This window comes from Candidatus Saccharimonadia bacterium (genome assembly GCA_035544015.1).
Classification (GTDB): domain Bacteria; phylum Patescibacteriota; class Saccharimonadia; order UBA4664; family UBA4664; genus UBA5169.
The window spans coordinates 1-54687 of the sequence record DATKIP010000064.1 but is presented as its reverse complement, the minus strand read 5'-3'; the positions used below and the strand labels follow the sequence as shown (position 1 = coordinate 54687).

The window sequence follows — 54687 nt, the reverse complement described above, 5'->3', positions numbered from 1 at the left end:
TGGCGCGCTTTTTGGCCGCCGACATGGCGGTGAATCGCGAGGCGTATTGGGCGAGGCGGGATTCGAGGATGACCTGCGAGAGGGCGATTTCCATCATGACCGATTCGAGATAGCGTACGACGTCATCGACGCTGGGCTCGAACAGGTAGTCGCGAGGGCTGATGATGTCGGTGGTTTTGGCGGCTTCGGCGCCGGTGGCCAGGGTGCGCACGCGGCCGAGGAGGTCGATGCGGCCGACTTCCTGCACCGACAGCGACACGTAGCGCTGGAACCAGACGGTGGGTTGCTTGTAGCCCAAGAGTTCGTCGACGATCGGCGAGACATCGATGGCTTGGTCGATGTCGGGCAGGCGGAAGTAACGCTTGATCTTGGCGTGGTTTTGCACGAATTGCGTGGCGCCGTGCGCACCGATCACAATGAGGTCGGTGGTGGTGGGATCGATGTTTTCGAGCACGGTTTTGACGATGCGGCCGTCAATGTCGCCCGATAGACCGCCTTCGGACGTGAGGGCTAGGAAGACGTTGGGTTTGTCGCGAGTCGGGCTGTTTTTGCCGGTGAGACGGTCTTGGGGGTCGACCCGCAGCTGGGTGTAGATTTGCCACAATTCGGAAAAAAACTGCTGGCTGCGCGCGACGCGGTCTTTGATTTTGCCGATACGCATGGAGGCGATGGACTCGAAGATACCCGTGAGCTCGGAGACGGTGCCGACCTGGCCGGCTTCATGCTCGATGCCCAGTGAACGTGAACTCATTTTTTGGCCTCGGGGGCAGGGGCGGGCGGCGCTGGGGGCTGGCCGGGGGCGGCTGGGGAGGTGGGGGCGGCTGGGGGTGCAGCCGCTTGCACGGTAACCTCAGCCAGCAGCCTGGCGATGGCGCCGTCCCAGTCGGATTCGGCGGTCATGGTGGGCGCCAGCTCTTTGGCTTTGCGCTTGAGACTGTCGATATTGATGGTGATTTTACCCTCGGTTTTCATGACGGTACCTAGGATGAGATCTTGCTCGTTGCTGGAGTAAATCATGTCGGGGGGTTGTTTGAGGGCTTCGTAGATTTTTTTGCCGAGCTCGAGATCGGCGCGTGATTCGATGGCTAGCTCGGAGCCGAAGTGTGAAAATTCGGCGGCTTGGCGGTAGGCGGCGAGTTTTTTGAAGAGGCTGGCGGTGAGCTTCTTTTGGCGCTTGGTTTGGCCGACGCCGCCGACGCGGGAGACGGACAGGCCCACCGAGATGGCGGGACGGATGCCCGCGCGGAAGGCCTCGGTATCGAAGATGAGCTGGCCGTCGGTGATGGACATGATGGAGGTGGGCAGCGGCGCGGTGATATCGTTGTTGGGCGTGAGTACCACGGGGATGGAGGCGAGCGTGGCGCCGTTTTTGACGAGGCGGCCGGCGCGCTCGAGCAGGCTGGAGTGAGCATAGAACATGTCGCCGGGGTAGCTGGCGCGGCCGGGGGCGACTTTGAGCAAGAGGGAGAGTTCGCGGTAGACTTTGGCGTGGTTGGAGAGGTCGTCGTACACAATGACGCCGTCCTTGCCACCGTGCCAAAAGTGCTCGGCGATGGTGGCGCCGATGTAGGGCGCGAGGTACGACTGGGTGAGGGAGTCAAAAACCGAGGCTACGATGATGGTGCAGTACGAGATGGCACCGGTTTCGTTGAGTTTCGAGATGAGGCGGTCGACATCGGATTTGCGCTTGGCGATGAGCACGTGCACCACGAAGCGGCCGGTGTCTTTTTGGGCCAGCGTGAGCTGCATGGTGAAGGCTGATTTGCCGGTTTTGTTGTCGCCGAGCACCGCGATGCGTTGGCCTTTGACGAGCGGGAAGAGTTGGTCGGAGATGGCGACACCGGTGGTAAGGGGTTCGGTGAGCTGCTGGCGCTCGATGATGCCGGGCGCCACCTTGAAGACAGAGTCGAAGTGGCTGAAGGTGATGGGACCTTTGCCGTCGAGCGGCTGCCCTGTGACGCTCACCACGCGGCCCAGCAGCGCGTCCCCTACCCCGGTCACGATTTCGTCGGCCTCGATGACGGCCAGGGTGCCGATGGGGATGGATTCGGCGCTGAGGTTGAGCACCATGACGGTTTCGGCCCGGACTTCGCGCACGAGGCCTTGGTAGCCGTTGTCGAAGTAAATGAGCGCATTGATAGCCACGCCGCCCATACCCTGGATGGTCACGAGGAAACGGTCGACGCCGACGACCTCGCCGGTGGGACGGCCGTCGGCTACTAGTTTGGCAAATTTGGGATTATCAAACACGTTTTAATATCTCCGCCATTTTGCTGCGACCGGCCACCAGCTGCTGCTTCCAGGTGTAATCAAACACTCGGTTGGGAGTGCGCACCACCAGCCCACCGCCCAAGTTGCGGTCGGCGACGAACGAGAGCAGGAGGCGCGGCGACACGTTGGCGTGGAACCAACTCACGATGGTCTCGCGCTGTGCGTGGTTGGGTAGGGCGGCTAGCATGATGTGAATTTCGGGCAATTTGAGCCCGCGCAGGTAGGCGAGGAGCTGTTCGAGGCTGTCGAGGGTGGCGGGCGCATTCCCCTGCCAGGCTTTAATGACGAGTACGGTTTCGGCCGAGTGGCTGGGCTCTTCTTTGGCTTTGGCGCCCACAGTTTTGCGGATTTGGTTTTGGCGGGTCCAGTCGAGGTAATATTGGAGGTCGTAGATGACGGATTCGAGCAGCGCCGGACTGTAAATGGCGGGGGGTAATTCGAATACTGGTGGCGCAGAGGCGGGCGCTACGGGGGTGGCCGCTGGAACCGGCGCGGTTGCTACGGGCGGCATGGCGGGTGCAGCGGAGGTGGTTGAGGGGATTGGTTCAGATGCCATTGAGGAGGTCCTTTCGGATTTCTTCTTTGTGCGCCTCGAGGCTCGTGAGAATGAACTGCATCTGCGCGCCGAGGTCAACGCCGCTGCCCAGGGCTTCGGAAACATAGCTCGATACGACGTCGCCGATTTTGGCGTCGAATTTGTCGGCCAGGTGCTTTTTTTCTTCGGCCAGCTCGGCCTCCATGCCGGCGTGGAGCTCCACGCGCTGGTGCTCGACGGCTTGGTGGATTTGCTCCATGGCCTCGGTGGCGGCGTGGCGGACTTCCTCGAGCGTCTTCTGGTAGGCCTCGAGCTCCTCCTCGATCACGGTGGTGGTGAGGCGCGAGACCTGTTCGCCGAGGCGCGTGGAGGTGGCCTTGAGGTCGACGCCAAAGCCCTGCGACGCTTCGGCGATTTTGGCTTCGTAGGCGGCTTTTAGTTTGGCTTCGAGCTCGACGGCGGTGGGCTCGGAGATCTTGATGGGCTTGGGCTGACCGGCGGCTGCGGCCCGAATTTTGGTGGCCCCGCGCAGCTGAACGTTTTGCACCACTACGACGATGAGCATAATCACGATTACGACTGCTAAAATGAGAACTTCCATATTCACCTCGATATCACCAGATACATTGCTACCGCCGTGACGGCCAGAATCAACAAGGCGAACCCGCCGACCGCCAACATGCCCTGCAAGACGCCGCCCTTGGATAGTGGGTTGCGCCCGATCGAGATAATGCTGTTGCGCACGGCCGAATAGAGCAACACGCTAATGCTGATGATGGCGACGATGAGAATAAGCCCGGCGATAATGATGCGAATGGGCGAAACGGCCTTGCCGGCGAGGGTGTTGGAAAGGTTTTGGAGCCAGTTGGGGATCACATACGATTGCTTGCCGTCGGTGGAGGTGTAACTGGAGACGGCGATGACGATGGGGATTTGGCCGATGGCAACCTCTTTTTTGCCGCTGCCGTCGTCGACGGTGCGCTTGGTGACACCGTCACCGCTGCCGTTGAAGTCGGCCTGGGCCGTGCCAATGACTCGCGCGCTCGAGGTGCCGACTTTCTGGCCGACGCCGGCGATTTGCGAGATGGTAATGTAATCGCCCACGTGGATGTCGCCGCCGGCCGTGCTCACGAGCACGAGCGCGCTGCCGGTGGTGGTGACTTGCACCTGACCGGATCCGGTGCCGCTGAGCGAGATGGAGGCCGACGACGGCGGCACCACCACGCCAAAGAGGCGGGCGACGTTGTTGAGGTCGGCCACCACCACGCTGCCGCTCGACTTGGGATCGAGCGACACCAGGCTGCCGGCGGCAATCGCCGTGGTGGTGGCATAGCCCTGCGACAAGCTGGCCAGCGCCGGTGCGGCGGCGAGCAGCGCGAGAGCGGCGACCGCCAAGCCGGTTAATCTGCGCAGTTTCATGAGCGGATCGCCCTTTTCACGCTGTTCACGGTCACCTCTATAGTCCTTATGATTATAGCCGGTGTTGAGGCGCGCGCCAAGCAAAATTTGGGCCAATTCTGAGAACGCCGCGGCCTGGACACTCTATTGGTGCTCATGTAACATAATCCTAACGCTAAGTTTAGGTGGAGATAGATTTCGTATGGACGTACGACGACAAGGACAGGTAGCCGATAACGGATTGGCCGATGTGCCGGCGGTCTCCCGCAAGAGCGGTGGTGGCGGGGGGATGTTGAGCAAAGTAGTAGCCATAGTGCTCGTGTTAGTGGGCCTAACGGTGCTGGGATGGTTTGCCAGCAAAGCCTACGCCGCAGCGACGGCCGACAGCGGCGTTAAAGGCAAGCAGTACCAGGCAGTGTTTTTGACGAACGGCCAGGTGTATTTCTGTAAACTCACCAAAGTCGATAACAGCTACGTAAAGTGTACCGACATCTACTACCTCCAAGTGCAGCAAACGGTGCAGCCCAAAGATACCTCGGCCGCGGCGGCCGCCAACAACCAGCAGGTCTCGCTGGCAAAGCTGGGTGGCGAGCTCCACGGACCTGAGGATGTAATGTACGTGAGCCGTCAGCAAGTGTTGTTCTGGGAAAACCTGAAGAATGACGGCAAAGTGGCCAAGGCCATCGCGGACTACAAGGCCAGCGGCCAGAAGTAATTCAGCCGCACGCCCACTAAAAAAGAGCCCCGAGGGGCTCTTTTTTTGACCGAAGTGTGTTCGCAGCGGAGTAGGATTCTAGTAGCTTTCGAGTACCTTGATTATTCTATCACTCACGGCGTCGATCTCGATGACGGCTTTTTCTTGTAGCTCCTTGGTGCCCTTAAGATTGAGCTCGGGGACCTTAGCACGGTCAAATTCCTGAATCGCCAAATGGTTTTCCATAGAGATTGCAGGCAACTGCCCATAATCTTGCAGCGAGCCAAGTGGCGTACTCCAGCTCCTTTCTACAAGCCCATTTCTGCCGTGCTTTTCGGATAGATATTGTTTGACCTCTACGGGGATGTTTTCTGTCCAATCCCGCTGTCGTTTAACAATCTTCTTGTCGTATGTATTGAAGGAGTTCAAGATATAGCCGATAAAGAGGGCGTCACCCTTGAGGACCTGATTGCTGGGCGTACTTCCTGCGACTACCGCTGCTTTGGCGGTATTGTTCCATTGCTTTTTCCATATCTCAAAAACACTGCCGAGGTTTTTTATACCTTGGACGCTGTAGCTATCAGGAGTCACGGGAACCACGAAGTATTCCGCCCCCAGGAAAATTACTCGGTTTAGAACCCCTAAGCTCGGGGAGGTATCGATAATGAAGATATCGACTTTTTCGCGTGCGCCGACTTCGTTTAGGTAGCGATCAATGGCGCTCGTGTCCGAGTACCCTCGCGGGTTGCCTGCGGCGGCTTCATTATAGCTGGCAATCAGTATATTCTCGAAAAGCGAAAGTTGGATATCGCCGGGTAAAATGTAGAGATTCTCCCGCACATGGGTGAGATTAATAGAGGCGTCTATATCGCCGCTACCGTCTATTTTTGGCTTGAGCACGTCATAAACCGTTCTCTGATTCTCGGTAAACAGATTATCTTCGTAAAATGTGTGGCTCAGCGCCTGAAGTGTCAGGTTACATTGGGGGTCGAGGTCGATGAGTGCAGTCTTGTAGCCTTTCTTGGAAAATTCAACGGCAATATGAAATGCTAGAGTGGTTTTGCCCACTCCGCCTTTGTTGTTGCAAAATACAACCTTCTTGGGTCGCACAAACTTCATAATTCTAGTTTACCTTCAGGGGTATGATATTACCACAATGTCATGCATCTGATTGAATCCACTAAAAAAGAGCCCCGAGGGGCTCTTTTTTTGACCGGACGATTCGCTGGTTAGCGAGGAGTTTCGGTCTTGGGACGGGCTTCGCTGACGGTCAGCTTGCGGCCCTCGAACTCGGCACCGTCGCCCTGGGCGATAGCGGCGTCGGCTTCGGGATCGTTGGTCATCTCGACAAAGCCGAAGCCCTTCGAACGGCCGGTGGCGCGATCCATGATTACCGCGGCGGAGAGAACTTCTCCGTACTGGGCGAAGAACTCACCGAGCTCTTCATTGGTAGTTGTATACGGCAGGTTGCCGACAAACAGTTTCTTGGCCACTTATACTTGGCTCCACTTACATCGCCAAGCTTTGGGGCCGGGACGACAATTCCGCCTTCGGGGCGGATTAACATTAACGCAGGCATTATAGCCCAAAACTAGCGGTCTGTAAAGGGTTCGGAGTGATACCACGGGGTAAAGGTCAATAAACCGACCGCCAGAATGAGATAAAGGTGTAGGGCTAGGCCCAAGACAGCGCCGAAGGCATTGAGCACGCTCATGGCGGTGAAGCCCCCCAAAAGGGGCACCCACAAGGCCAGCCAGAGGGCGAGCCCCGGCTTGAGCAGGGCGACGAGACCGAGCAGAAGGCCGGCGCCGAGGACCTTGAGGCCGAGGGTTTGGAGGTGGGTGTAGCGGCGGCCGCGGTTGGTGTATTGGGTTTCGAGGGTGACTTCGTTGCGGGCTTCGATGAGCACGTTGTACAGGCTCCAGCACACGAGGTAGGCGATGAGGCCAATGGTGGCCCAGAAGGTCACGAGCGCCGCCGATGAGGCCACCTGCGAGGTCAGGATGCTCTGGAACCGGCTATGGAGCTCGCTGCCGGCGGCATTGAGGGCGACATCACCGATACCCAGGAGCGATAGCACCTGATCGATTTGCTCGAAGACCAGAAAGGCGAGGGCGCCGCCAATCGCTAGGATTGCTTGGATCGGCGTGGGGAGCAGTACGGCCAGCAGCCGTTTGGTTAGTGAGATTTCGGAAGCCATGAGCGTTTTCTCCTTTTGTTGCCGAGGATGAGGGCGGCGACCGCACCAGCAAGCAACGCGCCGGCCAGATCGGGGGTCCAGAGCGGGGCGGTGAAGGTGCGGCGGTAATCGGCCGCGCGCGGCGCCGGCACGGGGGCAGGCGTAGGCGCGGTCGAGAGGTGCTGAGCCAGATACGCCTGATTGCAGCGGGCCAGGGTGAGTGAGTCGCTCTTGCCGCTGCAGGCCTTCTGGGCGGCGGCGTACACCTGGGCATTGGGATCGGGGACAGCGGCGGCGGCTGTGGCGGCCGCGACGGCGCGGTCGTAGGAGCCCTGGAGCGTGAAGGTGACCGAGGCGCCCATGTGGTCGGCCACAAAGGTCTTGAGCGCAGCGAGTTGCGTGGTGGTATCGGCCGCGACAGTGTCGGCGGCGACGATTTGATCGGCGTGAAGGCGGGCCGTGCGAGTGTTGCCGGCACGGAAGTAAATGCTCGCGGCGGCGAGGGCCAGCGCGGCCAAGCCAAAGAGTACGCGTTTTGACATGGTCATAGTATAACCTAGCACAGAGTACAATGGGGATATGTCAGTATTGAGCAAATCGGTCTGGAGTGTGAGTGGCGGCGTGTTGGTGCTGGCCGGGCTCGTGATGCTCGTGACGCCCGGCCCTGGTTTGCTGGCGATTGCGGCGGGGGTGGCGCTGTGGGCACGCGAATATGATTGGGCCAAGCGGCTGCTGGAACGAGTGCGCGGTGAGATTGCCAAGCGGCGGGGCGACGGGCGGGAGCCCTAGCTGACATATAAGATATTAATCTGAACCCATATGTGATATAAAATCGCCTATGTAGTTTTGGGGTGTCCGGCGGCAGTGCGAGGGCGGGGATGGCTTTTAATGAGCTGCCCGTCGGAAATGGTGAGGGTGACGTCGGTCTGGCGGGCGATTTCGAGATCGTGAGTGACAGCGATAATGGTGGTTTTGTGCTCACGAGCGAGGCTATGGAGCAAATTCACGATGAGCTTGCCGGTAGCCGAGTCGAGATTGCCGGTGGGTTCGTCGGCGAGGATTAATCGGGGCCGATTGGCGAGCGCTCGGGCGATCGCGACGCGCTGCTGCTGGCCGCCCGAGAGGCGCGCGGGTTTGCGGTCGTACTCGGCTTCGGTGAGCCCGACTTGCTCCAGCAACTGGCCGGCCCGGGTGTGGCGCTCGCCCACCGCGACGCCGGCGAACTCCATGGGCAGCATCACGTTTTCGAGCGCGGTGAGGTTGGGAATGAGGTTATAGCCCTGAAATACGAAACCGATACGGGTGAGGCGGTATTTGATGAGCTGGCGGTCCGATAGTTTGGTGATGTCCTGGCCACCGACTTCGATCGTGCCGGAGGTGGGGGCATCGAGCGCGCCTAGCAAGGCCAGCAGCGTGCTTTTGCCCGAGCCACTTTTGCCCACGATGGCGGCGAATACGCCTTCATCGACGGTGAAGCTGACGTCATGGACGGCGTGCACCGACTGACCGGCAGAGGCAAAGGTTTTGGTGAGATGGGTGACTTTGAGCATGGTGGTTTCCTTATTCCCCTCGCATTACTTCGGCTGGCCGAACTTTGGCAATGAGCCAGGCGGGAACGGCGCTGCCGAGGATGGCGATACCGATGGTGACGGCTAGGCCCTCGAGCAAGAACGTGCCGCCGAGGGTGGTTTTAACGCCGGTGAGCAGCTGCTCGGCGGATTGGGCGGTGGTGCCGATACGCGTGACGAACCCGCCGCGGCCCCTCGGGCCACCCGGCGTATTGGTGTCGGTGGCGGCCGGCTGGTTGGCGCTGATGAGTGCGCCGGTGATCTGGTTTGAGGTGCCGGCGGCCAGGGTCAGGCCGAGCAGCGAGCCACACAGCGTAAGCACCAGGGCTTCGGTCACAAACAAGCTCACCACGCTCACATTGGAGGCGCCGATGGCCTTGAGCACGCCGATCTCGCGGCGGCGCTCCCGTACGATCATGACCATGACGAGGAAGAGGATGACGGCGGCGGCGGCCATGGCGCCGATGCTGCCCACCAGGGAGATGCGCTCGATGCCGGCGAGGGCGGCGACGGCGTCATTGGTGTTTTGGGCTGCCGAGGTGATGTCGACCCGACCAGAGCCGAGGGCATTGCCGGCGGCGGTTTTGACCGCGTCGATGTTCTCAACGGAGTCGGCCTGAATGTAGAGCTCGCTGATCTCGCCGGTTTGGCCACTGAGTTTTTGGGCGGTGGCGAGCGGCACCATGACGGCGTCGTTGCTAAACTGGTTGCCGGCGTCAGTGATACCAACGACTTTTACCGTGGTGCTGTAGGCCGTGAACGTGGAGCCTACCTTGAGATTGTTTTTGGTGGCTATCCCCTGCCCCACGATGGCTTCGGTAGCGTCCGGCGCGCTAAAAGTGGTGGTACCGGAGGTAATTTTGAGCGGCTGGCCCTGGCGGTCGAGGTTGCCGTCGATGCCGGTGAGACTCACGGGCAGCTTGAAGGTGGGCGCGGGCGCATTGCTACTGTCTGTGCCGCCAAACCGGCGGCGGCCCAGGGTGCCGGGGTCAATGGATGAATCCAGGCTAACATTTGAAGTGGGGACTTCCACCTGGCCGCCGGCGCTAAATGTCGCACGGCCGCCGCCGAGGCCCAGGGTTTGGTTAACAGCCTGTACATGTGCCAGGGCCTTGAGCTTGGCGGTGTCGGCGGTGGTGAGCGGCTCTCCCCCGCCCTCGCCGTCGAATGAGCCGGCCGGCCGCACGGTGAGCGTGGTGGCAGCGCTGCGTTTGAGGTCGGTGATTTTGGTCCTAACGGCCTGATTGGCCAACAGCAGGGCGAGCGCCAAGGCGCTAGCCACACCGAGCAGCAACACGACCGATGAAGTCCGGACGGCGTTGCGGAAGGCGTTGCGCACCCCGCGGGTTACGGTACTCATGAACAGGCTCCTTGATTGCTTGATGGTAAGTCTACGCTGGGAATTCTGAGGAAATGCTTATAGCAAGGCGAGTTTGCGCTATGAGATTTCTCTCTCTATTGCTTAATAAGGATTTCTGTTGTATAATTTGCAATTCTGATTCTGGCTGGCTACTCGATACTGATGCTTCTTGCATCCGAATGGGGCAGTCAACCAATTGTCCTGGGATAGCACACCATTGTGCTTGTTCAAGTGAGGGGTGTGGCCATGTTCGGGTTACTGAAACGAGTAAAGGGCGACCGGGGGTCGATCGCGGTCACGATCGTGATGGGGGTGCTCGGCGGTTTGGGCGCCTTGGCCCTCGCAGCGGGGATGGCCTGGGGGCTTGCTGCGGCCGCCTCCCACCGGAGCGCGGACGATCGCACTGCGGCCGGCAACGGCTACGCGGTCACCGCCACTACGCTGTCGGTATCCGACAAGACCCTGGTCCTGCAGAACGACGTCACGGTCATCCGCGCCGACGCTCTGGCGGCGCACTATCACTTCACCGACGCCTACCGGCGCTCTGCCATCTCGCTCGCGGACTCCACGAAGATCGTCGACTCCGCGGGGAAGCCCGTCCGGCTGGCTGATCTGTTGGGCCGGAAGGTGACCGTGGAAGGGTCGGTTCGGCTGACTGGCGGCAAATACATCGCCAGCGCCGATACCATCACAGTCGGTGACCCCTCCACCGCCGACGCCGGAACCTAGGCGTCACCCGCCCGTTTGGGCGAGGCAATCCACCATGCTTCGGCATGGCATGGAGGCCTCGCCCGGACGGGCTTTCCATTTGGGGGACTCGTGATAGATGGGTTAGATTTTAGCTCAGCAGCGATTGCTTGGCTGTGTACTCGGCGGGGAGCTTGATTTTGAACATGGTCCCCTTGCCCGGAGTGCTCTCGACGACGATGGTGCCGTGATGGAGGTCGACGATGCGTTTGGCAATGGAGAGGCCGAGGCCGTAGCCGTTAATTTTGTGCTTGGAGCGGGAACGATCGGCGCGGTAGAAGCGGTCGAAGATGTGGGGAATGTCGGCGGGCTTGATGCCGACGCCTTCGTCGGCCACGCTCATTCTTACGAAGTGGTTCGACGGTTGAGCTCCCAGACTGATGGTGGATTCGGGTGGGCTGTATTTAATGGCATTGTCGAGCAGAATGGCGACGAGTTCAATGAGGCTGTCGCGGTCGCCGGCGACGGTTAATTCACCCGTAACCGTGGCGATGTTGAGCTTGCGCTCGGTGATGAGGGCCTGGAAGCGGTGGATGGCCTCACTGAAGAGGTCGGCCACCGGCACCTGGCTGACGGCCGCGGGATCGAGCCCGCCCTCGAAGCGGGCGAGGCGCAGCAGACCGGATGAGAGCGCCTCGAGCTTGGCGATCTCTTCGAGGTTACTGGTGAGCAGCTCGCGGGCCTCGGCGGCGGTGAGCTGCTTTTGGCGCAGCGCTACCTCGATCTCGGAGCGCATGGCGGTGAGAGGGGTGCGCAGCTCGTGGGAGGCGTCGGCGGTGAACCGGCCCTGGGCTTCCATGGCGTGATGGATGGGGCGCAAGGTACGGCGGGCCAGGAAGTACGAAGCCGCGCCGCCGAGCAGCAGGGTGGACAGGTTGAGCGCGAGGAGCCGCAAAATGATGCGGCGCTGGTCGAGGTCGAGCTGGCGATCGAGCGCTTGGAGGAATTCGGTCCGACGGGGCTCAAAGGCTCCCGGAAGCGGCAGCCGCATCACGGCGGTGCGTTGATGGTCGGCGTTTTCGGTGATTTGGGACACCGATTCGCGATACAATGCCAAACTAAAAAGACTCGAGAGTACGAGGATGATACCCAGGTACCAGAGGGTAAGTTTAAAAATGGCGGAAGGAATCATTCGCTTGAAGTGGAGAGCTTGTAGCCGAAGCCTCGAACGGTGTGGATTAGTTCTGGACCTTTGAACGGGCGCTCAATTTTGCCCCGCAGATATCCAATATACACCTCTAGGGTGTTGGGGAGGATATCGGCATCGTAATCCCAAACGTGGCTGATGATGTTGGTTTTGGAGAGAATGCGGTTTTGGTTGCGCAAGAGGTATTCGAGCAGAGCGTATTCGCGCTGCGACAGCTGAATGCGACGGCCGTCGCGTTTGACCTCGTAGGTTTGGGTATCGAGACTGAGATCGGCGAGCTCGAGCACGTTGCCGACGTGATCTTGGGGCCGGCGCAGCAGGGCACGAATGCGGGCTAGGAGCTCCTCGAAGGCAAAGGGCTTTACGAGGTAATCATCGGCGCCGGAACCAAGGCCCTCGACGCGGTCGGAGATTTTGTCCTTGGCGGTGAGCATGAGGATGGGCGTGCGGATACCGGCGGCGCGGACCTCTTTGCATATCTCGACGCCGTCGAGCAGGCCGGGGAGCATGCGGTCGAGGATGATAACGTCGTACTCGTCGGTGAGAGCGCTCGAGAGGCCCTCATCGCCGTCGTACACGGCGTCGACGGCGTACGACTCCTGCTCGAGGCCCCGCTTGATGGCGCCGGCGATTTTGTGCTCGTCTTCTACGACTAGGATTCTCATGGGGGCATTGTACGCTGGTTTGGCTGAGATTGCGCTGAATTGAGGACGGCCGCAGGCGGTGGGCTGCGGCAAACTGGCGCTCCTGGGCGACGAACTCGACCTGAGTTTGGCATTGTGGGAGCGGTGGTTGTCTGGCGTCTTCGGCGTCGCGCCAGTTTGCCTCCGCGCCACCCCACTGCACCCCTATGTTGCTACTGGTAGAGGAACTCGCGGGTGAGGGGGAGGTGGGGGTTGGGGCCGGGCGTCATGACGAATTGCGACAGCGTGAGGTCGGAGTAGCGGAAGCCGGCGATGGAGCCTCCGAGGTAGAGGCGCCACATGCGGTAAAAGCGTTCGTCGTACATGGCTTTGACCTCGTCGCGGTGGGATTCGAAACGCCGAAGCCACTCGTCGAGGGTGAGGGCGTAGTGGTAGCGCAGGTTTTCGTAATCTTGGAGCTCGAAGCCGTGAGCTTCCATGAGCTTGGTGGTTTCGGCCACCGTGGGCAGGAAGCCGCCGGGGAAGATGTATTTGTCGATCCAGGCGTCGTTGGGCTGGAGATGCTCGGTGGAGATGGTGTGCAGCACGCTCAGGCCGTTTGGCGCGAGCATCTGTTTGACAGCGCGGAAGTAGCCGGCATGGTTGCGGTAGCCCACGTGCTCGTACATTCCGACCGATACGATGCGGTCGAACTTGAGGTCGCGGGCCGCTAGGTCGTGGTAGCTAATGAGCTCGATCGTGATGCGATCTTTGAGCCCGGCGGCAGCGACGCGCTCAGTGGCAAGCTTGAATTGCTCGGCGCTCAGCGTAATGCCGCGGCCGCGGAGGCCAGGGGTCTTCTGGGCCGCGGCGATGAGCAATTGGCCCCAGCCGCAGCCAATGTCGAGCAAGGTTTGGCCTGGGCTGAGCTGCAGTTTACGCAAAATGTGTTCGACTTTTTGGCTTTGGGCAGCCTCAAGTGTATCATCAGCGTGCCTGAAATAGGCGCAGGAGTAGGTCATGGATTTGTCGAGCCAGAGACGGTAAAAATCGTTTCCGAGATCGTAGTGGTGCTGGATGAGGTGGCGCTGGCGCCCGGGCCGGTTGGGCTGGCGGCGGCGCAGATTGCTCAATTTGGTGAGCGCGGCGAAGGCGGACCGGTTTTCGGCGATCAGCCGGCCGATTTGGGTGATATCCCCGGCGATGTCGATCGCGCCGTCCATATAGGCTTCCCCAAAGCCGAGCGTGAACTGCCGCATGATTGCCCGCACCGCTCGGGGGTGATGGAGGATAAGCTCAAAGTAGGGCTTGGCAGGGCCATAATGGGTCGTGGTACCATCCCAATAATGGACCGTGACACCGCCAGATTTGAGGCGGCGGAGGAGTTTATCGAAGAGAGTTCTCTCGAACATGCCCCTACTATACACCGGCGCATGATATTTGCTGCGGTTGGCTAGCTCTCCTGACTGACGAACTCTACCTAGTCGTTAGCATCCTGGGCCGATGGTTGTCAGGCGTCAGATTGCGTCGAGCTAGCCAACCTCCGCTTTACCGTTGCTAGGAGCGAACCAGCGTCTGCCAGCTCAAGCCATCTTCATCGTCAATATAGGGATCGCCGGTTTTTTTGAAACCTAATTTACTTAGGAGCAGAGGGCTAACTTGGTTATCGATGATATGACGAGCGTATATGCGCTTATGCCCTTGGGATTCGAGGAATTCAATGGCTGCCTGAAGCGCGGCATGTCCAACCCCTTGTCCGCGGGCCGAGGGGTCGCCAATCATGATCGAGACGACGGGCCCTTTGAGATTGCCCCAGCCGTGCCGGTCAACCCAAACTGAACCGACTATCTGGTTTTTGACTCGAATCATCCAGTTGTACTGGTTGGGGTTTTCGAGGAAGACCTGGATGCGTTTGGTTTCCTGGTCTAGGTCTGAGGGCTGATTGATTGAATCCATCACGCCCATCATTTTGAGGGTATGCCGGCCACGCGGACCAGCCAGCCAGGTGACGCCTAGAGGAGCGTCGCGGATGACGTCGGGCGCCACTAGCTGAATGGTCGGGTCGGTGGTGGAGAGTTCTTTGATGAACATACTCGTAGTATAGGCAGATTTGGCCCTGGATACGACTATGGAGCGGGCAGAATCTCGATGAGCGCCAGGTTGTAGCGGTCGGCGGTGGGGGCGGTGTCGTTGATGGTAACAACGGTGCCGGCGGCCGGGGTGACGGCGGTGCGGCGCTGGACCCAGAGGGTGTCGCCGGTGCTCGTGAGGAACTCATCGACTTTGGTTTGGGCGGTACCGACCGTGCGGGCGACGGCGTTGTCCCAGTCGTTGCCAACGGCCCAGACCCAGGAACCCGCGCGGGTGGTGGTGAGGCTGGCAGTGGCGGCGCCGGTGGCGGCACTGGCTCCGGCGGTGGCGCCGATGGTCGTGAGGTCGGCGCCCTTGAAGGCGGTGACGACGAGGGAGCTGCGGTAGGAACCGGTGCGGGTGGCTTTGGCCGTGGCATTCGTGAGCTTGGCGGCGGCCGGGGCGGTCCAGATCTCGGAGGTGCCGGCCTGGGTGTTTTGGCGCTTGCGCAGGGTCCAGGTGAGGCCGGTGGTGGTGACGGAGCTAAAGGTGGAGGCGCCGCTGGGGCCGTCGGAGGAGACGAAGGCTACGAGGAGCTCGCCTGGGCCGGCGGTGGTGAAGGCCGGCGAGGTGATGGTGGTAGCGGCCGTGGTGGTGTGGACGGCCACTTGGGTGTCGACGGCGAGCGTGACGACCGGGGCCGGCGTGGTGACGGTGGCGGTGTTGGACGCGGCGCTCACGTTGCCGGCGGCGTCTTGGGCAGTCACAGTGTAGGAGTAGCTGGTGCCGGCGGCGACCGTGGTGTCGGCATAGCTCGTGCTCGTAGTGGTGCCGATTTGGGTTCCGCCGCGCAGGACATTGTAGCGAGTGACGCCGACGTTGTCGGTGCTGGCGGTCCAGCTGAGGTTGACCTGCGTGCCGGTGGGCGCGGTGGCGGTGAGGGCGCTGGGGGCCGACGGCGGCGTGGTGTCGGGCGTGGGCGTGGTGGCCGTGGCGGTGTTGGACGCGGGCGAAAGGTTGCCGGCGGCATCGGTGGCACGCACGGTGTAAGCGTAGCTGTTGCCGGCTAGCAGGGCGGTGTCGGCATAGGTGGTGCCAGTGGTGGTGCCGACCTGGGCGCCGTCGCGGAAGATTTGGTAGCCGGTGACGGCGATGTTGTCGGTAGCGGCGGTCCAGGCGAGGTTCACCTGGGTGAAGCTGACAGCCGTGGCGGTGAGACCGGTGGGCGCGGTGGGCGCTTGGGTGTCGGGCACGGGAGGTGTAATGGTGGCGGTGTTGGAGGCAGCGGAGAGGTTACCGGCGGCATCGGTGGCTTCGACCGTGTAATTGTAGGTGGTGCCGGTTACTACATTAGCGTCCGAGTAGCTCGTGCCGGTGGCGGTGTCGAGGGGTTGGCCGTCGCGGAAGATGAGGTAGCTGGTGACACCGACGGCATCGCTGGAGGCGCCCCAGGATAGGTTGACTTGCGGCCCGGCAACGGCCGTGGCGGTGAGGCTCACGGGCGCGGTGGGGGCGGTGGTGTCGGGAACAGTGGCGGTGGCTGGGTCGGAGCTGGCCGATGTGTTGCCGGCGGCGTCGGCGGCGGCCACGACGTAGCTGTAGGTGCTACCGCCGGTGGCGGTGGTGTCGGAGAACGTGGTGCCGGTGGGTTGAGCTATGACGGCGCCGTTTCGCTTCACGAGGTATTTTGTGACAGCGGTGTCGTCGGCGGCGGCGGTCCAGCTGAGGTCAACTTGGTTGGGCAGGGTGACGCTGGCGGTGAGGCCGGTGGGTACGCTGGGAGCCTGGGTGTCGGGCGTGGGGGTGGTGATAGCGGCCGCATTAGAATCGAGCGAAACGTTGCCGGCCGCGTCGACGGCGCGCACGGTGTAGGTGTAATTCGTGTTGAAGGTGAGGGCGGCGTCGCTAAAGGTGGTGCCCGTGGCGGTGCCGATTTGGACGCCGTCGCGGAAGACCTGGTAGCCGGTGACGGCGACGTTGTCGGTAGCGGCGGTCCAGTTTAGATTGGCCTGGGTAAAGCTAATGGCCGTAGCGGTGAGGCCGGTGGGGGCCGACGGGGCCTGGGTGTCGGCCGGAGTAGGGGTGGTAAAGGTGTTGTCGGCCGAGGTGGCCAGGTTGGCCGCGGCGTCGGCGGATTTGACGCGGTAGTGGTAAGTGGTGGCGGAGGCCAGGTCGGGAACTACCTGGGTGTGAGCAGTGGCCAGGCTGCTGTTGAGCGTGGTGGAGCTGCCATACGCGGTGGTGGGACCGAATTCGATCTGCGAGGTGGCGGGCTCGCTCGTGGTCCAACTGACCGTGGCGCCGTTGGGGTTCACGCCGGAGACGCTTATGCCCGAGATGACGGGCGGGGTGGTGTCGGCAGTGGACTGGCCGGTGAAGCTGACGTTGTCGAAGGTGGCGGTGCCGAGCGCGGACGGGTTGTGCGAGGTGACGGCCAGGCCAACGTAGGCGGTGGTGCCGAGGCTAACGGTAGCACTGCCCATGCTGGTCCAGGCGGTGCCGTTGGTGGATTTGGAGGCGGTAATGGTGGTGCCGGCGCGCACGAGGCGCATCCAATATGGCACGGTGGCCGCGGCGCCGTTGACGTAAGTGGTGCTGCCACCGGTGGCGGTGCGGTAGTCAAAGGCTGCACCGTGGCCGGGGGTCATGGCGGCTAGCGTCTCTTTGGCGCCGGGGGCGAGGGTGTCGCGGATCATGACGCCGGCTAGCGCCCAGGGGTCGGTGTTTTGCTGCGTGACGACGCGGGCTTTGATCTCGCCGTCGCCGGTCATTTGCTGGTAGCCGAATTGGAACGAGTCGGCAGTGCCCCAGATATCGGTGCCGCCACCCTTCACGGTAATGGCGCTGCCCGCGGCAGCAGTGGAGCCGGCTACGCCGGTGGTGCCAATGTCGGCGCCGGTCCAGGTACCACCCTGGGAGGCACCGTTGACGGTGACGCTAACGGTATTGGAGTTGCTACTGGCGTTTTGGTTGTCGTAGGCGCGAGCGCTGAAGGCGTAGCTGCCGGCGGGTAGAGCGGCGGCGGCAAAGGTATAAGGCGTGGTGGTGACAGTGCTCACGAGGGCGCCGTTTTGGTAGAATTCGACCTTGGTGATGGTGCCGTCGGGGTCGCTGGCGGCGGCCGTGACGTTGAAGCTGGCCGGTGCGGTGTAGGTGGTGGCGCCGGTGCTGAGGCTCACGTTGGGAAGCAGGTTGGTGGGGGTACCGTTGAGTGCGATGGTGACGTTTTTGCCCGTATCGCGGCGCACGCGTACCACGCTTTGAGCGGCGTCGTAGGTCCAGCCCTCGGCGGCCAGGTCGCTGCGCTGAGCGAGGCTAACGCCATTGATCGCGACGCCGGTGGGGGCGCTGGCGACTTTGATGACCTCGGTGCCGGCGGCCTCAAAGGCGGAGTAGCTGAGCTGCGACGGGCCGTACGTGACGTTCGTGACCACGGAGCTGGTTTGGAGCAGGTGGTTTTGGCCGGCGGGGGCGAAGTCGGGCGAACCGCCCATGGCTACCATCATGCCGCGGATGAAGTCGCCGTAGCCGTCGGTGAACCAGGCGTTGTTGATCTCGGGGCCGTCAATGACCACGCCGTTGTCGCGGGCCATGTAGGTGGCCCAGTTGCAGGCGCGGTAGGCTTTTTCTTTGGCAGCGAGGTCGCCGGTGCGCTGGTAGAGCAAGGCGTTCACATCGCAGTAGCGGCTGGTGTGGCTACCCATGGGGTGGGCAAAATCGGCCTGTTCCTGGATGGTGTTGGCGCCGAAAGCGGGTACGGCAAAGTTTTGCTCGGTCCAGGCGATCAGCCCGCGCACGTGCGTCTCCCAGTTGGCGTCGTACTCGGGGTGCTGCAAGAGGTAGCGGGCGGTCATTATGGAGTTCATTTGGGTGTTGTTATTGGCGCCGGGATGGAAATCGACGTCCTCGAAGTAGGTGCTCCAGTTGTTGCTTTGCATAGGGTACTGCATGAGCCAGTTCCAGGCGGTGGTGCGGGCGGACTGATACGAGGCGGTGTTGCCCTGACCGAGCGCAATGAGATTGTCGAGCAGCTCGATGGGGCTGATGGTGTGGGCGGTGTATTGCTCTTTGATGGTGTTGTCGGAGGCCTTCACGCGGAAGGGCCACGGCGACTGGGTGGCGTTGCCGGCGCGCACGTGGCTGGCGAGGGCATTGGCAGCATTGATGGCGGCGGTGAGGTACTTCTGCTCGCCGGTGATCTTGTACAGCTGCACGAAGGCGACGCCGAGCTCGCCGACTTTGTCGGGCTCGATCACGCCCACGCCGTCACCGACGCCGTCGGAATTGCCGCGGCTAGCGCCGGCGTAGGTGGTGTTGCCGTAATCGCTGCTGGCGTAGGGTACGTTTGACCAATTGTCGCCGGCAGCAGTCATGCCGTGATCCAGGTGGTATGTGACGGAATTTTCGACCAGCGTGAGCACGCGGGCGTCACCGGAATATTGGTAGTATTGGAGCGCGGATTCGGTGAGCATGGCATTGGTGCCGGCCGGGTTGTGGGGGTTGAACGACAGCTCACGCGTGTCGGGGTTGAAGTAGGAGTGGGTGTAGAAGCCAGGCAGGCCGTGCTCGTCGGTGGGGACGTTATTAAGGAGGAAATTCCAGGCGCTGGCGGCCACGGTGGCATAGGCCTGGTCTTGGTTGGGCACCCACGACACGATTTTGCTTTGATCGTCGACCATGACGGTGTGGGTGTTGATCGAGGAGCCGGTGGGGGTGGAGGCGTGTGCGCCGGGCACGGGCAGCGTGAGACCGGATAGGGTTAGTAGGGCGATCAGGGCAATTGCAGCGGCACGTTTCAAGCGGTTCACTTCGACCTCCTCAGTAAGTTTGCCCATTATATAGGGAAAATCCCAAATAATACAGGACTCTGGTGGGGTCGAATCCTAGTATTTATCTTTGTTTTATGTTATAATGCGGTTTGTCCTGAACCTTGACCGAGAGGGTGAGCAATATGTCCGACTACACGCCCGAGACCCCGAAGCAAGCCGCTGAGCGTCTTGCCCAACACGAGAAGGACTACTGGGAGCGCCACGACGCGGCGCAAGCGGAGCGCCTGGTGGCAGGGGCGCCACGCAAGGCCGCCGACGCCATCTGGGCCGCTCTGGAGCGGGCCGAGCGCGGCGGCTGGAACGGCAACAAACTGACACTCCAGTGGAGCGACAGCTTCAGCCGGGTGGGGTTTGATCTGTTCGAGCGCGAGCTCACCCAGCAGCGCCCGCGCTGGACAGCTCAGATCGACGGGCAGGGACAGTTCGTCGAGCCCACCATCGTGGTGACCAGGCCCGCTTCGGCGGCGCCAGGCCAGCGCGTCGTCGGCGGTATCGCAGGCGTGATCGGGAAGTTGCTTGGCGGCAAGTAGCCGCGCGTTCAAGACGAGATGGGGGCATGGGAGCGAACGGTCTCCACACCCCCGGCGGCTAGAGGTAATCTCTGGCCGCTTTTTTGCGCAGTGATTGACCAGGCCGAGTCGCATCGCTATAATCTCGTAGTATCACCCGATGGGGCCAGCCCACATTGTGATCCGGAGTAGCTCAGTGGTAGAGCAGTTCGCTGTTAACGAATTGGTCGTCGGTTCGAGCCCGACCTCCGGAGCCAGGAATTATTTGATGAATAACGGCTTTACAAAGCCGTTATTTTGTTGGTTTATCTACACGACCGACCATAAATTTGACGGCGTCATTCATATTGACCGGGGCGATTTCGATTTCTGGATGTCTGGATTGGAATACGCGAAATATCTCATCAGAGAAGGCCTGTCCGACCGTTGGCACCTTATCAAAGTCCAAAATAATTCTTCTGAATTTATCGAGTCCTACTAAGACTCTTCGAGCCTGAGACCTTGAGACATATATTGTCCCCATTGTGTAAAGTCTAATCTTTACTTCTGTCTGGTCGAAGGCAGGTTCTTCCGGGTCAACCTGATATCCTGCAAAGACTTCGCTCAGATGGCGCTTGGATTTTGTGCTGATTTGAAATGTAACTTGTGTCCCTCGAACGTCAGCCTTAACTTCCTCTACAAATACGTCATTAATAACATTATCAATGCGCAGTCTCAGCCCATAGCTTTCAAGCACAAAGAGGTCGCCGGCTTTCGAAGTAAAGAAAATGCCCTCACCCGAATGGGCTTGAGGTGCGGTGGTAGTTTTTCCTTTTAGAAGGTCTTGTATGGCTTCGAGTTCCGAAGCAAGCCCTCGCTTAGCCATAACATTTCTAAACACTCCTACGCCGAAATCTCTCACGACAAAGGTGAGGTTATCTTTTTGCTGCTGGATTTCAACTTCAATGTTTTTACTTCCCGAATGCTCAATGGCATTGTTAAGCATTTCTGAGAAAGCATATGCAAGAACGCTTTGAATATTCTCTCTGAGGGTATTTAAGAAAGGCTTTTCTTTCTTAATAGCGTCAAAGACTTCATATTCTTCAAGGCTGACGTTAGCCAAGCGCTTTTTTATTCTCTTGCCTAGTGTGTCTGCGTATTTTGGCAAGGCATAAATAGACCATCTGCCCGAGCCTTCCCTAACTAGGGCGCCATCGGATACCATTGAGTTAATTACTGTACTGACATACGAACGAGCGGCGCCATCGTTAATGGCGGCCATTACGTCGGCCGTCTTAAAGTGCTTTTTAGCCTCGGCTACTTCTAAGATTTGTTCTTTTAAGCCCATATCTTCCTCTAATTCTATGTTAGGTTCTATTTTACTCTATGTTAGGTTCTATGTCAACTCTATGTTAGTTGTATGTTAGGTTCTTTGTTAGGCATAAGCTATTTCTCTATGTCAGCATCCTAGTGCCCTATGTTGGGTTCTTTGTTAGGTTTCGCTTCTCAAAGCAGTTCTGACTTCCGATACGACTCGGAGCCAGGAATTATATGACAAAAGAGGCCTTTGTGGGCCTCTTTTTGATGGACTTCAATTAATCTCTCGTAGTGGTAATATCTGATACACCGTAGAGACAGATAAGGACCCTCATGGAAGCAAGCGCACAGCCAAACCTGAATAGTGCCCGACATAAGCTTGAGCGGGCAAAAATTCTATTGGGCGAGATGACTAATACGACTCAGTTATTTTACGGTAGCAGACCCTATGACGTAGCCATTGTTGATAACAAAAAAACAGGGTTACGAGAATGGCAGGTGGTTTCGGTTCGGGAAATCCCGGCAGAACTGCAAACGCAAGCCGGTGATGTGATACATAATTTGCGTACTGCGCTCGATCATTTAAACTACGCCCTTATCTTGTCCAATGGTGTCGATCCTGGGCGAGCCACCGAGTTTCCGATATTTAAGGATGCCGAATCATACGCTAACGGCGTCTTACAAAAAACCCGAGGAATGTCTTCCGAGCATATCGCTACGATTACTGGCCTTGCCCCATACGAGGGCGGGAATAACTCGCTTTGGTTGATTCACAAGCTGGATATCACCGATAAACACCATTTCATGCTATCTATCTCGGCCAATCATCAGGCTGTGGTGGTAGACCTTGGCGCTCACTTCCGCAAAGCATTTGCTGATGAGCCAGGCATGGAGTGGACGCAGGATACCCCATCCGTGCAGATTGGGTTAGTCCCAGACGATAAAGTGGTGATATCCGAAGGAGTCGTACTTTTCTCGACTCCTTCAGGCGACACGTCGCACGATGATACACAGTTTGATATTCAGCTCGCTTTTAATGTTGATGGCATCGTTCACTCCGAGCCGCTAATCCCAACTCTAACCAGATTAGCAGAATGCGTTGAGGACGTACTGGCTCACTTCTAACGCCGCTTGCTATGCCGAGCGGGTTATTTTTCCAGATAGGCACTCACTATGACGATTTTCTGGTCAAGCTCGGCTACATAGTCGCTTGACCCATCTAGCCGCTGTTTGGCCGCCTGAATTTCTTGAATTTCAGCCTGGATTATCTCTTGCACATCCATGTAGGAAAGTTGCTTTCTCGGCGCTTCGGTCGATCCTACACCGACGCTGGCCCCCGCGATGCTGCTGGATGCTATATGGCTTTGATCCGCCGGCACTGCCTCTGCATTAGATATCCTAGCCAGTAGAGACCGAAGCGCACTCACTTCAACGCTCTTTCGAGCCTTCGTGGCGGCAATCATGTTGGCTTTAATTTTTGTAGTTAGCTTATGGGCCTGGGCGTCTTCCATGGCGTAATTATACAACTGCCGTGGGGACCCCAGAGCGGCTAGTCCACCAGTTCGGGCATGAGCGCCTGTTTTTGTCTTGCTCGTACATGCGCGCGCCCGGCATTGCTGGTATAACGGTAGTGACAGCATTAATAGAGGGCGCGCCATGGCACAAAAAATTACCCCCAATTTATGGTTTGGCGGGAATGCCAAGCAGGCAGTGGATTTTTATGTATCGGCGGTTCCGGATAGCCGCATCACCGACACCACCCACTACCCCGAGAGCGCGGAAGACGGGCTGGCCGACTTTCAGAAAGACTTAGCCGGACAGGTGCTCACGATAGCATTTGAGCTGAGTGGCCAGGAGTTTGTGGCCATTAATGCCGGGTCTGAGTTTAAATTCAACCCGTCGATTTCGTTTATGGTGAACTTTGACCCGTCGCGCGACGATGCGGCGGCTGAGCATCTCGACGAGCTATGGGGCAAGCTGATCGAGGGCGGCGAAGCCCTCATGGCGCTCGACGAATACCCGTACAGCAAGCGTTACGGCTGGGTGAGGGATCGCTACGGACTCACCTGGCAGCTGAGCCTGGCGAAGCCGGAGGGCGAGCCACGTCCGTTTATTGTCCCCGCTTTGATGTTTGGCGCGGGCCACGTCAACCAGGCCGAGGAGGCTATCAAGTTGTATACGTCGGTCTTTAAGGACTCGCAGACCGGTACGATGGCGCGCTACGACAAAGACACGGGGCCGGCTAAAGCCGGGTCGCTCATGTTCGCTGATTTCAGGCTGGGAGACCAATGGTTTGCTGCCATGGACTCGGGCGTGGGGCAGGATTTTACTTTTAACGAGGCGGTATCGCTATCGGTGGCCTGCGAGGACCAAGCTGAAATTGATTACTTTTGGGGCAAACTCTCGACCGTGCCGGAGGCGGAGCAATGTGGCTGGTGCAAAGACCAGTTTGGGGTGAGCTGGCAGGTAGCGCCGGCGAATGTGGACGAGCTCATGCGGCGACCGAAAGCCTTTGCTCATATGATGGAAATGAAAAAGCTCGTGATTGCGGATTTCTAGCCCACTATGAATGATGCCGAAAAAGCCAAGCGCTTGATCGAGACAAACGTGCACATGACGCTAGCGACGGCGGATGCCGACGGTAAGCCATGGGCTTCGACATTATTCTTTGCCCCCGATAAGGACTTCAACTTGTACTGGGTTTCGGCCAAAGCTGCCCGCCACTCCAGCAACGTGCGCGCCAGGTCACAAGTGGGGATAGTTATTTTTGGCCAAGAGCCGCCGACAAATTCTGGGGGTGTTTACTTTGATGCCGAGGCAGTCGAGCTGGAGAGCCCGGCCGACATTGATATTGCTATTGCGGCGCTGCATACCCGGCCACAACCGGATAAATTTACTATTGGCAGCCCGGCCGAGGTGACGGGCGAGGCGTCATGGCGCATTTATAGGGCTGCCCCTAAAGAAATTAGTTTGCGCGCTGACGGCGTCGATACCTCAAGCGGCCAAGCAATCACCGTCAGGAGGCCAGTGCTGCTTTGACGTCCTCCACGCCTTGGAGTCGGACTATTTACATTGGCATAAGTCGATTCGGAGAGCCCGAAGTACGGTTTTGTAGGACCCTATTTTGCTTGATCACGAATAATAGCCAGCGTAGCTTTTACAGACGGATTATCACTTGGCATATAGATAACTCGATCCCCATAGAGTTCCTCTAATGCTCTGAAGAATTCGTCAGCCCAAGAGGGTGCAAGAGAAATAACGCTACTAAAGTCGATCTCTACATTGCTTTCGTTGGGGTTTAATGTTGGGAGTATTGCCGCAAAGGCCTCTTTGCCCGCTGGGCGGGAAGTAAGAACATCTCCGAATTTTTTTAGTTCGATTCTCATAATTAATACTCAATTCTAGCTAATGTGCCGCGAATGAAGTGATCTGCAAGCCTTACTCTTAGTTCTTTAGGACCTTCCTTCTCAATTGTGGCGATTGCTACACCCGACTGCAAAGCAATTCCTATTGGATTCTGTGTCGCTACTGTCCGCACAAACTTCAGGCCATTTCCTCTTTGTTCGGGGGTTCTGCCAGATACAAACTCTGTCATAGCAACCGTTAGTGCTTCAATATCATCTTTCATTTCTGGACGCACCCTCAATAATGTCGCTTTAATTCCCACCCCTCGGTCGGCTAGTACAACGATGCGCCTATTTAGATCGTAACTGAAAAATAGGCCTGGGATATCGGGCCAATTTCCTAAGTTATGGTCGAATGAATTATTACCTATTTCTCCTGCCATCGCAGTAACTAGAGATGCCGCTACGGATGTTTCGGGGTTTTGGTTTATAAGATTGGCCATTCGGTCTAACCTGGCCCTAAATCTATCCTGCGTATCGGAGTAGTCTGCCGGCGGGAGATTTGGCGCCACGTCACTTGCTGCCCATATTTGGGCCAATCTAAAAAGCTCGGCGTTATAACGTTCAAGCGCGTCTCGGTGATAGTATCGGTGACCGCCGGGACTCTTAAGAGCCGGCAGCTTCCCTGACTCATCCCAGCGCCGTAAGGTCATAACCGTAACACCCAAATACTTTGCGGCCTCACTTATCGGAACTAAATTGTTGTTTTTAGGCATGCTTAGATTTTGCACTAAAACTATACAAAATGTCAAATATCTATACATTTTTGGTCGGTTTCTCTGTTTTTGTATATATTTTACGCATTATACGATTATGATATTGTTCTACGCATGAGGATTGTTACTGCCGGGTCGCGGTATATGGATATAGACGCCTATGCGGGGGCGATTGCTTATGCTGAACTCCTGCAAGCTCGGGGCGAGCAGGCGCAGGCCGTTAGCACGGCGGTCTGGAACGAAAGCATCAGTCAGACGGTGCGGTCGTGGCGGGCGCCGCTCAATACCACCTACACGCCCAACGACACAGACATGTTTACGCTCATCGACATCTCCGACCCGGAGCATTTCGACCGGTTTGTGGATCTGGCCAGAGTGGACGAGGTGATCGACCATCACCCAGGTTTCGAGCAATATTGGCAGGAGCGAATTGGCGATAAGGCCCATATTGAGTTTATCGGTGCGGCTTGCACGCTAGTTTACGAGCGGTGGGTGGCGGCAGGGTTGGCCGATACCATGAGCGAAACGAGCGCGAAGCTGCTGGTATCGGGCATTTTGGACAACACCTTGAACTTTAAGGCGCACGTTACGACCGAGCGTGATCGGACCGCCTATAGAGCGCTAGTCGCCCACGCCGACATTCCCGACGGCTGGACCGCTCAATACTTCACCGAGTGCCAGGAAGCGATCTTGGCCGATGCCACGACGTCTATTCGTAATGACTCCAAAATTCTGACCTTCAAGACGTTTCCGCGCCCGCTTGGCGTTGGCCAGCTGGTGGTGTGGGATGCGGCTGAAGTGGTGAGCCGGCACCAGGCCACCATCGAGCAGGAGCTGGCGGCGATGAAGCCCGAATGGTTCGTGAATGTGGTGAGTGTCAATGAGGGCAGCAGCTACTTCGTCTGCCAAGACCCAGCCGTGCAGGCCTGGGTATCGGACTTGCTGGGCGTGAAGTTTGAGGGCGATGTAGCCAGGGCCGACCGCATGTGGCTGCGCAAGGAAATTATTAAGCAGGACCTGGAATGATGTTGAAGTTTTCTTTCGAGAAGCTCGTTCGCGATAAAATTGTGGAGCGAATTGCTGACGGTGGCCGGCCGTCTTTTCGTAAGCTTGAGAAGGACGAACATAAAGAGCGGTTGGTGGAAAAGATTGCGGAAGAAGCGCAAGAAATATTAACTGCTCGCCCAGAAGAGGTGGCATCGGAGATCGCCGATGTGCAGCAGGCGCTCGATGACTTGCGCGAACTGCTGGGCGTGGGTGCGGAAGAGGTATCGAAGGCTCAGGCTAGCAAAAACGAAAAGTATGGACCGTTTCGGCTCGGCTTGTATGTTGAGTGCGTTGAAGTTGGCGAAAATGATACCTGGGTTGAATACTATCGAAACAACGCCGACCGCTACCCGGAGATTACGTGAGCAGGATGACTCCGAAGCCAGGCATTGATTATATCGGCGTGGCGGCTGGAGCGATGATTTTCAATCATAATGGTGAGCTTTTTTTGGCTAAGCGGAGCCAAAATGTGAAGAATGAGCGCGGATGCTGGGAGACGCCGGGTGGCGGTGTAGAGTTTGGCGAGACGCTGGAGGAGGCGGCGCGACGCGAGATTTTGGAAGAATACGGGGTGGAGATTGAAATCGTGGATACCTTTCCGGCGGTCGATCACTTGATTCCGGCGGAAGGCCAGCACTGGGTGGCGGTGACGTTTTTGGCGACCCTGAAGCCGGACCGGGAGCCCCGCATCATGGAGCCGGAAAAATGCGACGAGATCGGGTGGTTTGCACTGGATGCGTTGCCGACTCCCCTATCGATTATTACTCAGGTTGACTTGCGGCTCTATCGGGCGCGGCCGGCGATGGATCAGGAAAATGTTAATGATTGAGGATTTGGGAGGGGTATATGAAGCAGTATGATTTGGTGGTTTTGGGCAGCGGCGGCGCGGGGTATCGCGTGGCGATGCGGTGCCGGGCGGCGGGGTGGCGGGTAGCGGTGATCGAGGCCAACCAGGTGTGGGGCGGGACGTGCGACAACCGCGGGTGCATCCCAAAGAAGGTGTTGGTGGGCGTGGCCGAGATGGCGGATGCGGGCCGGCGGTTTGGGGAGCTGGGGATTGTGACGAAGCCGGCGCAGCTGGATTGGGGGCAGTTGATCAAGTTTAAGGATACGTTTACCGGGCCGGTGTCGGGCGAAACGAAAGAGGCGCTGGAGAAGGCGGGGGTGGAGCTGTACGAGGGCGCGCCGAAATTTGTGAATGAGACGACCGTGGAGGTCAACGGCGAGCGGCTGGAGGCCAAGCATGTTCATATCGCCGTGGGGGCGGCGCCGATGGAGCTGGACCTGGCCGGGGCGGAGCATTTGGTGACGAGCGATGATTTTTTGAGTCTGCCCGAGTTGCCGCAACGGATGGTGTTTGTGGGCGGCGGGTATGTGTCGTTTGAGCTGGCGCACGTGGCGGCGCGGTTTGGCGTGAAGGTGACGATTTTGCATCGCGACGAGCGGCCGCTCGGGGTATTTGACCTAGACGCAGTGAAGACGCTGGTGGCGGCGTCGCGGGAGGCCGGCATTGAGGTGGTGCTGGGAGCGGCGGCTGAGCGGATCGAGCAGACGGCCAGCGGCGTGGTGGTGCACACGGATGGCGGCGGGCGGCACGAGGCGGATGTGGCGGTGCACGGCGCGGGGCGGGTGCCGGCGATTGCGGGCCTGGATCTGGAGGCTGCGGGCGTGGCCTACGAGCGGCGCGGGGTGAGCGTGAACGAGCACCTGCAAAGCACCACGAACCCGCGGGTGTACGCGGGCGGTGATGCGGCCGCCGCGGGGCCGCCGCTGTCCCCCATTGCCCGGCTGCATGGGACGATCGTGGCGGACAACCTGCTCGGCACGCCCACGAAGCAGCCGGATTACCGCTCGACGCCGAGTGTGGTGTTTACGGAGCCGCCATTGGCAATGGTGGGCCTCACGGAGCACGCGGCGGCCGAACAGGGCCTGGACGTGCGGGTGCACACCGAGGATATGTCGGGGTGGTTCGACGCCAAGCGCACCAACTTGAAGCATACGATGTCGAAGACGCTGGTGGAGGCCAAGACAGGCAAAATCGTGGGGGCGCACCTGGTCGGCAATCACGCCGAGGACATCATTAACCTGTTTGCGCTGGCAATCGAGGCGGGGCTGACGGTGGAGCAATTCCAGGCGCCGATTTACGCGTTTCCGTCGCCTAGCGATGATGCGCGATCGATGCTGTGATGAATCGCGATTTCGACGGGGTAATTCGTGCGGTGCGGAACGGGGATGCGGCGGCGATTCGGCCGATTCTGGACGAGTGGGTGCTGGCGGACGATATCAGCGCCATCTTGGAGGCGGTACGCCGGAGTGCGGCGGGCGACTCCGAGCGGCAGTACCTGGTAGCAGAGTCGGGTGATGGGGCGGTGGTCGGCTTGATGGGACTCACCGGCGTGGGTATCGATGCGGCACTACATTGGCCTAGTGAGCGGCCGGCGGAGCTCGTGAATGCCTACGTAGCTGGCACCTGGCGCGGGCGGGGCGTGGGCCGCGCGCTGGCGGAGCGGCTGGAGCAGCGGGCGAAGGATTTGGGCTTTACGAAGCTCATTGTGGTGAGCGGATCGCGCAACCGGGAATCGGGTTACGGCTTTTGGAACGAGCGGTTTGGCGAGCCGATCTTCTTGGACAGGGATTTCTACGGTCCGGGGCAGGAGAAGATTGCCTGGGCGAAGTCGCTGAGCGATAGCTAAGGCCGCCCTTTCGAGCGGGAGGTGGTTGGCTATATGCGAGAAAATACCTGACATTTAGCAGGCATGTAAAATGTCAGGTATTTTTGGGGTGGCGATGAGTCGCGGGTGGCGCAAAGGCGGGCGGCGGCTAAAGCGGTTATACTAGTGAGGTAATGAAGGGTCGCGGCATAGCAAAGGTTCCAATTTCGGCGCGCCGGGTGATCATAACGTCGTTTGCCGTTGATTTTAGCGATGTGGTGTTTAACCTTGGGGTGGCGATGCTCACCGGCAGCGTGGTGATGCTGGCCGAGGCGCTGCAGGGTGGCGCCGACTTGCTGACGTCGACGCTGCTTCTGGTAGGCATTCGCCGGGCCGGGCGGCGAGCCAATCGCCAGTACCGGTTTGGGCACGGCCGCGAGCTGTTTTTTTGGGTGCTCATGGCCGGGGTGACGATGTTTATTCTCACAGCGACGCTGTCGGTGATCTTTGGCGTGCAGCGGTTGATTCATCCTCAGGAGATCCAGGAGGTATGGCTAACGTACTTGGCGCTCGGCATTGGGCTGGCCTCCAACGGCTACGCGCTGAGCTTGAGCATTCGGCGTCTGCGGGGGGCGCACGTGGGACCGAGTGCTTGGCAGCGGTTTCGGCATTCGAGCCTCATTGAGACCAAAGCTACATTGGTGCTGGATTTCTTGGGTTCGGCGTCGGCGGTGTTTGGGCTAGCGGCCATTGGGCTCTACCAGATCACCGGCAACGCGCGGTTTGACGGAATCGGTTCGGTGACGATTGGTCTGGCCACCGCGGTGCTGGCGATTATTCTCATCAGCAGTGTGAAGGATTTGCTCGTGGGCCGCAGCGCCACGAGCGACATTGAAGACCGCATCCGCGATGCCGTGATGGAGGTGGATGAGGTGCAGCGGGTGCTCGATTTGCGCACGATGTACTTGGGGTCGGAGCGGTTGCTCGTGAACGTGGAGGTGCACATGGCGGGCGGGCTGGAGACGCGGCAAATTGAGGGGATCATCGACGAGATCAAGGCGCGGGTGCGGAGGCGGGCGCCGATCGTAAGCCACATCCAGGTGGAGCTGGAGACGCCGGTGATTCGGGAGCCGTAGGGTTTTTGTGGTTGCACCGGACCGGCAGAGGCTGTAGAGTTTCGGGTAATGGCAGATTGGGTCAATGAAGAGTTTATGAAGCTAGCGCTCCGGGAGGCAGAAGTGTCGAAGGAGCGCGGCGAGTTTCCGTTTGGGGCGGTACTGGTGCAGGGCGGCAAGGTGCTGGTGTCGGCCGAGAACGGCGAGCATCGCAAGGCCGACGTGACGGCGCACGCCGAAATGCTGGCCATCAGCGAGGCTTGCTGGAAGCTGGGTCGGCGCGATCTGAGCGATTGTGTCATTTACGCCTCGGCCGAGCCGTGCCCCATGTGTTCGGCGGCGATTTTTCAGTCGAACATCGCACGGGTGGCGTTTGGCCTCTACCGCGACGACCTGCCGCACCTGTTTCGCCGGCGCAAGATTCGGATCGCCCAGCTGGCGGAAGACTGGGACTACCGTCCGGAAGTGGTTGGCGGTGTGCTGCGCGAGGAGGCGATCAAGGCTTTTGACGGCATTGAAAGGCCTTGGCGGGTGGCCGGTGCCCACCACGACCAAGAGCACCAGTTGGGTAAATAGCAATAATTAATGCATTTTTTGCGAAATAGTTTATAATATCGTAATGATTTATATCATTGTCCTGGCCTTATTGGCAGTCTCCGCACTCTTTTCGGGGCTGACGCTCGGCCTCATGAGCCTAGGTCCTCACGAACTCAAGCGCAAAATAGCCACGGGCGATAGCCGGGCGAAGCGCATATACGCGGTGCGTAAGCGCGGCAATTTACTGCTCGTAACGCTGCTGGTGGGCAACGTGGCGGCAATTTCGACGCTGTCGCTGGTGCTGGAATCGGTCTCGGGTGGGGTGGTGGCCGGCATCATGACCACCTTTTTGATTACCGTCTTCGGTGAGATTATTCCGCAAGCGGTTTTTTCGCGATACGCGATGATGCTCGGTTCGCGCACGGCGTGGCTGGTGCACATCATTTTGTTTATTTTCTATCCGGTGGCGGCGCCGCTGGCCTGGCTGCTCGATAAAGCGCTTGGCGAAGAGCTGCCTACGATGTACTCGCGCAAAGAAATCATGGGGATTTTGGAAGAGCACGGCGGCAGCACGCTCAAGCGCGACGAAGAGCGCATCGCGCGGGGAGCGCTGACGTTTAGCGACAAAGCGATCCGAGAGATCATGACGCCGCGCTCGATGGTGACGGGCATTGAACAGGACCGGGTGCTTGATGCGAAGACGGTGGAGGAGCTGCGGCTATCGGGCTACTCGCGTTTTCCGGTGTACGACGAGTCGCTCGACCAGGTGACTGGTATTTTGTATGCGCAACAGCTCATCGATCCGGCCATCAAGGGCAAGGCGGTGGAGCGGGTGAAGAGTAATTCGGTGTTTTTTGTGAATGAGGATGCGCGGCTCGACCATGCTTTGAATGCCTTCATTAAGACTAAAAACCACTTGTTTATGGTGGTGAATCAATTTTCGGAATTTGTGGGTGTGATCTCGATCGAAGATGTTATTGAAGAGATTTTGGGCGTCGAAATCGTCGATGAATTCGACAAGTACGCTAATGTGCGAGCCGTAGCCGAAAAAACCAATCCGGCCGCCACGCGTCGCAACGCCCTGTAGCTCTTGGCCGTGAAAACAATTATGCTTGAGGGAAGATAAGGAGCAGCTATGGCAGAGCCAGCACGCGAGGACGAGGTAGAGGAATTGGCGGCCGAGGCAGCGCCGCCACCAGACGAGCCGGCCGAGACGGCACCGGCCACCGATGGCGGTACTCCGCACCGACGGCGCAGCCTCAAGGCCGCCTGGGCTTGGCTGCGGGCCAAGCCGGTACGGCTGTGGGCGGCCGGCGTGGCGACAGTGCTCGTGGTGGCCGGCGTGGCGGTGGGGGCTACCGATCTGAAATATCCGGTACTCGGGATGTTTCTGACGACTGCGGAGACAGTAACGGTGACCGACGCTACCACCAAGCAGCCGGTACCGAAGGCGTTGGTGGAATTTGGCGGCGCGGCGGATCTGACCGACAAATCGGGCCACGTGACGCTCGCAAAAGTGAAGCTGGGTCACGGCCACATTACAGTGCGCAAAACCGGCTATAGCGACGCCTCGGTCGCGGCGCTGGCGCCCCTAGGCAAGGGAGCGGCGAGCGTGACGCTCAAGCCCAACGGTATCAAGGTGGTGGCGCAGGTGACCAACTTGATCACCGGCGGTAGCGTGGAGGGCGTGGAAGTCAAAAACGGCGAGGCTTCAGCGGTGAGCGACGCGACCGGCCGGGCCGAGCTGAGCCTACTGCCGGCCACCAACAACACCAAGCAGACGCTCAAACTAACTCGCGACGGCTACAACGACGCGGAGGTGGCGGTGACGGTGAAGCCTGGAGGCGCACCGGTGCCGGCCAAGCTGACCCCCACGGGCAAGGTGTACTTCCAGTCGAACCGTACCGGCCGTATTGATATTTACGGCTCAAATCTCGACGGCACGGGCGCCGAGGTGGTGCTGGCGGGAACGGGCAGCGAGGACGAGATCACGGGCATTTTACCCAATATTTCCGACCCGCATACCCTAGCTTTGGTCTCGAGCCGCGATGGACGGCGCCCTGATGGGTTGCACCACGATTTGTTCATCTTCAATACGGAGAGCCGCAAGTTGACCAAAATCGAGCCGGATGTGGAGTTTAATAATTTCCGAGCCTGGCTGGGCAGCACCTTGGTATACGAGAAGCAGAGTTATACCGCGGCCTACGGGTATTGCGATTCGATCAAGACCTATGACATTAGTAGCGGCAAGACGACGACGGTGCTAGCCGGCGTACCCGGGAGCGTGGGATGCCCCACCATTCGCCAGGCGCTCAGCGACGGGTTTTTGTACTCGGTGCGGGGAGCCGACGACGCCAACCGCAACGGAATTTTTGCGGCCAAGCTTACGGGCAGCCCCAAGCGCATTAGCGCCATCACCTCAGACACGACGGTGCGGCGAGCCAAGCAAACCCTGCTGTCGGAGTATTACGCGGGTACGGCTGGGTCGCTGTGGGATAGCATCGACCTCGGGAGCTTCGCGGTGACTCGCCTGCCCAATGGTCCGAGCATTGAGACGAGCCGGTACTACAATGATTCTCCCGACCGTTCGAACTCAAGCTTTATCGAAGAACGTGACGGCAAGAGCGAGCTGTACCTCACCGATGGCAACGGCGGCAACGAGAAGAAACTCACCGGTATGGGCTCTGTGAATCAGTTTGTGCAATGGTACGGCAATGACTACATCGTGTTTAGCTCGACCAAGACTGATGAAAACGCGCTGTATGTGATTGGCACGGGCGGGGGAACGCCGGTGAAGATCTCAGACTTTTACCGCGGCAACCAGCGCACTTACGGCGGCGGCGGAAATCCGTATCAATAATATGGCGGGTGGGGGCACGCCTGATCTCGACGAGCGTTTGACGCGGCTGTGCCGGGAGGCGATTGGGGCAGAGGTGTTTCCGGGCTGTGCCGTGGGATATGTGCGGGGTGGGACGACGAAGGTGATGGGGTTCGGCCGGCAGACGTACCATAACGCGGCTCCGCTCGTGACGGCCGACACCGTGTATGATGTGGCATCGGTGACAAAATCGATTCCGACGGCGATGGCAGCGTTGAAGCTCGTGGAAGAGGGGCGGCTGTCGCTGGACGACCGGGTGGGACAGTATCTGCCCCAAATGGCGCACCCGGATCGCCGTGGAGTGCTGGTGCGGCATTTGTTGACCTATACCGTGGTGCTCGATCTGGCGGAGGGGCTGTCGGCGGTGGCCAAGCGCGATCCAGAGCGGCTGCTTGATGTGATACTCAACGCTCCCTTGAAGGCGCCCCCGGGTGAGCTCTACCGCTACACCAACTCCCCCGCCGTATTGCTGGGGCTGGTGGTGGAGCGGGTGGCCGGCGGGCCGCTTGATGAGCTAGCGCGTAGCTGGTTTTTTGAGCCGCTGGGTATGACGAGTACAACATTTCGGCCGAAGCCGGCGGCACTGGGCCGCACTGCGCCAACGGAGCTTAGCGAGTACGGCGAGGTGCGGGGCGTGCCGCACGACGAGACGGCGGCGGTGCTGCTAACGCAGGATATGATAGCCGGCTGCGCGGGGCTTTTTAGTACGGCGGGAGATTTGCTGCGCCTTGCCGAGATGATGCTGGCCGGCGGGGCTTTGGCTGGCCATAGGTACTTTAACCCTCAGACGATCGAGCTGATGGCTACAAACCAGCTGACGGATATTGGCCAGGCGGCGGGATTGGGCTGGGAGATTGATCGGCCGGATGTGATGGGCGGGGCGCAGCGGCCGGGCAGGCTGATGAAGTCGGGCTTTACGGGCTGCTGGATCGCGATAGACCCGGGCGCCTCGTCGGCGCTCGTGCTTTTGTCGAACCGAACCTACCCGCAGCGGCCGGAGCGGGGGCCGTTTCAGGCCTTTTTACGGGGGTTGAACGAGGCGTTCTTTTTGGCCTAGAGTTTGCTTGCTGCGGTAGGCCTGCGAAATACCGTCAGCGAACTCAACCCTGATTTTCCTTCAGAGCAGTGGTTGTCTGACGCTGACGATATTTCACAGGCCTACCTTCGCCTACCCGGGTCTTAGTCACGGGAAGGACGCATATGCTCTCGGCAAAGGCACGAATCTTGCGAACGAACTCAACCCTACTATCTATCCGATGCGCTGGTGGTCGGGCGCTCGCGGCGATTCGTGCCTTTGCCTCTCGCCGACCCCGGTCTCGTCCTGGAGGAGGCAAGAGGGCACTTTATTCTTCCCTATGCGCCGCTTAGACCTGCACAATTTGGAGCGGCTGCGGGACAGATTCGAAGGCGGCCAGGAGCCGGCGGAAGGCGGGGTCGATGAGCGCTTCGTGGCCGGCGGGTTCGAGGCGGGCGACACGCCTGGGGCCGGATTCGGCGGGAAGCTTGGACTTGATGGCGCCGCGGGCAGAGATGTACATGTGGCACTCGAAGCCGTTGAACGATGCGGTGTTCATGCTACTCTAGTATTTCCGAATGAGGCCGATGACGACACCCTGGATTTCGATGGGGGTGCCCGGCTCGATAATGATCGGCTCCATGGCGGCATTGGAAGGCTGAAGGCGGATATGGTTTTTCTCTTTGTAGTACCGCTTGAGCGTGGCTTCGCCGCCGTTGATGAGGGCGATAACCATTTCGCCGTTCGAAGGGGTGGGTTTTTCGGTGACCACAACATAATCACCGGTGTGGATGCCTTCGTCGATCATGGAGTCGCCTTTGACCTGCAGCACGTAGGAGTTTTTGCGGCCGATCATGAAGGCGGGGACCTCGAGGGTTTCGGAATGGGTGCCGAGGGTCTCGATGGGCTGGCCAGCAGCTACGAGACCAAGGATGGGCAGGCCGAATTGAGGCGTGGCGTCGATGTTGTCGGCCCGAACGAGCTGGATGGAGCGGGCTTCGTTGTCGCTTTTTTGGAGCATACCTTTGCCCACAAGCGATTCGACATGCTCGGCGACCGTGGCAACGGACGCGTACTTGAAGTAGGCGGCGATTTCGCGGTAGCTAGGAGCGTACCCATGCAGCTCGATGAACTGCGTCACGAAGTCGAGGACCTCTTTTTGGCGTTTGGTTAATGGTTCGGCCATTGGTACCCTCCCAGGCGTTACTTGTTTAGAGTGTACCGAACAAAAGCCGTAGTGTCAACTAATAACCGGGCGGACCTAGTTAAATTGCTTGGTGATGGGGAAATCTTTGCTGGATTTGTAGTTGGTGTAGAACGCGTCGGTTTTGGTGACGTTGCCGGCGAGGTCGAGTACATCGCGGTAGAAGACGGTGCGCGAGGGCTGGGTGGCGTCTGGGCTGCCGGTGACGAAGTTGGGACCGCGGATGACGCCGCTCTTGGTTTTGGTGCCGAAGAAGTCGAATTTGAGGTCGGTGCCGTTCATGATGGTCTGCATGAGGATGTAGTGGCCGGTGTCGTTGACGAATTTGAAGTCGACGTCGGGGTAGTAAATGGTGGCGTCGACGCCGGGCGCGGAGTAGGGCCAGGTGTAGTAGCTAATGGCGAAGGCGTGGTTGACGCGCTCGGTGATGGGCAGGCCGGCGGCCAGGGCGGCGCGGAAGGCGGTGGAGCTCACCTGGCACAGTCCCCCGCCGTATTGCTTCTCTTCGTGGTCGCCCAGAATGACGAGCTCGGGCACGTAGCCGGTTTCGGGGCCGACGTTGCCGAGGAGTTTGCCGAAGCTAAACGTCTCGCCGGGCTTGAGGAGCACGCCGTTGAAGCGCTTGGCGCCGGCGCGGACGTTGGTGAGGCGGGTGCTAGGTGAGCCGGGGAAGTAGGTTTCGCCCTCGGAGATTTGCTCCTTGATGCCGAGCGTGTCGAGATTGGACTCGTTGACATCGGCCTGGGTGGTTTCGAGCTTGAGGCTGATTTGGCGGTCGTCGGCGGATTTTTTGAGCGCACCGACGATGGCGGTGGTGGCGTCGGCCTGATTGAGCTTGATGCCGGTGCGGCTCGGTTGCACGACGGCGAGCTGGCCGTTTTGCATCGCCAGGCCGGCGTTTTGCGGGGTTTGGTCGATGTCGGCGGCCAACGTGGCCACGTATTTTTCGACCGTGGCGCGGCTGAGACCGAGGCTGGCGGTGGCCGGCGCGGGATAGATATCGGCTAGGTTGTAGGTATTGAAGAAGGATTTGGGCGTCTTGGAGCCCACTTCAACCCATGAAATGATGGTTTTTTGATTGATGGTGACAGTGGTGCCGGAATAATTGAGCGTGATGGGCCCCGAGAGGTAGCTGCCGAGCTGATCGGTGACGGCCTGAAGCGCCGAGGTGGACAATTGGGGGGCGAGTTGGTAAACCGGCGCGGCGATGGTGTCGGATGAGGCCTGCGAGAGGCGGTCGGCCACCAGCTGGGCCAGGCGGCCGTAATCGAGGCGGGTGCCAGATTGAGCCGGGGTGACCTGGGGCCGGGAGGCATCGAAGCTGAGGCTGGCGTCGGCGGCCGGCGTCAGCACGTCGTCGCCGAGATCAACCACGTAGGGCACGAGGCGGCTGTCGTCGAAGCGGTACGACGAAAAATTCGTGGTGCGGCCGAGCAGAGCGCGGAGTTGTTCGTGGAGACGGCGGGTCCAGTTGCCCTGCCGGCCGTAATTGTAGGCCAGGTCGGCGGCTTGCTGCGTGTTGTAGGTGACGCCGAGGCCCGCCACCGGGATGCGCAGATTGGTGTCACCGTCGGCGATGGTGACCACGTGGCCGGCAAATTCGGTGGTGCGGTCGGTGATGTGTCGCGCGGCCGTGGCGCGGCCCAGCCCGGCCAGAGCGGCGCCGTCGGCCGTGACGCCGGGGTAGACCTTGCCGGCGTACACGAGCTCGAAGCTGCCCACCAGGAGCACGGCGAGCACGGCAGCCGAACCCACCGCGCGCAGCCACAACGGCGAGCGCCGCCAGGTGCTGGCGCTCGAGGTGGCGTCCCACGACTCGACGGGGAGCGGCGGGTCGACTTCTGGTTCGGGGTCGGGTTTGCGCTTGGCCATATGGTGGTATTATGGCACATTTAGGCCCCTCACACGTATAATGAGGTGGTTAAGTGAAAAGAGTTTACTATGCCGCGTCGAAAAATATCTGAATACCGAGCCAAAACAATCCTGGCGCGAGAGCTAGATCAGGTTTATACCGGAGTAATGATCGACACTCAGGGTACCTGGAAGCCGGCCGTGGCGGCGCTCAATGACGGCGCGTCATACGTAATCAAGGTTGATCAGGGCGTAAAGGGCCGCTTCAAAAAGGGTCTGGTGAAATTGGGCCGGGGCAAACATGAACTGCCGAAGGACGTGGAAGCCTTGGCCGGCAAGGGGTTTCGGTATCTGCTCATCGAGGAGCAATTATCCCATGACGCCGCCGATGAGCGGTATTTGGCTTTCGAGCGGCTCCGGGCGGGGGTGGTGATCAGCTTTTCGGCGCGGGGCGGCGTGGATGTGGAATCGGCGGCCGGGGAAATTCGCCGGGCGGTGTTTGGCCCGGAAGCGGCGGCGCGGGCGGCCGAGTTGTTGAAATTGCCGGTGCAAACGCTGGAGCGGCTGGCGCGCGCGTTTGATGAGAATTATTTTTCGTTTCTGGAGATTAATCCCCTGGTGGTGAAGGCTGGATCGGCAAGCCTGCTTGATGCAGCGGTGGAGGTAGACACGGAGGCGGCGTTTTTTGTGGACGAGCGGTGGACCGCCGAGGATTTTCGGAGTTTTGATGCCACTAACCGGCTGCCGCAGATGGTAGCAGTGGAGGAGTTGGCGGCGCAGAGCCAGGCGTCGTTTCGGCTGGCGGTGCTCAACCCCAACGGCAGCATTTTCCTACTGCTGAGCGGCGGGGGTGCCAGCGTGGTGCTGGCCGACGAGGTCTTCAACCAGGGGCTGGGCCGGGAGCTCGGCAATTACGGCGAATACAGCGGCAACCCCAACACCGAGGAGACGGTGGTGTATACGCGCCAAATTTTGTCGCTCATGCTGGAGTCGAAGGCCAAGCACAAGGTGCTCGTGATTGCGGGCGGGGTAGCCAACTTTACGGATGTGCGGGCGACGTTTCGCGGGGTGATCGCGGCGCTGCGCGAGGTGGCGGAGCCGATGCGCCGGCAAGGCATTAAGGTATTTGTGCGGCGCGGCGGGCCTTACGAGGTGGAGGGGCTGGCGATGATGCGAGAGTTTTTGGAGGCTGAAGATTTGCTGGGCGAGGTGAGTGGACCCGAGATGATGATGTCGGAAATTATTCCGCGGGCCATCAGCGGATTGGAGGCGGCGCGATGAGCACCCTGGATATCGTAGCGCTGCGAGAACTCAATCCGGCGATTGTGGCTCTGGGAAGCTCCAAGGGGATTATTCAATCCATGCTGGATTTTGACTATCTGGCGGGCCGACAGCGGCCGTCGGTGGTGGCGATAGTGGCGGCGGGACGCAAAACGGAACGGTACTTCTTCGGCAACGAGGAGGTGGCGGTGCCGGTATATAATTCGGTGGAAAAACTGCCGGAGCGGCTGAAGACGCGGATTAATTTGTTTGTGAACTTGTCGTCGGGGCGGCGGGTATTGGCGTCGTCGCGGCAGGCGCTGGGGGCATTGCCCGGCCTGGTGGGCGGCGTGGTGTTCGCGGAGGGACTGCCCGAGCGGCATGCGCTGGCGCTGGCCGAGGAGGCCGAGGCTGCCGGCGTGTGGCTGGCGGGCGGCGCGAGCGTGGGCGTGGTGGTGCCGGGGGTGGTGAAACTGGGTGCGATCGGGGGCGTGCAGGCGCCGCAGCTCGTGAAGTCGAAATTATTTACGCCCGGCAATGTGGCGGTGGTGAGCTCGAGCGGGGGGATGGTGAGTGAAATCATCCGCATGGTGGCTACCAGCGGGCATTCGCTGAGTTTTTCGCTGGCGCTGGGCGGCGAGCGGTTCCCGATGACTGGCCCGCAGGAGGTGTTTGCGGCGGCCGAGGCGGACCCGGCCACTGAGGCCATCGTGTACTTTGGTGAGCTCGGCGGGCTGGACGAGTACGAACTGGCCGAGATGATCGCGCGGGGCGAGGTGACGAAGCCGGTGGTGGCGTACATTGCGGGCAGCGTGGCCGAGCTGTTTGAGACGCCGCCGCAATTTGGCCACGCCAAAGCAATGGCGGCTTCGAGCGACGAATCGGCGCGGGCCAAGGCGGCGGCGCTGGAGGCGGCCGGGGCGCGTAGTGCCGCCACGTTTGCCGAGTTTGCGCAGCTGGTGGCCGAGCTGCCCGGCGCCACCGACGCGGCCGATCTGGGCGACGCCATGGCGCGACTGACGGGGCGGCGGCCGGGCTTGATCGCCAGCTCGGTGTCGCACGACGACGGCGACGGCGAGGTGCGGGTGATGGACCAGGGCCTGCTGGAGCTGGCCAACAATAATTCATTCGCCAAGATTGTGATCTCGATGTTTTTGGGTCGGGAAGCGCAATCGGCGGAGCTGGTGGCGTTCGTGGATTATGTGCTGAAGCTGCTCGTCGACCACGGACCGTACGTGTCGGGGGCGGTGAACACCATCGTGACGGCGCGAGCCGGGCGCGATCTGGTGAGCTCGCTGGCGGCGGGGCTGCTCACGATTGGGCCGCGATTTGGCGGGGCCGTGAACCAGGCGGCGGCGACGTGGCTGGAGGGCGTGAGCAGCGAGGTGTCCCCCGCTGCGCTCGTGGAGACGTATGCGGCCCGGCGCAGCTACATTTCAGGCATTGGCCACCGCAAGTACCGCAGTGACTTCCCCGACCCGCGCGTGAGCCGGTTGCTGGAGTTTGCGGCCAGTCTGGAGGAGGCGCGATTTACCACCTTTGCCCGCGGGGTCGAGGCGGAAACGACGCGCAAGAAGGGTAATTTGATCTTGAATGTGGACGGCGCGATGGCGGCGGTATTGCTTGATCTGTTGGCCGAAAAAGAAGGCTACGCGATCGACGAGCTGCAAACGCTCGTAGCAACAGAATTCTTTAACTCGCTGTTTGTACTGTCACGATCGGTTGGCTTTATGGCGCACTATTTCGACCAGGTGCGGCTCGACGAGGGCATCTTCCGGCTGGGTCCAGGACATGTGACGCATGTGCGCCCGGTCTCCTACGACGCCGAATCTGATGACTCTGGTGTACTATAGCTTCATATCAGGAGGCGCGATATGAGTACATCTCGCAGATTGTTTACGATTGTTGGCGTGGTCGTAGTGGCGGTTGGGGCGGCATTGCTATGGGCCGAAAGCGGCAATAAATTTGTGAACGAGCGGCCGGCGGGCGAGACACCAGCGGCCACCGCCAGCCCGGCCACCAAGGAGCGCACGACGCTGGCGAATTCAAAGGTGACCACGAATGCGGCGGGGTACCTGGTGGTGAGTGGCAGCATCACGAACAACGAAGACGCGGCTCGGAGCGCCACGATTACCGCGACGTTTCTCGACAAGGCCGGCAAGGCGCTGGGCACGGCCACTGGCACGGTGAGCGACATTGATCCGGCGCAAACCAAGCCGTTTGTGCTCACGAGTACGGAAAAACTGGCGACGTATTACGAAGTGAAAGTGGCGGTCGACAAGCTGTTTTAGGACGGCTATTCGACGGTGACGGATTTGGCGAGGTTGCGGGGCTGGTCGACGTCGGTGCCGCGTTCGACGGCGACGTAGTAGGCAAAGAGCTGGAGCGGGATGTTGGCCAGCAAGGGCTGGGTGTAGGGATTGGCTTCGGGGATGTAAATGACATGCTCGGAGAATTGCTTGAGGGTGTCGTCGCCTTCGGTGCCCACGATTAGCAGCTGGCCACCGCGAGCCCGGACTTGCTCGAGGCTAGATTGGGATTTGTCGTAGAGGTCGTTTTTGGGGTGCAGGAAGACCACGAGCAGATTCTCGTCGATCATGGCGATGGGGCCGTGCTTGAGCTCGCCGGCGGGGTAGGCCTCGGCGTGAATGTAGGCAACCTCTTTGAGCTTGAGGGCACCCTCGAGGGCCACGGGATAGAGGGTGTCGCGGCCGAGGTACATGGCGTTGTTGAAGTGGCTGAGTTTTTTGGCCAGGGCGCGGATTTTGTCGTGCTGATCCAGGATGTGCTGCACCTGGGCCGGCAGAGCCTCGAGCGCGGCCACGATGGCCTTGCCGTCGCGGACCGAGAGGCTGCGGGCGCGGCCGACCTGGAGGCCGATGAGTAATTGTGCCAGGACCTGCGAGGTGTAGGCCTTGGTAGAGGCCACCGAGATTTCGGGGCCGGCATGGAGGTAGATGCCGCCGTCGACTTCGCGCGCCACGCTGGAACCGACCACGTTGACGAGGCCGAGCGTGCGGATGCCGCGGCGCTGCATTTCGCGTAGGGAGGCCAAGGTGTCGGCGGTTTCGCCGGATTGCGAAACCACCATGCCCAGCGCGTGCTCGGAAACTACCGGCTCGCGGTAGCGGAATTCGGAGGCGACCTCGACGTCGACGGGCAGGCCGGTCATGCGCTCCAGGAAGTATTTGCCGAGCAGGCCCGAATAGTAGGCGGTGCCGCAGGCCACGGTGAGGAACCGGCTGATGTTTTGGTAGGAGCCCTCGGCCAGATTGAGGCCTCCGAGATGGCTGGTGCCGTTTTCGGCGTCGAGGCGGCCGCGCAGGGTGTCGGCGATGGTACGGGGCTGCTCCATGATTTCTTTGAGCAGAAAGTGATCGTAGCCGGCCTTTTCGATGGCGGCCAGCTCGAGCTGGATCTGGACCTCTTCGTGGTCCTTGGCCTGGGCTTCGAAATCAATCACCTCATATTTGCCGGCCTGGCAGACGGCGATTTCGTCGTCTTCGAGGTACACGACGCGGTCGGTGTAGCCGATGATGGCAGCGGCGTCGGAGGCCACGTAGGTGGCGTCGGGGGCGATGCCGAGCAGCAACGGGCTGCCGCGGCGGGCAGCCACCAGCTTGCCGGGGTCGCGGTCGTCGATGACGACGAGGCCGAAGGTGCCCTCGACCTGGAGTAGGGCGGCCAGCACGGCGGCCTCGAGCGACGGCGCTGTTTCGCGCTCGGCAGCGATGAGCTGCGCCAGCACCTCGGTGTCGGTGTCGCTGAGATATTTGATGCCAGAGCCTAATTGCTCCTTGATGGAGGCAAAATTCTCGATGATGCCATTGTGAATAATGGCGATATGGCCGGCTTGGTGAGGGTGGGCGTTGAGCTCGTTGGGGATGCCATGGGTGGCCCAGCGGGTGTGGCCGATGCCGAGGTGACCCTCGAGCGGGTGTTCCTCGAGCGCCTCCACCAGATTGGCGATTTTGCCGGGACGCTTCACGATGCCCATGTGGCCATGATCAACCACGGCGACGCCCGCGGAGTCGTATCCGCGGTATTCCATACGCCGCAAACCGTTTACAAGCACGGGGAGCGCTTTATCTTTGCCAATGTAACCGACAATTCCGCACATGGCCTGATTATACGCTTCGCGAGTACAATGGGAAGCATATGAAGCATTTAGATTTTCTCGATATGATCGACAAGGGTGGTTTCACGACGGCTGGGTACGCGAAACGCGTGGTCAAGCCGTGGGGCTACGAAGTGCACTTAACGGCCGACGGCGGGCCGTACATGATGAAGATTTTGCATATCAATAAAGGCTGCCGAGTGAGCCTGCAGGCCCACGACGCCAAGAGCGAGAGCTGGGTGGTGCATGCGGGGAGGGCGGCGGTGCTGCTCGAAAATGCGGCCGGCGAGCTAGAGCAAATCGAGCTCGAGCCGGGCATGGGGTACACGAGCCAAGTGGGGCAGCGGCACCGGCTGGTGGGGCTCACCGACTGCGAGGTGTTTGAGGCCTCGACGCCAGAGCTGGGGACCACCTGGCGGCTCGAGGATGATTACGCGCGGCCAGACGAGACAGAGGCGATGCGGGCGCAGCCCGACCGCGGCTGGAAGGTTTGAGGTTACTCCTCTTGAATCTTGGCCCAGGGTACGCTACAACTAACAGCATTAAAGGCGCGAGAGCATGCAACGACAGGATTTTGGCGCGAAGATCGTGACATTTGAAGAATTGGACGGGATGCGGGACCACCTTGGCAAAATTGTGGCGACGAGCGGCGGGTTTGACCCGATTCACCCGGGCCACATTAGCTGCATTATGGATAGCAAAGACTACGGCGACACATTGGTGGTGATCGTGAATGGTGACGCGTTTTTGCGCGCCAAAAAAGGCAAGCCGTTTCAGGACCTGGCCACGCGTATGCTGATCGTGAGCGCACTACGCGAGGTGGATTACGTGGTGCCGTTTGAGATTGAGGACGACCAGACGGTGATCAAGGCGCTGGAGGCGCTGCGGCCGGCGGTGTTTACCAAGGGCGGCGACCGCGTGGATGAGACTAGTATTCCGGAATGGGGCACGTGCCAGCAGTACGGGATCGAGGTGATCAGCGGCGTGGGGCTTGATAAGCGCTGGTCGTCGAGCGATTTCTTGCGGGAGTGGGAAGAGCACGCCCGCCGGCGCGACGGAAAATAGGCCTGGATAAAAACTGGGGGTTGCCCCCGGGACCGCGATAGGGCAGCGGTCCCGGGGGCGTTGGCGTCAGGGGGTGGTGTCGGGGCGCCCGTAGCTGCGAGGGCCCCAGCGCGGGCGATTGCCACCCCGGTGGCCGATCTGGGGATTGGGACGTGGGGTGCGGAATCCCTCGGTCGGCTCCAGCCAGGGCGCGGCCCGGAGCGGGTCGTTGGCCACGGCCAGCGCCAGGCTGACGGCTTTCCTCATGGCCTCGCTGAGGTTGGCGGGGCGGCGCATATGGTGGTGCCACTCGCGTGGGCCGCTGGGCAGTTCGCCGCGGCGCACGACGTAGCAGAACACGGCGTGCAGGATGTGCGACCGGTCGGTGCCCCGGTCGACCACGATTCCCGCGGGCAGCGGATCGTGGCCTAGATTGAGGTCCAACAGGCCCACGGCAATGCGGTTGAGTGCTCCCTGGATCGATTCGCCCTCCGCCAGGAAGCCGCCGGTCACGGTGTAGTCGGCGGCTTCGCACGGCGGTGTCAGCAGCATGTCGAACCCACCGTCGGAGCTCGGGCGCAGGACCACGAGCGTGACCCGCAGCATCGGCACGACGGTGCGGGCAAACTGGACGGCGGAGTCGGGGGCGGACAGGCCGCTGTCGGCGATGCGCCGCCTGGCGGCCTCGATCAGCTGATCGAGAGGTATATTGTCGAGGTTCACGGACGGAGTGCGGTCGAGTGCCATGAAGACTCCTCAAGAGGGCGGGCGGTGCGGGGGTGCCGAGCGCTAAGACCCGGCGCCGTCGGTCGGTCGGCCGAGCTCGATGAGGGCACAGGGTGTCCCGTGCGTAGCGTCTTCACGCCAGAAGCCGGCGCTGTCAGGATTGGCGATGACGCCGATGGCCAGTGTGGTCATGGCGCGCGTGAGCTCGGTGACCTGGTTGGGCTTGGCGTTCATCCAGACGCCGACGCTGGGCTCGCGGGCGGATGTGGCCGCCGCCGCGAACACGCAGTGAAACACCTGCCGGCCAGGGCCTCGCCAGGTACCGAAAGTACCCGCGTACAGGGGAGGGTTCTGGAGTGTGAGCCTCTGCTCGGAGAGCACGTGGATCGTGGGCTCCCCCTCCCGCAGGATGCCGGAGAGATGGCTGAACTCGGCTTCATCGACTCCGGGTAGCAGCAGTGTTTGCCACTGATTGCCTTCCCAGCGGAGTGCAACGAGTACGACGCGCACCTGCGGAGCGGGCGGTTCGGGCGACATGTGTCTCCTGACATGGACAGGCGGGCTAGCCGCGGGGCAGACGGATGCATTCCAAGGCGGAAATGCCGGTATACTATAGCACTTTTTTGGACTTTTTCAATGATGCGATTTTCTGATATACTTTTGGGCATGAAGATGCTTGTGACAGGTGGGGCGGGGTTCATTGGCGGGAACTTTGTCCATTACACGGTAAGGAACCGCCCCGACCACGAAATTACTGTTCTTGACGCGCTCACCTACGCCGGCAACCAGGCCAACCTAGCTCCGGTGGCCGATAAAATCCGGTTCGTGAAGGGCGATATTTGTGACGCTGGGCTGGTGGATGAGCTGGTGGCGGCGTGCGATATCGTGGTGCACTTCGCGGCCGAATCGCACAACGACAACTCGCTCAAGAACCCGGAGCCGTTTGTACACACCAATCTGGTGGGAACCTACACAATCCTGGAAGCGGTGCGCAAACACGGCAAGCGATTGCACCACATTTCAACCGATGAGGTGTGCGGGGATCTGGAGCTGGACGATCCGGCAAAATTTAACGAGACGACGCCTTACAGCCCCTCAAGCCCGTATTCGAGCACCAAGGCTGGGTCGGACCTGCTGGTGCGGGCGTGGGTGCGGTCGTTTGGGATTTATGCCACGATTTCGAATTGCTCGAACAATTACGGACCGTATCAACACATTGAGAAATTTATTCCGCGGCAGATCACGAACGTGCTTGCGGGCATTAAGCCCAAAATTTACGGCGACGGCAAGAATGTGCGCGACTGGATTCACGTGGACGACCACAACGACGCGGTGCTGACGATCATCGAAAAGGGGCGCAAGGGCGAAACCTATATGATCGGCGCCAACGGCGAGAAAGACAACAACGAAGTGGTGCGCACGATTTTGCGGCACCTGAGCAAGCCCGAGGATTGGTTTGAGCGCGTGAATGATCGGCCGGGGCACGACCGGCGGTACGCGATTGACTGGACCAAGCTGCGGACGGAGCTGGGCTGGGAGCCGAAATTGGGCTGGGACGGCGGCATCCAGGCCACTATTGCCTGGTACCGCGACAATGAGGCCTGGTGGAAGCCCAGCAAGGCAGCGGTGGAAGCTGAATACGCCAGGCAGGGGCAGTAGCGATGGCAGACTTGGCAGTGCGCGAGACGGCGATTCCGGGGCTGTTCGAGATTGATTTGGCGGTGCACCGCGACGACCGGGGATGGTTTAAGGAAAATTATCAGCGCGAGAAGATGGAGGCACTCGGTCTCCCCCACTTTGAGGTAGTGCAGAACAACTTTTCATTCAACGGCGAGGCGGGGGTGACACGCGGGCTGCATACGGAACCGTGGGTGAAGTTTATTTCGGTGGCCGGCGGACGCGTGTTTGGCGCGTGGGTCGACCTGCGCAAAGGACCGGGGTTTGGCCGGACGCACACCCTGGAGATCACGCCCGCGAAGGCGGTATTTGTGCCGCAAGGGGTGGCGAATGGCTACCAAACGCTGGAGCCGAACGTAACGTACACATATCTGGTGGACGCGCATTGGTCGCCGGAGGCCGAATATACCATGGTGAACGCGTTTGATCCGGCGCTGGGCATTGCCTGGCCGCTCGGGGCGGATCAGGCAATTGTGTCGGATAAAGACAAGGCACACCCTTTGCTTTCGGCCGTGACGCCGATGGAGGTATGAGCATGAATGATTCTGAGATTTTGATTGTGGGCGCGTACGGGCAGCTGGGGAAGGCGCTGGCGGAGCGGTTTCCGGGCGCTCGAGCAGTGGACCGCGACGGGCTCGACATTACGAGCGTGCAGGCGCTGGAGGCGTTTGACTGGAGCGGGATCAAGTATCTGCTCAACGCGGCGGCCTACACCAACGTGGACGGCGCCGAGACGCCCGAGGGGCGGCGCACGGCCTGGGCGATTAATGCTGCGGCCGTGGCCAATCTGGCGCGGGTGGCGGTGGAGCGGGATCTGACTGTGGTGCACGTATCAAGTGAGACGGTTTACGACGGCTCGCAGTCGGCCCACCGCGAGGATGAGGGCGTGGCGCCACTGGGAGTCTATGCCCAAACGAAGGCGGCGGGCGACATGGCCGTCCGGGTGGCGCCCAAGCATTACATCGTGCGGACCATGTGGCTGGTGGGCGATGGGCCGAATTTCGTGAAGACCATGATGGGGCTGGCCGCCAAGAACATTTCGCCGCGAGTAGTGGGCGACCAAGTGGGCCGCCTGACGTTTTCGAGTACCTTGGTGGATGCGATCGAAGTGTTGCTGAAAAAGCGGGCTGATTATGGTATCTATCATGTGTCGGACGATGGCGACGTGGTATCCTGGGCCGAGGTGACGCGGGCAATCTTTCGCGAGCTCGGACGCGACGATTTGAGCGTCACAGACATCACAACGCCGGAATACTTCAAAGACAAGCCGACCTCGGCGCCGCGACCGCTCAAGGGCGACTACGACTTGGCTAAGATTAAGTCGGCTGGGGTGAAATTGCCGGACTGGCGCGAAGAACTGCATGATTACATCAAGCGCGAACAAGGGAAGGAAGTGAAATCATCATGAAGGGAATTATTTTAGCGGGTGGCTCGGGCACGCGCCTCTACCCCATTACGCAGGGCATTTCGAAGCAATTGATGCCGATCTACGACAAGCCGATGATTTACTATCCTCTGTCGACTTTGATGATGGCGGGGATCCGGGATATTTTGATCATCTCGACTGAGCAGGATATGCCTGGATTTGAGCGGTTGCTGGGCAGCGGCGAGCAGATCGGGTGCAACTTTACGTACAAAATCCAGCCGCGGCCAGAGGGACTGGCGCAGGCGTTTATCATTGGCGACGACTTCATTGGCGACGACAAGGTGGCGTTGATCTTGGGTGACAATATCTTCTACGGATCGGATTTGGGCTCGAAGCTCAAAGATCATACTGATCCGGACGGCGGGGTGATTTTCGCCTACCACGTAGCCGACCCAGAGCGCTACGGTGTAGTGGAGTTTGACGCGCACATGAAGGCGGTGAGCATCGAGGAAAAGCCGGATAAGCCCAAGAGCAATTACGCGGTGCCGGGGCTGTATTTTTACGATAACGAGGTGGTGGACATCGCCAAGCACATCAAACCAAGCGACCGGGGTGAGCTGGAAATCACCGAGGTGAACAATCAGTACCTCAAGCGTGGCAAGCTGAGCGTGGGCGTGCTCGACCGCGGCACGGCCTGGCTCGATACCGGCACGTTTGCGTCTATGATGCAGGCCAGCCAATTTGTGCAAGTGGTAGAGGAACGGCAGGCGCTCAAGGTGGGCTGCGTGGAAGAGGTGGCGTGGCAAGAGGGCTATATTACCGACGAACACCTCGACGCGCTAGCCGGCAAGCTACTTAAGAGCGGGTATGGCAAGTACCTGCGGGGACTGCTGGCGGAGCGTTAGGCTTTTTCCATGAGATTTTCCATGAGGTAAAGGGTGCGTTCGGAGTTTTTCACCGGCAGCTTTTTTACGATCTGGAAATGCTGCGCAAACGCCCGCTCGAAGCCGGCCATGGTGTAATCCGGGAAAATGTCGGGGCGGGTGGCGAGCAAAATTTGAACCTTGGAGTCGGATTTGGGGATGAATTCGACTACGAGGTGCCGGCCCAGGGCGGCGAAGTAGGCGGCGATAGAGGCGAGCGGGAGGTTGTTGGAGATGGCCAGATGGTGCACGAGCGCGAGGGCCATCACGAGATCGGCGCGACCGCGCTGGGCCAGCGAGCTGCGCTCGGCGTTGGCCCAGCCGATGGCGGGGCTGGGATTGGTGAGGTCGAGCAGCAGCGGCAGGATGTTGGGCTCGCGGCGGTCGCGCACCAGGCGGTAGTTGGCCTCGACGGCGACGGGATCGATGTCGAAGCTGACGGTATGGATGCCGCGGTCGCCGGCCAGGCGGCTGAATTGGCCGGTGTTGGCGCCGAGGTCCCAGACGGTTTGCGGCCGCACTTCGTCGAGGAAGCTGGCTACCACTGCCTGCTTGTGCTCGAAGGCGGTGGCGCTGTAATTGGTGGCGTTGTAGTAATCGCCCCATTCGGTTTTGCCGCCGCGCCACCTGAGGCCGCGGACGGTGCGCGTGAGGCTGTCGACGAGGCCTTCGAGGCCGGATTGGCTGAGCCGCCGATGGCTGCCCGGACCGGCAGCCGACGCGGCCTGCGGGGTGCGAGATTGGGCGCGGGCGTGCAAAAACAGGTGCATGGCCAGCCCCGGCGACAGGCGCGCACGGCGGGGCAACAGCTTGGCGGCCAGCGGCAGCGGCACGCCGTCGAGGTGCACCAGGAGCAGTTTGCCCAGATCGACATCGACCTGCGACATGAGTGCTAGCGGTGCCAAGAAATGTTGGCAAAATTGCCGATACGCCGCCCAGGGGCTGGAGGGGGTGTATTTTTCAAATGACAGGGTGTCGATGAGCAGCGGCCGCCCCTCGTGGAATTGAATGTTGTAGGCGCTGGCGTCTTTGAGCGTGAGGCCATGCCGCAGCGCCTCGGCTTGGACGGCCAGAGTGGTGAGCGCGGCGTCTTGGAGCTGCGAAAAGCCCCATTCGTACGGGTACGAGATGGTGCGGACGCGGTCGGGCTCGATGACGAGGCGGCGGTCGGCGTCGGGCGGTAGGCCTTCGATCTCGACTTCGCGGTGCGGGATGAGCAGGTGCTGGCCGGTGAGCTGCTCGTAGAGGCCGCTTTGCATCAGCGAATCGTAGTCGGCGACGCCGGCGGCATTGACCTGCCGCAGCAGCCGGCCGCGATGCTCAAACACAAAGCCGGCGGGATCGCGAAAGGAGGCGGCGTGCTTCATAGCCCGCGCCTGCAACTGCGCTCGATCACGATTTCTCGGTGCTGTCTTTTTTGCGTAACGCGCCGATGACCCGGTGGAGGGTTTTGCGGCCGGCGTAGGCTAGGCCGAGCACGCCGCCGATAATCGACTGGATGAGCATGCTCCCGGCGCCGGGATCGAGATAAGCGAGCAGATGTTTCATGGGGACTCCTTAGCACTCACGGATGGGAATGGATCTATTCTACTATACACGCCTACTCTAGCGCGCGGGGACTGAGATTGGGCTGAGGCAGCCAGCGTGAGCAGCGGCCGGGACGTTCGCCTCCGGGATAAACGAGAAGAACCCCCGGCGCGAGGCCAGGGGCCTTCCCGCTAGGGGCTAGTGAGCGACACCGCTCGTGTCGTTACTGAGACAGGCCGCCGGCGACAGAACCGGTGGTTACGAGAGCCCAGGTGGCGCCGATGGACCCGTCCTTGACGTACAGGTTTCCGCCGCCCCAGACCTCAACGCGCGTGTCAGAGACGGCGAATCCGTCGGCGCCGCCAGATACGAGCGTCCAGCTTGAGCCGATTGCGCCTTCCTTGACATACAGCGTACCGTCGCTCTGCCTAGCCATGATGCGGTTGGACGAGAGCCGGAAGTCGGCGGTGGGATTGATAACCACGCTCCAGCCGGCGCCCAGGGACCCATCCTTGATGTTGAGGTCGGTGCCCCAGAGCACGCCAACGCGAGTGTCTGTGACATGGAATTTGCCGACACCGACACCGCTCGCGACGGATGTCCAGGTAGCGCCGATGGGCCCTTCCTTGACGCTGAGACCTCCGCTGCTGTCGAGGACGGCAATGCGGTTGGGGGAGAGGTCGAAGTCGGTGACACCGGTAGAGACCGTTGTCCAGGTGGCGCCGAGCGGCCCCTCCTTGATGGCGAGAGTGTTCCCGAAGAGGGCACCGATCCGGTTGTCGGTGACGTGAAAGCCCGTAACGCCCGTGCCGATGGTGGTCCACGGGGCGTTCAGTGGCCCCTCCTTGACGCTGAGGTTGCCACCGCCATCGAGGATTGCGATGCGATTGGGGGAGAGTTGAAATTGACTCACCCCGCTAGCCACCGGCGTCCACGTCGCGCCGAGGGAGCCTTCTTTGACGCTGAGGTTGCCGCCGGCATCCAGGGTGGCGATACGCGGGGTGGCGTTTGGCGTCGAAGAGTTGTCACTGGTGACGTAGGCGCCACCCGAAGCCGGCAGGCCGGTGCCAGACATTGGGCTGGGCGCCACGGACGTACCGCTATGCCTCACCACGAAGTGCAGGTGACAGAAAGTGGTACCGACGTTGCCGAACTTGGCGATGATGTCGCCGCGCGACACTACAGTACCGACCGCCACTCGATCGGTGACGTGCTGATACTCGCTGATGTAGCCCGCCGCAATGGAACCGTGGTCGATGCGGATGTAGCTGATGCCACCAGGCGAGTAAGTACCCACGGCACTAACAATGCCGGTGTTGGTGGCTCGGACGTTCTCGCCGCAGTCGGCATTGCCGCCGCCAGGGCCGTTGATGTCGACGGCATAGTAGTCGGTGGCGTTGTAGTTGCCATTGCTGTCCCAGCAGCAGTGGCCGTAATAGCCGCCGCCTTCGCCGCCGGGATTGCCGACCGCGAACGTCTTGCCGGAGTCCCAGGGCGCAGAGATGGCGAGGCTGGCGTCGGCATGAGCTACGCTGGCGAGGCCGGCGGTCGTAGCGCCCGGGATGATGGGCGCGCCGACGAGCAGGAGTGCGGCGAGTACCGTGAGCAGAGCGCCGATGGCCGCCGTTCGGCGATTTGGCACCTGAAGCGGCGAGAGCGGGCGAGTTTGCCCGCCCCTGAGTGAGACCGTCGAATGCACGACGATTCCCTTCTCGGATATGGTACTACACTTCCCATACCCGAATCTGGCCTTTTGGAAGGCAAAAACCCAAATTCGGATTGGGGCGTCGAGAGCAGTGTACGGTATTTGTTTGGCTAGGTCAACATTTCGGCTGCGGGGCCCCGGCATCTGGTAAGATATTCGTAGCAAAATGAGTGAATACGAACAGTTGAGGGTCGCTATAGTGATTCCCGCCTACAACGAGGGGCGGAGTATTGGTGGTGTGGTGGCCGAAATGCACAAAGAGCTGAGTAAAACGAAATATAGATACGAGGTAGTAGTGGTGGATGACGGCTCCAAAGATGATACGGCCACGCTGGCGCTGCAGGCTGGCGCGAGGGTGATCCGGCACATCCTCAATACGGGTAGCGGTGGCGCCACGGCTACCGGCTTGAGCTACGCCCAGCAATCCGGCTTCGGGGTAGCGGCCACCATTGATGCCGATGGCCAGCATGAAGCGATAGACCTGGCGAAAGGCCTGGAAAAGATCCGCGACGGTGAGGCTGACCTTCTCATTGGTAGCCGGCTCATGAGTTCGTCGGGCATGTCTCACATCAAGGTGCTTGGCAACCGAGGCCTTAGCACGATCACCAACCTGCTGTTTGGCGTGACGGTGACCGACTCGCAATCGGGACTGAGGATCTTCTCGAAAAAAGCCCTCGACCGGCTCAAGTGGAAGACCAGCGGCTACGAGTTCTGCTCAGAAATGCTGTGGCGCGCTAAGCAGCAGGGCCTAGTGATTCGCGAATATCCCATTAAAGCCATTTACACTGATTACTCAACCTCGAAAGGTCAGAATAACTGGAATGGATTCAATATCGTTATTGCACTCGTGAGTCGGCGAATTATGGAGCTGTTCGAATGAGCAGGTACACGATTTTACTGTTGCTGAATATTCCCTTGATCAGTGCGGGAATTCTGAATGCTTTGGTGGCGCATAAGCTGGGGAGGTTGTCGAGGAAGAAGTTTTTGCTGCAGGTTGTTTTGTGGTGTAGCGTATTTGGCGGCCTCATTCTCGCCGAGCCCACTTACCGCTTCTTGTTCGCCAATCGGCTTACGGATACAGAACCCCTTAGTCTGTTCGACGTTATTCAGATAACGGGAATATTATTCATTCTATTTACCGTAAGCAGGTATCGGATTAAGATTAATTCTTTGGAGAGACGCGTGAACGACCTACATCAAGAGCTGTCTATCAGGCTATCAAAAGATGTCGAGTAACGAACCCATACGATCAAACGTTCTTATGGTCATTCCAACGCTCGGCGAGCGTATTGACTTGCTTCGCCAAACGCTTCAATCAATAGTGGATCAGGGCGCGAGCACACCGGATATCATTGTGGTCTGTCCAAAGAAGGCCCTCGAAGCCCGCGCGCTTGCCGCTGAATTTGGGGCCGATGTCGCCGATGATCCGGGTGGCATTTCTGCCGCGGTTAACGTTGGATTTGCTTTGGCTAAGCAGCGGCATATTTACGCCACGTGGATGGGTGACGACGACCTGCTACGTTCTAATTCGCTGGCCAGCACTACCGCCGCTCTGGATGCGAATCCGAAGGCGGTGGTGGCGTTTGGTTTTTGTGACTACATTGATGATAAGAATAATATATTGTTCACCAACCGGGCCGGCTGGTACGCGCCCTGGCTGATGACGTGGGGACCCGACTTGGTGCCGCTTCCTGGCATCTTGTTCCGCCTCTCGGCCGTCCAGCAAGCTGGTGGATTTGATGAAGCGCTAAAATACGCCATGGACTTGGACGTATTACTCAAATTACGAAAAATGGGGCGCTTCGTTAATACCAAGAAAACCCTGGCGGCATTTCGTTGGCATCCCGACTCCACAACGGTTGCCAACCGCACGGCGTCGTTGAATGAGGCCGAGATGGTTAAACGCCGTCGTCTATCGAAGCCGCTGCAAATTTTGGCTCCGCTGTGGGAAGGGCCCATCCGGGCAGCGACGCGGATGGCGGCCCGGCGAGTGAACGCTTTGGCGCACGCCAAGAAATCTTATTAGGGTCTCGGGAAAACCGCGTCAAACATATCGCGAATAGCGGGATGGAGTTGTCCGGCGGCAAACTCCGCTTCAATCCGCTGACGGTCAAAGAGGCTCAGACCGGCTGGCACATCATACTCATGCGGGTCGAGGTGAGTCTTGGCGTACGAAAGCTCTTCGGCAGAGAGTTCTACCAAGTAGTTGAGAGAAAGGTCGTCGCGCCCGACATCGGTCGGCTCTTGCGACCGCTCGCTCTAGCGATATCGGATGATTCGATCGGTTTTGATAAACCGATCGGACGCCAACTCCAGGCCGGTCTCTCGGGCAAAATTCCGGATCACGCTGGCCTGCTCGCTCTCACCGGCAAGCATGCGTCCTCCGATCCACCACCAACCCGTCATAGGCAAATTTCGGCGAACTGTGAGGTAAAACCCCTGCGCCGCTCGGTCTATAATGATCACGTCGGTACAGACCACTACCATTCCAGAAATAGCTCTGGCATAATCTTTTTCCGGCAAGAAATGACGTGGCATTTTGTGATTGGGATCTTGCTGGTATAGCCCCCTCAAAACAAAACCTGCATTTATTTCGAGATTTTGTTACGCTTAATTGCAAATGCGTAAAACAAATATCACCAACGAAGAAAAGATTCTTTTAAAGGAATATGCCAAAACCTCCCCACTCATCCTCATA

Annotated in this window: 58 protein-coding genes and 1 tRNA gene (1 of these 59 only partly in view); 30 read left to right on the top strand and 29 right to left on the bottom strand. The window is 60.0% G+C overall.

The genetic code is table 11. The features are described from left to right. The 5 genes in view from VMT30_03280 to VMT30_03260 are tightly spaced (at most 2 nt apart) and all read right to left on the bottom strand, a layout consistent with a single transcriptional unit that may run on beyond the window. A protein-coding gene (locus tag VMT30_03280) for a F0F1 ATP synthase subunit gamma (protein ID HVQ43964.1) crosses the window boundary here: on the bottom strand, window positions 1–751 show its 5' portion. 110 nt of this gene lie to the left of the window's left edge; the window shows 751 of its 861 coding nt (coding positions 1–751); it begins with the start codon at window positions 749–751; its stop codon lies off the left edge, out of view. After that, window positions 748–2250, bottom strand: coding sequence for a sodium-transporting two-sector ATPase (locus VMT30_03275; protein ID HVQ43963.1), 1503 nt, complete (start codon window positions 2248–2250; stop codon window positions 748–750). Before VMT30_03275 ends, VMT30_03280 begins: the two co-directional genes overlap by 4 nt. Further along, the gene (locus VMT30_03270) at window positions 2243–2827 is read right to left on the bottom strand and encodes a hypothetical protein (protein HVQ43962.1); all 585 of its coding nucleotides are present in this window, start codon (window positions 2825–2827) and stop codon (window positions 2243–2245) included. The genes VMT30_03275 and VMT30_03270 overlap by 8 nt, the downstream gene beginning before the upstream one ends. Next, a complete protein-coding gene (locus VMT30_03265; GenBank protein ID HVQ43961.1) occupies window positions 2817–3407 on the bottom strand; it encodes a hypothetical protein in 591 nt (196 codons plus the stop codon). The genes VMT30_03270 and VMT30_03265 overlap by 11 nt, the downstream gene beginning before the upstream one ends. A 2-nt stretch (window positions 3408–3409) precedes the next feature. Continuing rightward, window positions 3410–4225 (bottom strand): hypothetical protein, encoded by an 816-nt coding sequence (locus VMT30_03260; GenBank protein ID HVQ43960.1) that lies wholly within the window; start codon window positions 4223–4225, stop codon window positions 3410–3412. 181 nt (window positions 4226–4406) lie between these two features. On the opposite strand from VMT30_03260, the gene VMT30_03255 reads away from it, so the two are divergent. Next, a complete protein-coding gene (locus VMT30_03255) occupies window positions 4407–4919 on the top strand; it encodes a hypothetical protein (protein ID HVQ43959.1) in 513 nt (170 codons plus the stop codon). A 78-nt stretch (window positions 4920–4997) separates the two neighbouring features. Here VMT30_03255 and VMT30_03250 read toward each other — a convergent pair whose 3' ends face one another. The 4 genes from VMT30_03250 to VMT30_03235 all read right to left on the bottom strand — a co-directional run bounded on the left by VMT30_03250 (window position 4998) and on the right by VMT30_03235 (window position 7619). Then, window positions 4998–6017 carry an AAA family ATPase gene (locus VMT30_03250; GenBank protein HVQ43958.1) on the bottom strand — a complete coding sequence of 340 codons (1020 nt, stop codon included), beginning with the start codon at window positions 6015–6017 and terminating at the stop codon, window positions 4998–5000. Between the two features lie 110 nt (window positions 6018–6127). Then, window positions 6128–6391, bottom strand: coding sequence for an RNA-binding protein (locus VMT30_03245; GenBank protein ID HVQ43957.1), 264 nt, complete (start codon window positions 6389–6391; stop codon window positions 6128–6130). A gap of 98 nt (window positions 6392–6489) precedes the next feature. Further along, a complete protein-coding gene (locus VMT30_03240; protein HVQ43956.1) occupies window positions 6490–7098 on the bottom strand; it encodes a hypothetical protein in 609 nt (202 codons plus the stop codon). Continuing rightward, window positions 7077–7619 (bottom strand): hypothetical protein, encoded by a 543-nt coding sequence (locus VMT30_03235; GenBank protein HVQ43955.1) that lies wholly within the window; start codon window positions 7617–7619, stop codon window positions 7077–7079. Before VMT30_03235 ends, VMT30_03240 begins: the two co-directional genes overlap by 22 nt. A gap of 37 nt (window positions 7620–7656) precedes the next feature. Here VMT30_03235 and VMT30_03230 point away from each other — a divergent pair, with 37 nt between their 5' ends. Further along, window positions 7657–7866: a PGPGW domain-containing protein gene (locus tag VMT30_03230; GenBank protein ID HVQ43954.1), complete on the top strand. Its 210-nt coding sequence runs from the start codon at window positions 7657–7659 to the stop codon at window positions 7864–7866. 47 nt (window positions 7867–7913) lie between these two features. On the opposite strand, the gene VMT30_03225 is transcribed toward VMT30_03230, so the two are convergent. Both VMT30_03225 and VMT30_03220 read right to left on the bottom strand, forming a co-directional pair. Then, window positions 7914–8627: an ABC transporter ATP-binding protein gene (locus VMT30_03225; protein ID HVQ43953.1), complete on the bottom strand. Its 714-nt coding sequence runs from the start codon at window positions 8625–8627 to the stop codon at window positions 7914–7916. A gap of 10 nt (window positions 8628–8637) precedes the next feature. Further along, complete coding sequence (locus tag VMT30_03220) at window positions 8638–10005, bottom strand: FtsX-like permease family protein (protein ID HVQ43952.1); 1368 nt, start codon at window positions 10003–10005, stop codon at window positions 8638–8640. Between the two features lie 246 nt (window positions 10006–10251). Here VMT30_03220 and VMT30_03215 point away from each other — a divergent pair, with 246 nt between their 5' ends. Then, window positions 10252–10734 (top strand): hypothetical protein, encoded by a 483-nt coding sequence (locus VMT30_03215; protein HVQ43951.1) that lies wholly within the window; start codon window positions 10252–10254, stop codon window positions 10732–10734. A 109-nt stretch (window positions 10735–10843) separates the two neighbouring features. On the opposite strand, the gene VMT30_03210 is transcribed toward VMT30_03215, so the two are convergent. From VMT30_03210 to VMT30_03190, 5 genes are all read right to left on the bottom strand, one after another. Next, the gene (locus VMT30_03210; GenBank protein ID HVQ43950.1) at window positions 10844–11884 is read right to left on the bottom strand and encodes an ATP-binding protein; all 1041 of its coding nucleotides are present in this window, start codon (window positions 11882–11884) and stop codon (window positions 10844–10846) included. After that, window positions 11881–12564 carry a response regulator transcription factor gene (locus VMT30_03205; GenBank protein ID HVQ43949.1) on the bottom strand — a complete coding sequence of 228 codons (684 nt, stop codon included), beginning with the start codon at window positions 12562–12564 and terminating at the stop codon, window positions 11881–11883. The genes VMT30_03210 and VMT30_03205 overlap by 4 nt, the downstream gene beginning before the upstream one ends. A gap of 191 nt (window positions 12565–12755) precedes the next feature. Then, window positions 12756–13934 carry a cyclopropane-fatty-acyl-phospholipid synthase family protein gene (locus tag VMT30_03200; protein ID HVQ43948.1) on the bottom strand — a complete coding sequence of 393 codons (1179 nt, stop codon included), beginning with the start codon at window positions 13932–13934 and terminating at the stop codon, window positions 12756–12758. Window positions 13935–14079: 145 nt separating this feature from the next. Beyond that, window positions 14080–14613 (bottom strand): GNAT family N-acetyltransferase, encoded by a 534-nt coding sequence (locus VMT30_03195; GenBank protein ID HVQ43947.1) that lies wholly within the window; start codon window positions 14611–14613, stop codon window positions 14080–14082. A 35-nt stretch (window positions 14614–14648) separates the two neighbouring features. Next, window positions 14649–19400: an Ig-like domain-containing protein gene (locus tag VMT30_03190; protein ID HVQ43946.1), complete on the bottom strand. Its 4752-nt coding sequence runs from the start codon at window positions 19398–19400 to the stop codon at window positions 14649–14651. Between the two features lie 143 nt (window positions 19401–19543). Here VMT30_03190 and VMT30_03185 point away from each other — a divergent pair, with 143 nt between their 5' ends. Beyond that, a complete protein-coding gene (locus tag VMT30_03185; protein ID HVQ43945.1) occupies window positions 19544–19951 on the top strand; it encodes a hypothetical protein in 408 nt (135 codons plus the stop codon). A gap of 161 nt (window positions 19952–20112) precedes the next feature. Beyond that, window positions 20113–20187: transfer RNA gene (locus tag VMT30_03180), tRNA-Asn, on the top strand. 35 nt (window positions 20188–20222) lie between these two features. Here VMT30_03180 and VMT30_03175 read toward each other — a convergent pair. Beyond that, window positions 20223–21257: a DUF4325 domain-containing protein gene (locus VMT30_03175; GenBank protein ID HVQ43944.1), complete on the bottom strand. Its 1035-nt coding sequence runs from the start codon at window positions 21255–21257 to the stop codon at window positions 20223–20225. Window positions 21258–21559: 302 nt separating this feature from the next. Between VMT30_03175 and VMT30_03170 the strand changes: the two genes are divergently transcribed. Beyond that, window positions 21560–22351, top strand: coding sequence for a hypothetical protein (locus VMT30_03170; protein HVQ43943.1), 792 nt, complete (start codon window positions 21560–21562; stop codon window positions 22349–22351). A gap of 23 nt (window positions 22352–22374) precedes the next feature. Here VMT30_03170 and VMT30_03165 read toward each other — a convergent pair whose 3' ends face one another. Beyond that, window positions 22375–22737, bottom strand: coding sequence for a hypothetical protein (locus VMT30_03165; GenBank protein ID HVQ43942.1), 363 nt, complete (start codon window positions 22735–22737; stop codon window positions 22375–22377). 145 nt (window positions 22738–22882) lie between these two features. Here VMT30_03165 and VMT30_03160 point away from each other — a divergent pair, with 145 nt between their 5' ends. After that, entirely contained in the window at window positions 22883–23785 is a 903-nt protein-coding gene (locus VMT30_03160; protein HVQ43941.1) for a VOC family protein, read from the top strand. Window positions 23786–23791: 6 nt separating this feature from the next. Beyond that, the gene (locus VMT30_03155; GenBank protein HVQ43940.1) at window positions 23792–24265 is read left to right on the top strand and encodes a pyridoxamine 5'-phosphate oxidase family protein; all 474 of its coding nucleotides are present in this window, start codon (window positions 23792–23794) and stop codon (window positions 24263–24265) included. Between the two features lie 80 nt (window positions 24266–24345). Here the strand turns inward: VMT30_03155 and VMT30_03150 are convergent, their stop codons facing one another. Together VMT30_03150 and VMT30_03145 are read right to left on the bottom strand one after the other, a co-directional pair. Beyond that, a complete protein-coding gene (locus VMT30_03150; GenBank protein ID HVQ43939.1) occupies window positions 24346–24612 on the bottom strand; it encodes a DUF4325 domain-containing protein in 267 nt (88 codons plus the stop codon). A gap of 2 nt (window positions 24613–24614) precedes the next feature. Next, entirely contained in the window at window positions 24615–25346 is a 732-nt protein-coding gene (locus VMT30_03145) for a helix-turn-helix domain-containing protein (GenBank protein HVQ43938.1), read from the bottom strand. A gap of 114 nt (window positions 25347–25460) precedes the next feature. On the opposite strand from VMT30_03145, the gene VMT30_03140 reads away from it, so the two are divergent. From VMT30_03140 to VMT30_03095, 10 genes are all read left to right on the top strand, one after another. Next, the gene (locus tag VMT30_03140) at window positions 25461–26372 is read left to right on the top strand and encodes a DHH family phosphoesterase (protein HVQ43937.1); all 912 of its coding nucleotides are present in this window, start codon (window positions 25461–25463) and stop codon (window positions 26370–26372) included. Further along, window positions 26369–26758 (top strand): nucleoside triphosphate pyrophosphohydrolase, encoded by a 390-nt coding sequence (locus VMT30_03135; GenBank protein HVQ43936.1) that lies wholly within the window; start codon window positions 26369–26371, stop codon window positions 26756–26758. Before VMT30_03140 ends, VMT30_03135 begins: the two co-directional genes overlap by 4 nt. 5 nt (window positions 26759–26763) lie before the next feature. Then, complete coding sequence (locus tag VMT30_03130; protein ID HVQ43935.1) at window positions 26764–27222, top strand: NUDIX domain-containing protein; 459 nt, start codon at window positions 26764–26766, stop codon at window positions 27220–27222. Window positions 27223–27239: 17 nt separating this feature from the next. Next, window positions 27240–28580, top strand: a complete 1341-nt coding sequence (locus VMT30_03125) for an NAD(P)/FAD-dependent oxidoreductase (protein HVQ43934.1) — start codon at window positions 27240–27242, stop codon at window positions 28578–28580. Next, a complete protein-coding gene (locus VMT30_03120) occupies window positions 28580–29086 on the top strand; it encodes a GNAT family N-acetyltransferase (GenBank protein ID HVQ43933.1) in 507 nt (168 codons plus the stop codon). The genes VMT30_03125 and VMT30_03120 overlap by 1 nt, the downstream gene beginning before the upstream one ends. A 152-nt stretch (window positions 29087–29238) precedes the next feature. Then, window positions 29239–30180 carry a cation diffusion facilitator family transporter gene (locus tag VMT30_03115; GenBank protein ID HVQ43932.1) on the top strand — a complete coding sequence of 314 codons (942 nt, stop codon included), beginning with the start codon at window positions 29239–29241 and terminating at the stop codon, window positions 30178–30180. A gap of 48 nt (window positions 30181–30228) precedes the next feature. After that, entirely contained in the window at window positions 30229–30735 is a 507-nt protein-coding gene (locus VMT30_03110; GenBank protein ID HVQ43931.1) for a nucleoside deaminase, read from the top strand. Between the two features lie 43 nt (window positions 30736–30778). Further along, the gene (locus VMT30_03105; GenBank protein ID HVQ43930.1) at window positions 30779–31783 is read left to right on the top strand and encodes a CNNM domain-containing protein; all 1005 of its coding nucleotides are present in this window, start codon (window positions 30779–30781) and stop codon (window positions 31781–31783) included. A 48-nt stretch (window positions 31784–31831) separates the two neighbouring features. Beyond that, a complete protein-coding gene (locus tag VMT30_03100) occupies window positions 31832–33556 on the top strand; it encodes a hypothetical protein (protein ID HVQ43929.1) in 1725 nt (574 codons plus the stop codon). Between the two features lies 1 nt (window position 33557). Next, the gene (locus VMT30_03095) at window positions 33558–34631 is read left to right on the top strand and encodes a serine hydrolase domain-containing protein (protein HVQ43928.1); all 1074 of its coding nucleotides are present in this window, start codon (window positions 33558–33560) and stop codon (window positions 34629–34631) included. 307 nt (window positions 34632–34938) lie between these two features. Here the strand turns inward: VMT30_03095 and VMT30_03090 are convergent, their stop codons facing one another. The 3 genes from VMT30_03090 to VMT30_03080 all read right to left on the bottom strand — a co-directional run bounded on the left by VMT30_03090 (window position 34939) and on the right by VMT30_03080 (window position 37665). Further along, window positions 34939–35148 (bottom strand): hypothetical protein, encoded by a 210-nt coding sequence (locus VMT30_03090; protein HVQ43927.1) that lies wholly within the window; start codon window positions 35146–35148, stop codon window positions 34939–34941. Window positions 35149–35154: 6 nt separating this feature from the next. After that, window positions 35155–35775 carry a transcriptional repressor LexA gene (gene lexA, locus VMT30_03085; protein HVQ43926.1) on the bottom strand — a complete coding sequence of 207 codons (621 nt, stop codon included), beginning with the start codon at window positions 35773–35775 and terminating at the stop codon, window positions 35155–35157. A gap of 75 nt (window positions 35776–35850) precedes the next feature. Next, complete coding sequence (locus VMT30_03080; GenBank protein ID HVQ43925.1) at window positions 35851–37665, bottom strand: VanW family protein; 1815 nt, start codon at window positions 37663–37665, stop codon at window positions 35851–35853. A 147-nt stretch (window positions 37666–37812) separates the two neighbouring features. On the opposite strand from VMT30_03080, the gene VMT30_03075 reads away from it, so the two are divergent. The 3 genes from VMT30_03075 to VMT30_03065 are packed head-to-tail and all read left to right on the top strand — an operon-like array spanning window position 37813 to window position 41195. Then, window positions 37813–38925: an ATP citrate lyase citrate-binding domain-containing protein gene (locus VMT30_03075; protein HVQ43924.1), complete on the top strand. Its 1113-nt coding sequence runs from the start codon at window positions 37813–37815 to the stop codon at window positions 38923–38925. Further along, the gene (locus VMT30_03070) at window positions 38922–40757 is read left to right on the top strand and encodes a citrate/2-methylcitrate synthase (protein ID HVQ43923.1); all 1836 of its coding nucleotides are present in this window, start codon (window positions 38922–38924) and stop codon (window positions 40755–40757) included. The genes VMT30_03075 and VMT30_03070 overlap by 4 nt, the downstream gene beginning before the upstream one ends. Window positions 40758–40778: 21 nt before the next feature. Then, window positions 40779–41195 carry an FxLYD domain-containing protein gene (locus VMT30_03065; GenBank protein ID HVQ43922.1) on the top strand — a complete coding sequence of 139 codons (417 nt, stop codon included), beginning with the start codon at window positions 40779–40781 and terminating at the stop codon, window positions 41193–41195. A gap of 5 nt (window positions 41196–41200) precedes the next feature. Here VMT30_03065 and glmS read toward each other — a convergent pair whose 3' ends face one another. Beyond that, window positions 41201–43024, bottom strand: coding sequence for a glutamine--fructose-6-phosphate transaminase (isomerizing) (glmS, locus tag VMT30_03060; protein ID HVQ43921.1), 1824 nt, complete (start codon window positions 43022–43024; stop codon window positions 41201–41203). A 38-nt stretch (window positions 43025–43062) separates the two neighbouring features. On the opposite strand from glmS, the gene VMT30_03055 reads away from it, so the two are divergent. Both VMT30_03055 and VMT30_03050 read left to right on the top strand, forming a co-directional pair. Continuing rightward, window positions 43063–43515 (top strand): cupin, encoded by a 453-nt coding sequence (locus VMT30_03055; GenBank protein ID HVQ43920.1) that lies wholly within the window; start codon window positions 43063–43065, stop codon window positions 43513–43515. Window positions 43516–43579: 64 nt separating this feature from the next. Next, entirely contained in the window at window positions 43580–44086 is a 507-nt protein-coding gene (locus tag VMT30_03050; GenBank protein ID HVQ43919.1) for an adenylyltransferase/cytidyltransferase family protein, read from the top strand. 66 nt (window positions 44087–44152) lie between these two features. Here VMT30_03050 and VMT30_03045 read toward each other — a convergent pair whose 3' ends face one another. Both VMT30_03045 and VMT30_03040 read right to left on the bottom strand, forming a co-directional pair. After that, window positions 44153–44812, bottom strand: a complete 660-nt coding sequence (locus VMT30_03045) for a hypothetical protein (protein ID HVQ43918.1) — start codon at window positions 44810–44812, stop codon at window positions 44153–44155. 42 nt (window positions 44813–44854) lie between these two features. Further along, window positions 44855–45328, bottom strand: coding sequence for a hypothetical protein (locus VMT30_03040; protein HVQ43917.1), 474 nt, complete (start codon window positions 45326–45328; stop codon window positions 44855–44857). A gap of 129 nt (window positions 45329–45457) precedes the next feature. Here VMT30_03040 and rfbB point away from each other — a divergent pair, with 129 nt between their 5' ends. The 4 genes from rfbB to rfbA are packed head-to-tail and all read left to right on the top strand — an operon-like array spanning window position 45458 to window position 48739. Beyond that, entirely contained in the window at window positions 45458–46450 is a 993-nt protein-coding gene (rfbB, locus tag VMT30_03035; protein HVQ43916.1) for a dTDP-glucose 4,6-dehydratase, read from the top strand. 2 nt (window positions 46451–46452) lie between these two features. Further along, window positions 46453–47001: a dTDP-4-dehydrorhamnose 3,5-epimerase gene (rfbC, locus tag VMT30_03030; protein ID HVQ43915.1), complete on the top strand. Its 549-nt coding sequence runs from the start codon at window positions 46453–46455 to the stop codon at window positions 46999–47001. Window positions 47002–47003: 2 nt separating this feature from the next. Beyond that, the gene (locus tag VMT30_03025) at window positions 47004–47876 is read left to right on the top strand and encodes an NAD(P)-dependent oxidoreductase (GenBank protein HVQ43914.1); all 873 of its coding nucleotides are present in this window, start codon (window positions 47004–47006) and stop codon (window positions 47874–47876) included. After that, entirely contained in the window at window positions 47873–48739 is an 867-nt protein-coding gene (rfbA, locus tag VMT30_03020) for a glucose-1-phosphate thymidylyltransferase RfbA (GenBank protein HVQ43913.1), read from the top strand. The genes VMT30_03025 and rfbA overlap by 4 nt, the downstream gene beginning before the upstream one ends. Here the strand turns inward: rfbA and VMT30_03015 are convergent. From VMT30_03015 to VMT30_03005, 3 genes are all read right to left on the bottom strand, one after another. Then, window positions 48736–50124: a class I SAM-dependent methyltransferase gene (locus VMT30_03015; GenBank protein ID HVQ43912.1), complete on the bottom strand. Its 1389-nt coding sequence runs from the start codon at window positions 50122–50124 to the stop codon at window positions 48736–48738. The two genes, rfbA and VMT30_03015, sit on opposite strands and share 4 nt — an antisense overlap. A gap of 25 nt (window positions 50125–50149) precedes the next feature. Then, entirely contained in the window at window positions 50150–50305 is a 156-nt protein-coding gene (locus VMT30_03010; GenBank protein HVQ43911.1) for a hypothetical protein, read from the bottom strand. A 202-nt stretch (window positions 50306–50507) separates the two neighbouring features. Next, window positions 50508–51983, bottom strand: coding sequence for a M23 family metallopeptidase (locus VMT30_03005; GenBank protein ID HVQ43910.1), 1476 nt, complete (start codon window positions 51981–51983; stop codon window positions 50508–50510). Window positions 51984–52155: 172 nt separating this feature from the next. Here VMT30_03005 and VMT30_03000 point away from each other — a divergent pair, with 172 nt between their 5' ends. The 3 genes from VMT30_03000 (at window position 52156) to VMT30_02990 (ending at window position 54554) form a co-directional block, all read left to right on the top strand. Further along, window positions 52156–52869: a glycosyltransferase family 2 protein gene (locus tag VMT30_03000; GenBank protein HVQ43909.1), complete on the top strand. Its 714-nt coding sequence runs from the start codon at window positions 52156–52158 to the stop codon at window positions 52867–52869. Window positions 52870–53214: 345 nt separating this feature from the next. Then, window positions 53215–54015: a glycosyltransferase gene (locus VMT30_02995; GenBank protein HVQ43908.1), complete on the top strand. Its 801-nt coding sequence runs from the start codon at window positions 53215–53217 to the stop codon at window positions 54013–54015. A 41-nt stretch (window positions 54016–54056) separates the two neighbouring features. Further along, window positions 54057–54554 (top strand): hypothetical protein, encoded by a 498-nt coding sequence (locus VMT30_02990; protein HVQ43907.1) that lies wholly within the window; start codon window positions 54057–54059, stop codon window positions 54552–54554. Window positions 54555–54687: the final 133 nt, after the last annotated feature.

Excerpts from the sequence above, each read along its gene's own strand:
- VMT30_03100 (HVQ43929.1), top strand. The coding sequence starts at position 31,832 with ATGGCAGAGCCAGCACGCGAGGACGAGGTAGAGGAATTGGCGGCCGAG.
- VMT30_03215 (HVQ43951.1), top strand. The coding sequence starts at position 10,252 with ATGTTCGGGTTACTGAAACGAGTAAAGGGCGACCGGGGGTCGATCGCG.
- VMT30_03210 (HVQ43950.1), bottom strand. The coding sequence starts at position 11,884 with ATGATTCCTTCCGCCATTTTTAAACTTACCCTCTGGTACCTGGGTATC.
- VMT30_03040 (HVQ43917.1), bottom strand. The coding sequence starts at position 45,328 with ATGTCGCCCGAACCGCCCGCTCCGCAGGTGCGCGTCGTACTCGTTGCA.
- VMT30_03265 (HVQ43961.1), bottom strand. The coding sequence starts at position 3,407 with ATGGAAGTTCTCATTTTAGCAGTCGTAATCGTGATTATGCTCATCGTC.
- VMT30_03045 (HVQ43918.1), bottom strand. The coding sequence starts at position 44,812 with ATGGCACTCGACCGCACTCCGTCCGTGAACCTCGACAATATACCTCTC.
- VMT30_03240 (HVQ43956.1), bottom strand. The coding sequence starts at position 7,098 with ATGGCTTCCGAAATCTCACTAACCAAACGGCTGCTGGCCGTACTGCTC.
- VMT30_03185 (HVQ43945.1), top strand. The coding sequence starts at position 19,544 with ATGTCCGACTACACGCCCGAGACCCCGAAGCAAGCCGCTGAGCGTCTT.
- VMT30_03110 (HVQ43931.1), top strand. The coding sequence starts at position 30,229 with ATGGCAGATTGGGTCAATGAAGAGTTTATGAAGCTAGCGCTCCGGGAG.
- VMT30_03095 (HVQ43928.1), top strand. The coding sequence starts at position 33,558 with ATGGCGGGTGGGGGCACGCCTGATCTCGACGAGCGTTTGACGCGGCTG.
- VMT30_03195 (HVQ43947.1), bottom strand. The coding sequence starts at position 14,613 with ATGTTCATCAAAGAACTCTCCACCACCGACCCGACCATTCAGCTAGTG.
- VMT30_03250 (HVQ43958.1), bottom strand. The coding sequence starts at position 6,017 with ATGAAGTTTGTGCGACCCAAGAAGGTTGTATTTTGCAACAACAAAGGC.
- VMT30_03000 (HVQ43909.1), top strand. The coding sequence starts at position 52,156 with ATGAGTGAATACGAACAGTTGAGGGTCGCTATAGTGATTCCCGCCTAC.
- VMT30_03015 (HVQ43912.1), bottom strand. The coding sequence starts at position 50,124 with ATGAAGCACGCCGCCTCCTTTCGCGATCCCGCCGGCTTTGTGTTTGAG.
- VMT30_03130 (HVQ43935.1), top strand. The coding sequence starts at position 26,764 with ATGACTCCGAAGCCAGGCATTGATTATATCGGCGTGGCGGCTGGAGCG.
- VMT30_03125 (HVQ43934.1), top strand. The coding sequence starts at position 27,240 with ATGAAGCAGTATGATTTGGTGGTTTTGGGCAGCGGCGGCGCGGGGTAT.
- rfbA (HVQ43913.1), top strand. The coding sequence starts at position 47,873 with ATGAAGGGAATTATTTTAGCGGGTGGCTCGGGCACGCGCCTCTACCCC.
- rfbC (HVQ43915.1), top strand. The coding sequence starts at position 46,453 with ATGGCAGACTTGGCAGTGCGCGAGACGGCGATTCCGGGGCTGTTCGAG.
- VMT30_03270 (HVQ43962.1), bottom strand. The coding sequence starts at position 2,827 with ATGGCATCTGAACCAATCCCCTCAACCACCTCCGCTGCACCCGCCATG.
- VMT30_02995 (HVQ43908.1), top strand. The coding sequence starts at position 53,215 with ATGTCGAGTAACGAACCCATACGATCAAACGTTCTTATGGTCATTCCA.
- VMT30_03090 (HVQ43927.1), bottom strand. The coding sequence starts at position 35,148 with ATGAACACCGCATCGTTCAACGGCTTCGAGTGCCACATGTACATCTCT.
- VMT30_03025 (HVQ43914.1), top strand. The coding sequence starts at position 47,004 with ATGAATGATTCTGAGATTTTGATTGTGGGCGCGTACGGGCAGCTGGGG.
- VMT30_03145 (HVQ43938.1), bottom strand. The coding sequence starts at position 25,346 with ATGCCTAAAAACAACAATTTAGTTCCGATAAGTGAGGCCGCAAAGTAT.
- VMT30_03160 (HVQ43941.1), top strand. The coding sequence starts at position 22,883 with ATGGCACAAAAAATTACCCCCAATTTATGGTTTGGCGGGAATGCCAAG.
- VMT30_03080 (HVQ43925.1), bottom strand. The coding sequence starts at position 37,665 with ATGGCCAAGCGCAAACCCGACCCCGAACCAGAAGTCGACCCGCCGCTC.
- VMT30_03120 (HVQ43933.1), top strand. The coding sequence starts at position 28,580 with ATGAATCGCGATTTCGACGGGGTAATTCGTGCGGTGCGGAACGGGGAT.
- VMT30_03260 (HVQ43960.1), bottom strand. The coding sequence starts at position 4,225 with ATGAAACTGCGCAGATTAACCGGCTTGGCGGTCGCCGCTCTCGCGCTG.
- VMT30_03150 (HVQ43939.1), bottom strand. The coding sequence starts at position 24,612 with ATGAGAATCGAACTAAAAAAATTCGGAGATGTTCTTACTTCCCGCCCA.
- VMT30_03115 (HVQ43932.1), top strand. The coding sequence starts at position 29,239 with ATGAAGGGTCGCGGCATAGCAAAGGTTCCAATTTCGGCGCGCCGGGTG.
- VMT30_02990 (HVQ43907.1), top strand. The coding sequence starts at position 54,057 with ATGGAGTTGTCCGGCGGCAAACTCCGCTTCAATCCGCTGACGGTCAAA.
- lexA (HVQ43926.1), bottom strand. The coding sequence starts at position 35,775 with ATGGCCGAACCATTAACCAAACGCCAAAAAGAGGTCCTCGACTTCGTG.
- VMT30_03230 (HVQ43954.1), top strand. The coding sequence starts at position 7,657 with ATGTCAGTATTGAGCAAATCGGTCTGGAGTGTGAGTGGCGGCGTGTTG.
- VMT30_03235 (HVQ43955.1), bottom strand. The coding sequence starts at position 7,619 with ATGTCAAAACGCGTACTCTTTGGCTTGGCCGCGCTGGCCCTCGCCGCC.
- VMT30_03140 (HVQ43937.1), top strand. The coding sequence starts at position 25,461 with ATGAGGATTGTTACTGCCGGGTCGCGGTATATGGATATAGACGCCTAT.
- VMT30_03105 (HVQ43930.1), top strand. The coding sequence starts at position 30,779 with ATGATTTATATCATTGTCCTGGCCTTATTGGCAGTCTCCGCACTCTTT.
- glmS (HVQ43921.1), bottom strand. The coding sequence starts at position 43,024 with ATGTGCGGAATTGTCGGTTACATTGGCAAAGATAAAGCGCTCCCCGTG.
- VMT30_03175 (HVQ43944.1), bottom strand. The coding sequence starts at position 21,257 with ATGGGCTTAAAAGAACAAATCTTAGAAGTAGCCGAGGCTAAAAAGCAC.
- VMT30_03065 (HVQ43922.1), top strand. The coding sequence starts at position 40,779 with ATGAGTACATCTCGCAGATTGTTTACGATTGTTGGCGTGGTCGTAGTG.
- VMT30_03070 (HVQ43923.1), top strand. The coding sequence starts at position 38,922 with ATGAGCACCCTGGATATCGTAGCGCTGCGAGAACTCAATCCGGCGATT.
- VMT30_03135 (HVQ43936.1), top strand. The coding sequence starts at position 26,369 with ATGATGTTGAAGTTTTCTTTCGAGAAGCTCGTTCGCGATAAAATTGTG.
- VMT30_03165 (HVQ43942.1), bottom strand. The coding sequence starts at position 22,737 with ATGGAAGACGCCCAGGCCCATAAGCTAACTACAAAAATTAAAGCCAAC.
- VMT30_03205 (HVQ43949.1), bottom strand. The coding sequence starts at position 12,564 with ATGAGAATCCTAGTCGTAGAAGACGAGCACAAAATCGCCGGCGCCATC.
- VMT30_03055 (HVQ43920.1), top strand. The coding sequence starts at position 43,063 with ATGAAGCATTTAGATTTTCTCGATATGATCGACAAGGGTGGTTTCACG.
- rfbB (HVQ43916.1), top strand. The coding sequence starts at position 45,458 with ATGAAGATGCTTGTGACAGGTGGGGCGGGGTTCATTGGCGGGAACTTT.
- VMT30_03155 (HVQ43940.1), top strand. The coding sequence starts at position 23,792 with ATGAATGATGCCGAAAAAGCCAAGCGCTTGATCGAGACAAACGTGCAC.
- VMT30_03170 (HVQ43943.1), top strand. The coding sequence starts at position 21,560 with ATGGAAGCAAGCGCACAGCCAAACCTGAATAGTGCCCGACATAAGCTT.
- VMT30_03200 (HVQ43948.1), bottom strand. The coding sequence starts at position 13,934 with ATGTTCGAGAGAACTCTCTTCGATAAACTCCTCCGCCGCCTCAAATCT.
- VMT30_03075 (HVQ43924.1), top strand. The coding sequence starts at position 37,813 with ATGATCGACACTCAGGGTACCTGGAAGCCGGCCGTGGCGGCGCTCAAT.
- VMT30_03220 (HVQ43952.1), bottom strand. The coding sequence starts at position 10,005 with ATGAGTACCGTAACCCGCGGGGTGCGCAACGCCTTCCGCAACGCCGTC.
- VMT30_03010 (HVQ43911.1), bottom strand. The coding sequence starts at position 50,305 with ATGAAACATCTGCTCGCTTATCTCGATCCCGGCGCCGGGAGCATGCTC.
- VMT30_03255 (HVQ43959.1), top strand. The coding sequence starts at position 4,407 with ATGGACGTACGACGACAAGGACAGGTAGCCGATAACGGATTGGCCGAT.
- VMT30_03225 (HVQ43953.1), bottom strand. The coding sequence starts at position 8,627 with ATGCTCAAAGTCACCCATCTCACCAAAACCTTTGCCTCTGCCGGTCAG.
- VMT30_03050 (HVQ43919.1), top strand. The coding sequence starts at position 43,580 with ATGCAACGACAGGATTTTGGCGCGAAGATCGTGACATTTGAAGAATTG.